Below are 57,671 nucleotides of genomic sequence, written 5' to 3'. Positions count from 1 at the left end.
TCGCGAAGCGATGCGCAGCACCCTTTCCCGTGAGACCGGGTGGAGTAAGCGGCTCCACCAGCAAGAACAGCCCGGCCGCAGGCGTCGGACCGAGGCCGCCCAGCGGCCCGCCCTTCCAGCGCCGGACACCGGCCTGCGCGACCATCGGTGGCATGGCCGACTACGCCGCGCCGGCATCGGCTACCTCAAGACCCACACCGGGGCCGAGTTAGACGCCTGACACCTCGGTCGCGAGCTTCGTCCGCGATCGCGCGATCAGCCTTGCCTTTCGTGCCCGTCGTCACTCCGCCGCGATGAGTACCGTCCTGCAGCGTCTGGACTCGGAAGAGGAGCGCCCATGACCAACGTCGACGAACGGGCCCACGAAATCGAACGTGCCGAGCAGTATCGCGCCCTCGTCGAATACGGCGTGACGGCCGGAATCGGGGTGGGCCATTCGCTCGGGATCACCCTCGAAGCGATCGGGGCAGGCCGCGCGGTCTGGACGATGCAACCGTCGACCCGCGCGGCCGATGCCCACTACTCCGTCGCGGGCGGCGTTCTGGCGACCCTGATGGAGGCGGCGATGGGGAGCGCGGTCCATGCCGCGCTCCCGCCCCGAACGACGTTCACGGCCGCCGGACTGTCGATCGCCCTGGTGGGAAAGCTCCGGGTCGACGATCCAGAGGTGTGCTGCGAGGCTCACGTGGTGCACTGCGGCAGCAGGACGGCGACCGCGGACGCCCGAGTCATGACCGCGGACGGCCGGCTGGTGGCTCACGGAGGAGCCTCGTTCCTGGTGTTTCCGGTGCCTCAGGGTTGAGTTCACCGGGGGAGTGCGAGTGAGGTCACAGGGTCGATCGGCCGCCACCCCGAGTCGAGTTCCGTCAACGTTCACATGCCGTTGCACCTCCTCGCTTACGGTCGGATCCTCTAGGCGAGGAGACCCCTTCCATGGAACTGCGACATTTGCACTCCTTCCTCACGTTGGCCGAGGAGCTCCATTTCGGCCGTGCGGCCCAACGCCTGCACATGGCCCAACCGTCACTGAGTCAGCAGATTCAAAGGCTCGAACAGAGCCTCGGTACCCAGCTTGTCGCCCGATCGTCGCACGAGGTGCACCTGACTCCCGCAGGCGAGGCCTTCGTGGTCGAGGCCCAGGCCGTGCTCAGCCGAGTTGACCGGGCCAAGGAGACCACCCGCCATGCGGCGGAGGGTCGCGCAGGCACGGTGCGGGTCGGGTGCAATCTCCCTGCGGCGCAAGGCGTCCTGCCACGCGTGCTCGCCCGGTTGCGTAGCGAGCTGCCGGATGTGGTGGTGGCCCCCCGGGAGATGTGGACCGGGCCTCAGCTGCGCGCCCTGCAGGCGGGGGACATCGACGTCGCGATGGTGTACGGCCCCCCGCCGGACGGAGACTGGGGCCATCGGCGCCTGCTACGCACCCCGCTGGTCGCCCTCGTCGGTGACCGCCACCCCTGGGCGTCGCTCGGTCAGGTGAGCTTCGCCGAGTTGCAAGGCCAGCAATGTCTGCTGTTCCGCCGCGAGAAGAGCCCCGCGATGTACGACTTGATCACCCACACCGCGGGCGCCGCAGGCTTCACGCTCGACGTAGTCGACCAGGTCGAGGACCCGGTCGCGACGTCGATCGTGGTGTCGATGCGGAACGTGGTCGGGTTCTGCTCCGCGTCCCGGGCGGCAGCCGTCTGCGCCTCGGCCGTCGGCATCCGGCCAGTGACCGTGGCGCTCGTCGATCCGGTGCCAGCGCTCGAGCTCTATGCCGTCTGGCGGTACGACGTGGACAACCCGCTGGTCGAGGAGTTCGTCCGCTGCCTGAAGGCGAGCGCTCCGTTCGGCCAACCGGGACGCAGGCCTGCCACCGCCGTACGTGCTGTCGGGGCCTGAGCTCACCGATTCCACGGTCGAACCTATCGGCCGAGAGCCCATGGCTCTGGCGCGCCGTCGGCCTCTGCGGAGTGGGTGACGATCACTGGCGATCGCACCACACTTCCGCCCCGGAGGTCGACCATGACCGACGCCGCCGCCCCTTCCCGCAACAAGGTCATCAGCAACCCCTACATCCACCGCCTGCAGCGCAGGCACTTCCTGCTCTTCGATATCGCGCCCATCATCGGCACGGTCGCTGCGCTCGCCCTGCTGCCAGTCCTGCCGTTCGGCGCCACCGAGATCGCTCTGCTCGCTGGCATGTGGCTGGTGTCGGGTCTGGGCATCACGGTCGGGTACCACCGGTTGTTCACCCACCGCACCTTCAGGGCCACCCCGTTCGCCGAGTCGATGCTTGCGATCACCGGGTCGATGGCGGGTCAGGGCGGCGTGGTCTCCTGGGTGGCCATCCACCGCCGCCACCACGAGTTCAGCGACCGCGACGGCGACCCGCACTCCCCCAACCTCTCCGGCGACGGTCTGCGCGGTGTCCTGCGCGGGCTGGTGCACTCGCACTTCCTCTGGATGCGCCGCCACGAGTACCCGAACATCGCGCACTACGCGCCAGACCTGCTGCGCAACCGCCGCCTGGTGAACGTGAGCAGGCACTACTACTGGTGGTTCGCGCTGGGCGTGGCCGTACCGACGGTGGTCGGGGGCCTCGTCCACCTGAGCTGGCAGGGCGCGCTCGCGGGGCTGCTCTGGGGTGGCTTCGTCCGGGTCTTCCTGCTCGAGCACATCATCTGGGCGATCAACTCCTTCCTACACCGCTGGGGGAGCAAGCCCTACGAGTCGCGGGAGAACAGCCGCAACGGCGCCGTCTTCTCGCTGCTGACCTTCGGCGAGTCGTGGCACAACAACCACCACGCCTTCCCGAGCTCGCCGAACTTCGGCCTCCAGTGGTACCGCCCGGACCCCGGGTACTGGTTGATCCGTGGGCTGAGCGCCGTCGGGCTGGTGAGTGACTTGAAGAACCCCGCCGCGGAGCAGATCGCCGCGAAGCGGATCCGTACCGACGAGCGGAAGGCCGCAGCATGACCACCACGCCCCAGCCCGCCGAGATCCTCACCTGGGCCCAGGAGTACCTCGCCGACCTGCTCGGCTCCGACGCAGGATCGCTGGATCCCGACACGGACTTCGACCAGCTCGGCATCGACTCCGCTCTCGCGGTGTCGCTGCTCACCGAGATCGAGGAGCGCTACGGGGTGGACCTGCCGCCCGAGTCGTTGTTCGAGAATCCGACGCTGCGTGCCGTCGCCGACGCCGTACACGCCCACCTGGCCACCGCGGCCCCCTCACCGTCGACGTCGTGACCGGTACGGCGCCGAGCACCGCGGGACGGTCCGCCAACGGGTCCGCCTCCTGGTCCGCTTCCGAGGCGATCCAGCACCACTACGACGTCGGCAATGACTTCTACCGCCTCTGGCTGGACCCCGACCTGACCTACTCGTGCGCCATGCCCGAGCACCGGGACGACGACCTCGTCGCGGCCCAGCAACGCAAGCTCGACCACCATCTCGACGCGGTCGACGCCGAGCACTGCGGGCGGCTGCTCGACGTCGGCTGCGGCTGGGGCTCGGTGCTCGGCCGGGCCCTGGCTCGCGGGACCGGTCACACCGTGGGACTCACGCTGTCCCGGGAGCAGGCGGCCCACATCGAGCAGCAGCGTGACGGGCGGCGGGAGGTCCGGCTGGAGAACTGGGCCGACCACGTCCCGACCGAGCGCTACGACGGGATCGTGTCCGTCGGCGCGTTCGAGCACTTCGCCCGGCCGGAGGACGACGACGCCCGCCGGATCGGCCGCTACCGGGACTTCTTCACCCGCTGCGCGGACTGGCTGACCCCCGGAGGTGTGCTCTCGCTGCAGACCATCGCCTACGGCACCCTCGACCGCCGGGACGCCAGCGCCTTCATCCAGGAGGAGATCTTCCCGGCGGCGGACCTGCCTTCGCCGCTCGACGTCGTCACCGCCGCCGAGGGGCTGATGGAGATCCGATCGTGGCGCAACGACCGGCTGGACTACGCGTGGACCTGTGAGCGGTGGGCCACCAACCTGCGGTCGCACCGCGACGAGGCCATCGCGCTGGTCGGCCGGGAGGTCACCGCCCGCTACGAGCGCTACCTGCGGTTCGCGTCCGTCGGTTTCCGGATGGGCAAGGTCGGGCTGCTCCGGATGGTGCTGGCCCCCGTCGGGTCCCCCTGGAGCGGGCGGCGGTGAGCAGGGTGAGCGCACCCGCCGCCGTCCGGTTCAACCCGTTCGACGCAGGCTTCCGGACCGATCCCTACCCCCACTACCGGGCGCTGCGCGAGCAGAACCCAGTGCACCGAACGCTCGGGATGTGGGTGTTGACCCGCCACGCGGACGTCACCGGACTGCTTCGGGACCGCACGACGTCGGTGGCGCTGCTCCCCGAGCTCGGGGAGCGCCAGGCGCAGCGGCTTGTCAAGGCGGACCCGACGCTCGCCACCCCACCGACGCTCGCACGCATCGCCCGTCTCGCGCGTACGTCGCTCGTGTTCACCGACGATCCTGCGCACGCTCGGCTGCGGGCGCTGGCCGGACCGGTGTTCGGTCCGCGCACGCTCGCCGCTCTGCGTCCGACCGTCCGTGTCGAGGCGGACCGGCTCGTCGACGATCTTGCCAGGGCGGGCGGGGGCGACGCGGTCACCGCACTCGCCGCCCCGCTCCCACTCACGGTGCTCACCGCGGCGCTCGGGCTGCCCGCCGAACTGCGCCCCCAGATCGCCGCCTGGACGCACCGGCTCCGGTTCCTGCTGGAGCCGGGGATGCTGGGCGCCGAGGCGTTCGGGCAGGTCGCGGGGGCGGTCGAGGAGTTCACCGGGGTGTTGGGGGACATCGTCGCCGAGCGGCGGCACACCCCCGGCGACGACCTGGTTAGCGTGCTCACCGCCGCCCGGTCCAGCGGAGACGGGCTCGACGACGAGGAGGTGGTCTTCGTCGCGATGATGACCTTCATCGCCGGGCTGGAGACCACGACAGCGCTCATCGGGAACGGGCTGCACGCGCTGCTCACCCACACCGACCAGGCCGCGCTGCTGCGCGCGGACCCTGCCATAATCCCGGCCGCCGTGACTGAGCTGTTGCGCTACGACAGCCCACTTCAGCTGACCAAGCGGCTGACCATCCGCGACACCGAGGTCGACGGGCACCCCATCCCGGAGGGCGCGCAGGTCCTGCTCTGTCTCGGGGCGGCCAACCGCGATCCCGCGGTGTTCGCCGACCCCGACACCCTCGACCTCACCCGCACCGCCACGAGCCACCTCGCCTACGGGCGCGGCATGCACGGGTGCGTCGGCGCCGCGCTCGCGTCCTTGGTCGCGGAGGAGGCGTTCGCCGCGCTGTTCCGCGGCTCGGCCGAGCTCGCGCTCGACGGGCCGGTGGCGTGGCAGGGCCACAGCCAGATCGTGCGCGGCGTCGCCCGGCTGCCCGTGGCCCTGCGATGACGGCGACGACAGAGACACAGTCCTGGCTACGCGTCACCGGGCCGGCGGACCCGCGACTGACCGTGGTGTGTCTGCCCCACGCGGGGGCGGGCGCCACCTCGTTCGCCCGGTGGCAGGCCTCGTTCGACCACGACGTCCGGTTGGTCCGCGTCCGGCTGCCCGGCCGCGAGGACGCGCCCGGCGAAGCCCCGCTGCGGCGTGTACACCAGGCCGTCGACGGGCTGCTCCCGGCGGTGTCCGCGCTGGTCGGGGACGGTCCCGTCGCGCTCTACGGGCACAGTATGGGCGCGCTGGTGGCCTACGAGCTGGCTCGGGCGATGACCGCTGCAGGCACCCCGCCGGTACGGCTGGCCGTGTCCGGGCGGCGGGCGCCGCACCTCCCGCCGCGTCGGCCCCCCATCCATCTTCTGCCGGACGACGAGTTCCTCGCGGGCGTCGACGCCATGTCCGCCGCCCCGGTCCGCCGAACCGCAGCGGGGGTCCCCTACCTCCTGCGGGTGCTGCGGGCGGACCTGGAGCTCGGGGAGGAGTACGTGCACGCGGCGGACCCGGTGCTCCGCGTGCCGCTCGCGGCGTTCGGCGGTGTGGACGATCCCGTCGTCGCGCCGGACGAGACCGCGGCCTGGGCGGACGTGGCCGCGGACGGCGCCGACGTCCGGATTCGCCCGGGCGGGCACTTCTTCCACCACGACGTGCGCGCGGAGATCGCCGCGACGCTCCAGGCCGGTGGGTGAGCCCTCCGGGCTCGCGAGTCCCCGCGAGCAGCTCCGCGCCCGGGCCCGCACCACCCCCCACCGGCGCGCCGCAGTGTTCCTCGACGACGGCGGCGCCGAGACCGCCGAGCTGACCTACGCCGGGCTGCTCGGCCGCGCACGCGCCCTTGCGGCCCGGCTCGGCGAGCACGCACGGCCCGGTGACCGGGCGCTGCTGGTCTTCGCGCCGGGGTTGGAGTTCCTGGTCGCGTTCTACGGCTGCCTGGAGGCCGGCGTGATCGCCGTGCCGGTGCCCCCGCCGCGGCGCGGCGCCCAGAACAGCGAGCTGCAGCGGGGTACCCGGCACGTCCTCGCCGACGCGGAGCCCGAGGTGGTCCTCGCCGACGCCGTGACGGCCCGCGGGCTGGGCGACCTCGGTCCCACTGTGCTCACCGTGGGTCTGGAGGAGGCTCCGGCCGACGGAGCCGACTCTCTGGACGACCGGCCCGTCGACCCCGACGCGGTGGCATTCCTGCAGTACACCTCCGGGTCGACCTCCCTGCCCAAGGGCGTGATGGTGACTCACGGGAACCTCGCGGCGAACCACCGGATGATCACCCACGGGTTCGGCCAGGACGAGCACTCCCCGATCGTCGGTTGGGCCCCGCTGTTCCACGACCAGGGGCTGATCGGCAACGTCCTGCAGCCCCTAGGGGTGGGCAGCACCGCCGTGCTGATGTCCCCGGCGACCTTCGTCCGCAGGCCGCTGGCCTGGCCTGAGGCGGTGTCCCGGTACCGGGCGCGCAGCAGCGGTGGACCGGACTTCGCCTTCGCGGTGGCCGCCGCCGCGGCCGAGCGCCACGGCCTCCCCGAGGGCCTGGACCTGCGGTGCTGGCGGGTCGCGTTCGACGGCGCCGAGCCGATCCGGGCCTCGACACTGCGACGCTTCGCCGCCGCGTTCGCCCCGGCGGGGTTCGCCGTGGAGGCTCTGCACCCCTGCTACGGGCTCGCCGAGGCAACCTTGCTGGTCACCGGGAGCCGAGTGGGCCGCGCACCCCGGCTTCTCGACGCCGACCCCGCCGGGCTGGCGGCGGGAAGGGTCGTCCCGACCGCACCTGCACGTGGGCTGGACCTGAACACCTCCGGCTCGAACGCACTGGCCCGCACCCTCGTCGGCTCCGGGGAGGTGCCGCCCGATGCCGGGTTGCGAATCGTCGACCCCGAGTCGGGCCGGGAGTGCCCGGACGGCACGGTCGGGGAGATCCGGGTGCGCGGGCCGCACGTCACCGCCGGGTACTGGCTCCGCCCGGACGCCAGCACCGAGGCCTACGGAACCGACCGGCACGACCGGGAGCTCCGCACCGGGGACCTCGGCGTGCTGGTCGAGGGCGAGCTCTACGTGGTCGGGCGGCACAGCGACCTGATCGTCGCGCGTGGGCGCAACCACCATCCGTCGGACATCGAGGCCACGGTCGCCGCGGCGCACCCCGCACTCGGGCAGGCCGGGCCCGCGACGGTCGCGGCCTTCGGGCTGGCCGATAGGGAGGGTGGCGCGGAACGGGTGGTCGTGGTCGCGGAGCTGCGACCCGACCGGGAAGGCCCCGCCCACACGGTGATCACCACCGCGGTGCGGGCCGCCGTGTTGCGCGAGCACGACGTCGCGCTGGCCGGGGTGGTGCTCACCCGTCGCGGGGTGCTCCCCCGAACGAGCAGCGGGAAGATCCAGCGGCGGGCGGCGCGGGAGATCCACCTCGCCGGAGGGTTCCCGGCCCCACCCGGGTGACCGCGGAAGGCTCCCGGCTCAGAGCCGGACGGGCACTCGCATCCGGCCCCGCACCAGGGTGTTCGGGCTCCAGTGGACCGGCTCGTCGACCGGGGTGAGCTCGGGGAACCTCTCGACGAGCGCGGGCAGCGCCACCGTCGCCTCCATCCGGGCCAGCGCGGCGCCGAGGCAGTGGTGCGCACCGCGGCCGAGCGCGAGGTGCGGCCGCTCCCGGCCGGGCCGGAAGGTCCAGGGGTCGGGGAAGGCGGCGGGATCGTGGTTGGCCGCGGTCACCAGCACCTCGACGACCGTGCCCGCGGGCACGTGCGCGCCCTGGAACTCGACGTCCGCCTTCGCCCGGCGGACCGCCCGGGTGACCGGACCGCACATCCGGAGCAGCTCCTCGACCGCCGATGGCCAGCCCGCGGGCTCGGCACGCAGCCGGGCGGCCTCCTCGGGGAGGCGCGCCAGCTGCAGGGCGCTCCCGGCGAGGAGGTGCATCGTCGTCTCGTACCCGGCGCCGACCAGGAACAACGCGGTGACGACGAGATCGTCGTGTGTGGTCCCCCCCTCGGCGAGCCGGGCGAGCAGGCCCTCGCCGCCGTGCGCGCCGATCGCGGTGACCTGCTCGTCGAGCCAGCCGCGCAGCGCCGCGACGCCCTCTTCCATCTCGACGAACCGCTCCCAGGTGAGCCCGCCGTCGAGCCCTGCGGTGGCGGCATCGCCCCAGTGCGGCAGCTCGGCGGGGATCTCGGAACCGTGCGCGGGCAGCCCGAGCACCTCGGCGATCAGCCGCAGCGGCAGCGGGCGGGCGAAGGCGTCGACGAGGTCGACCGTGCCGTCGGCGTCCGCCGCGGCGGGCAGGGCGTCGAGCAGCGTGTCGACGACTGCGACGCACTGCTCGCGCCATCCGGCGACCACCCGCGGGGTGAACGCGCGGGTCAGCAGGCGGCGGTGGTGGGAGTGGGCGTCACCGTCGAGAGTGACCAGAGACGGCGCGCTGAGCGGTCCGAGCGGGCCCGCAGCGGGCGGGAGCATGCCGAACTCGTCCGAGACCAGCACCTCGCGGGCGACGTCGTAGTGGGCGGTGACCAGCATCCCCGGCGCCGGACCCGGCGCGAAGGGCCGGTGCTCGCGCATCCGGTCCCACGCGGGGCCGGGCCCGGTCTCGGGCTCCGGGGACACGACGAGCTCGGCGGCCGGCACGCCCTCGCGTGCCCGCCTGCGGGCGGCGCCGAGCAGGGCGCCGTGGACCACCGTCCAACGGCGGCGCTGATCGCGGTCGACGGGCGGGGCGGCGGGCGGGGTGCGGCTCACGGTTCCAGCGTCACACCTCAGGGTCCCGGCGTCGTTCGTCGATCGGCAGGGCCGATCGGCCCAGTCCACCTAGCGGAGGGTGAGTCCCCCGTCGAGCAGCAGAGTCTGGCCGGTGATCCAGCTCGCGTCGGCGGAGAGCAGGAACGCCACCGCCGCCGCGACGTCCTCGGGGGTGCCGAGCCGCCCGAGCGGGTAGTCGGCGGTGGCTTCGGCCTCGCGGCCGTCGTAGATCGCCGTCGAGAAGCGGGTCTTGACCAGCGCCGGCGCCACGGCGTTGACGCGGACGCCGGGGCCGAGCTCCAGCGCAAGGGTCCGGGTGAGGTGGACGAGCATCAGCTTGCTCGCGCTGTACGCACCCAGCCCCGCAGACGGGGCAAACGCGCCGATCGACGACAGGTTGACCACCGCGCCGCCGTGCTCACCGAGCCACGCACGGTGGGCGTGCTGCACCCAGGACAGCGCGGCCACCACGTTCGCCTCGACGGTCGTGCGCGCGGCCGTCAGGTCGAGGTCGACGAGCGGGCCGAACACCGGGTTGATCCCCGCCGAGTTGACCAGCAGGTCGAGGCCGCCGAAGGCCTCGACGGCCCGGGTGACGGCGGCGGCCCGATGCTCGTCGTCCGCGGTGTCGCCGGCGACCCCCACCGCGCGGTCGGGACCGCCCAGCAGGGCGACGGCCTCGGTGAGCCTGCCGGGCTTGCGGCCGGTCACGACTACCCGCGCCCCCTCCGCCACCAGGCGCTGCGCGACGGCGAGGCCGATGCCCCGGCTCGCGCCCGTGACCAGCGCGGTCCGGCCCGCGAACCGGGTCACGGAGTGGATCACGGGGCCATCACGTGGCCCGCGTACCGCCGGCGCAGGTCGTTCTTGTCGAACTTCCCGGTCGAGGTCTTGGGCACCTCGTCGAGGAAGACGACGTCGTCGGGCACTTGCCAACGAGGCAGGCGCTCGGCGAGATGGGCCAGTACGTCGTCCCGGCTGACGTCGGCGCCGGGCCTGCGTACGACGCACGCGAGCGGTCGCTCGGACCACTTCGGGTGCGGGACCGCGATCACCGCCGCCTCGGCCACCCCCGCAATGCCCATGACGAGGTTCTCCAGCTCCACCGAGGAGATCCACTCGCCCCCGGACTTGACCAGGTCCTTTGTCCGGTCGACCAGCGTCACAAAGCCGTGGTCGTCGATCACCGCGACGTCCCCGGTACACAGCCAGCCGTCCGCCGTGAAGCGGCTCGGGTCGCCGTCGCCGTAGTAGGAGGCGGCCACCCACGGCCCGGCGACCTGCAGCTCACCGCGCGCGACGCCGTCCCATGGCAGCTCCGCCCCGGTGTCCGGGTCGACGAGCCGTAGCTCGATGAGCGATGCGGGCGAACCCGCGCGGGACCGGACGAGCGCCTGCTCCTCCTCGGTGGCGCCGTCGTGCACGGTGCGCAGCCGCCCACTGGTGACCATGGGGCTGCACTCGGTCATCCCCCAACCCTGGGTGAGCGGCACGCCGAGCGTGGTGCGCCAGGCCTCGGACAAGGAGATCGGCACCGCGGAGCCGCCGGAGAAGACCAGCCGCAGGTCCGGGACGTCCCCGGCGGCCAGCTCGGGGAGCACCCCGGTCCAGATCGTCGGGACCGCCGCGGCGATGGTGACCCGCTGCTCCCGCATCAGGTCGGCCACGTCGCGCGGGCTCGGGCTCGGGCCGGTCAGCACCAGCGTCGATCCGGCGAACACCGCCGCGAACGGGTAGCCCCACGCGTTGGCGTGGAACATCGGGACGACCGGGAGGAGCACGTCTCGCTCCCCCACTCCCGCCGCGTCGGCCACCATCAGCCCGAGGGAGTGCAGCACCGTGGAGCGGTGCGAGTAGAGCACGCCCTTGGGCTTGCCGGTGGTGCCGGAGGTGTGGCACATCGCGGCGGCGCGATTCTCGTCCTCGACGACGAAGCGACCGCTCACCGGCTCGACGGAGGCGAGCAGGGTGTCGTAGTCGACGATCCGGTCGTCCACCGGGAGGGACGCGGGCGAGCCGTCGTCCACGACGACCACGCGACGCACCGCGGGAAGCCGGTCCACGACGGCCCAGAACTGCGCGAACAGCCCCCGCTCGACGACGACGACCTCGTCCCCGCCGTGCTCGACCACCCCGACCAGCTGGTCGACCGGCAGGCGGATGTTCAGGGTGTGCAGGACACGGCCGCTGCACGGCACGGCGAAGTACAGCTCCAGATGCGCCGGGGAGTTCCAGCAATAGGTGCCGACCCGGGCGTCCGGCGACACGCCCAGCGCGTCGAGGGCGGCGGCGAGCCTGCGGACCCGCTGGGCCCACTCCCGGTAGGTCCGGGTGGTGAGGGTGCTGTCGGCGGCGCGGGCGACGATGGTCTTGGCCCCGAAGAGCTGTTCGGCGCGGTGGAAGACGTGGGGCAGGGCGAGCGGGCGGTCCTGCATCTGGCCGTACAAGGCGGTGCCTCTCGGGTCGTTCAGGCGCGGAGTCGTTCAGGCGGGACTGTGGTTGGTCACGGTGAGCAGCGCGGTGGCGCACAGCTCGGTGCCGTCGTCGACGGTCAGGTCGACGGCGGCGACGGAGGTGCGCCTGCCCGGCCGCAGGATGCGGGCGCGGGCCACGAGGACCGCCCCGCGTGCCTCGGTGAGGAACTTGACGGCGAGGTCGGTGGTGATCACGTGGGTACCGACGGGCAGGTGGGTGGCGGCGGCGGCGGCGCCGACGAAGTCCGCCAGGCTCGTGATCGGCCCGGCCTGGAAGGCGCCGGGCGCGTGGGAGTGGTCCTCCCGCCAGGGCAACCGGCCCTCGGCGCGGCCGTCGCCGATTTCGGTGAAGGTGAAGGCGAGGGCGGTGGCGACGGGCAGGGAGAAGACCGCGTCGGCGATGTCCTGACGAAAAGCGGTACTGGTGGTCACGCGGGAACCTCGTTCCGGTCGGCGGTGATCGTCTCGACGAGTCGGGTGTCGTGGGAGACGGTGCGGAAGCGTTCGTCGTCGAGCAGGTCGGCGAGCAGCGGGGCGGTCGTGGCTATCCCGCGGCCGCGGACACGGACCTCACCCAACGCCGCGCGCATCCGGGCGATGGCCCCTGGCCGGTCGGGCGCCCACACGACCACCTTGGCCAGCAGCGGGTCGTAGAAGCCGGGGATCCGGTGGCCCGGGTGGACGTGGGTGTCGACGCGCACGAACGGGCCGCCCGGCAGCACACACTCCTCGATCAGGCCCGGGGTGGGAACGAAGTCCCGAGCGGGGTCCTCGGCGTTGATCCGGCATTCGATCGCGGTGCCGGCGAGTCGGACGTCGGCCTGGGTGAAGCCGAGCGGCGCGCCGCCCGCAATCCGCAGCTGGGCCGCGACGAGGTCGATGCCGGTGACCATCTCGGTGACCGGGTGCTCCACCTGCAGCCGGCAGTTGACCTCCATGAAATGGAAGTCCCCGCCAGGCTCGAGCAGGAACTCGACGGTGCCCGCGCCGACGTAGCCCGCATGCCGGGCCAGCGCCGTCGCCGCCTCGCCCAGCCGGCGCAGGAGGTCCTCGGACAACGCCGGGGCCGGGGACTCCTCGACGAGCTTCTGGTGGCGGCGCTGCAGGCTGCAGTCCCGGGTGCCGAGGTGGACGACGGCCCCGTGGGCATCGGCGAGCACCTGCACCTCGACGTGCCGGGCAGAGTCGAGGTAGCGCTCCACGAACAGCCGCGGGTCGCGGAAGGTTGCCGCCGCGGTCGCGCGGGCGCGGGCCCACGCCGCAGCGAACCCGTCGGGCTCGCGGACGACGTGCATGCCACGCCCGCCGCCGCCCGCGACAGCTTTGATGATCACCGGGTAGCCGACCGCGTCGGCGACGGCCCGTGCCTCTGGCTCGCTCCCGAGCTCCTCGCGGCTCCCCGGCAGCAGCGGGAGCCCGGCCGCTGTGGCGGCGGCCCGAGCCCGGGCCTTGTCGCCCAGGGCCTCAATCACCTCCGCGGGCGGCCCCACGAACGTCAGGCCGTGGTCGGCGCAGACCTCGGCGAAGTCCGCGTTCTCGGACAGGAAGCCATAGCCGGGGTGCACGGCGTCCGCTCCACGCAGCTTGGCCGCCTCCACGACCGCCGCGATGTTGAGGTAGCTGGCCGCGGCGGGGCCGGGTCCGATCTGCACCGCCTCGTCCGCCAGCCGGACGGCGAGGGAGTCGCGGTCCGCGGCCGAGTGCGCCGCGACGGAGGCCAGGCCCAGCTCACGACAGGCGCGAACGATCCGCACGGCGATCTCGCCGCGGTTGGCGACCAGGACCTTGCGGATCACGGCTCACCCAGCCGCAGGAGGGGCTGCCCGTGCTCGACGGCCTCGCCGTCGGCCACCAGGAACTCCTCGACCCGGCCCCCCAGTGTCGCCTCGACGGGGATCATCAGCTTCATCACCTCGACGATGCCGATCTGGCGGCCGGGCTCGATCACGTCGCCCTCGGCCACGAACGGCGGGGCGTCGGGACCGGAGGCACGGTAGAACACGCCCACCGCCTCCGAGGTCACGGTGCGCGCGGATGACGTCGGGGGTGCGTCGGCGGGGGGCTGCGCAGCGACGGGGATCGGCGCGGCTGCGCCGGACAGGTCCAGGCTGACCCCGCCCGCCTCCAAGCGGACCGGCCCGAGCCCGACCAGCTCGCGGGCGTGTCGGGTGAGTACCTCCAGCACCCGGTCCGCCTCGGCGGCCGTGATCCGCTCGCTCATGCCGTCTCCCGCTCGACCGCGGGCAGGCGGCCCGTCTCCGCGCCGAACGCCCGGAACCGCGCCCGCCGCCGGTGCACCAGCTCCGCCGCGGGGACTCCGTCCAGCCTGCGCAGGCAGACCGAGACGGCGTCCGCGAGGGCGTGCGCCGTCGCCGCCGGGTCGGTGTGCGCACCACCGGGCGGTTCGGGCACCACACCGTCGATCACCCCGAGCCGCAGCAGCGACGCGGCGTCGACCTGCAGCGCGGCGGCGGCCCGCGGCGCCTGCGCGGCGTCCTGCCAGAGGATCGAGGCGCAGCCCTCCGGGCTGATCACCGAGTAGACGGCGTCGGAGCAGGCCAGCACCTGGTCGGCGACGGCCAGCGCGAGTGCACCCCCACTTCCGCCCTCGCCCGTCACCACAGCGACGATCGGGACCGTGAGCCCCGCCATCGTCGCGATGTTCTCGGCGACGGCCACGGACTGGCCGTGCAGCTCGGCCTCCACGCCCGGGTGCGCGCCCGCGGTGTCCACGAGCGTGACCACGGGCAGCGACAGGGTCTCGGCGAGGCGCATCACGCGGGCGGCCTTGCGGTAGCCCGCGGGCTCGGGCATCCCGAAGCGGCGCGCGCTCAGCTCCGCGGCGTCGTGGCCCTTCTGAGTGCCGACCACGGCGACCGCTCGGCCGTGCAGCCGCCCGAGCCCCGCGACGACCGCCGGGTCGTCCGTGCCGCGCCGGTCGCCGTGCAGCTCCACAAAGTCCTCGACGACGTGCGCGATGTAGTCCACCGTGGTGGGGCGTCCGATGTCCCGGGCGTGCCGCACCGCCTCCCACGGCTCGCGCCGCGACAGCTCGCGAACGAGCGTCGTCGGTCCTGTCCGGTCCCCGTCGGCGACCGGGGCGCAGGCGAACCCGAGCAGCCTGCCGAGGATCTCCCTCAGCTCCGCCCGCGGCACCACCCGGTCGATCATGCCGTGCGCGAGGAGGTGCTCGGCGGTCTGGAACCCCGCTGGCAGTCGCTCGCGGATCGTCTGCTCGATGACCCGGCGCCCGGCGAACCCCATTCGCGCGCCCGGCTCGGCGACGATCACGTCGCACAGGGTGGCGAAGGACGCGGCGACGCCGCCGTAGGTCGGGTCGGTGACCAGCGAGACGGTGAGCAGGCCCGCCTCGCGCAGTGTGGAGAGCATCTGCGCGGTCTTGGCCATCTGCATGAGGGCGAGGACCCCCTCCTGCATCCGAGCCCCGCCGGACGCGCAGACGATCACCAGTGGGGTCCGCTCGGCCAGCGCGACCTCGCCAGCCGCGGTGATCGCCTCGCCGACCGCGCAGCCGAGGCTGCCGCCGAGGAACCGGAAGTCCATCGCCGCGACGACGACCCGGTGGCCGCCGAGCTCGCCGCGGGCGCACAGGACGGCCTCGTCGAGCCCGGTCCTGCGGCGTGCCTCGGCGACCCGCTGCGGGTAGGGCTTCGCGTCGACGAACCCCAGGGGGTCGACATCGGAGTGGATGGTGGTGAACGGCGTGACGCTGCCCTCGTCGAGCAGGTTCGCGAGCCGCTCGGGGGCGGTGAGCGCGCCGTGCGCGCCGCACTCCGGGCAGACGCGGTCGGTGCGGTCGTACCGCCTGCGGTAGAGCAGCGCCTGGCAGCCGGGGCACTGCAGCCAGCCGCGTTCGGGGGTGATGGTCACGGGAGCCTCTCTCGGCACGGGCCTGCTCATCGGGCGGGGGTCAGTGGGGCGGCGTCGATCAGGTCGAACAGCCGCGCGGCCGCGGTGGCGGTCGGCTCGGGCCGGGCCTTGGGCTCCGGTGCCTGCTCGGTCTCCGATCCGGTGTCGACGCGCTCGGCGAGCAGGGCGCTGACGTGGTCGGCCAGCTCGCCGACCGTCGGGCGGTCGAACGCGACGGTGGTCGGCAGGTCCAGCTCCGTCGCGGCGAACAGGACGTTGCGCAGCTCGACGGCGGTGAGCGAGTCGAGCCCCAGGTCCACGAACCGGGCGCCGGGATCGATCGCGGCGGCGTCCGGGTGGGCCAGGATCTCCGCCGCGGCGTCCCGGATCAGGGTCAGCACGGCGGCTCGGCGGCCTGCGGCGTCGAGCCCGACGAGCTCCTCCCGCCTGCCCAAGGGGGTCGCCGCGGCCCGTGGCGCGGGAGCCGCCGCCCCCACGAGCGCGCGCAGCACCGCCGGGGTGTCGACCCGGCGCCGCAGCGCCGCGTGGTCGAAGGCGGCGACGACCGGGTCCGGGTCCGCGGCGGCGACCGCCTCGTCGAGCAGGGCGAGCGCCGCAGACCCCGGCATCGGGAGGATGCCGGAGCGGGCCATGCGGGCGCGGTCGGCGGCGGAGAGGGTGTCCCCCATGCCGCCGCTCTCGTCCGCCCACAGACCCCAGGCAATCGACGTCGCCGGGGCGCCCGCCGCCACCCGGCGCTCGGCGAGGGCGTCGAGGTAGGCGTTGGCCGCGCCGTAGGCGGCCTGGCCCGTGTTGCCGACGGTGCCGGCGAGTGAGGAGAACAAGACCAGGTGCGGGGCGCGGTCGCCCAGGGTCAGCTCGTGCAGGTGGGTGGCGCCGTCCACCTTCGCCCGCAGGACGGCCTCGACCCGTGCCGGGGTCAGCGAGGCGACGAGGCCGTCGTCGAGCACTCCCGCGGCGTGCACCACGGTGCCGAGCGCGGGGACGGACTTCAGCAGCCCGGCCACGGCGGTGCGATCGGCGACGTCGCAGGCCGCGAGCGTGACCTCCGCGCCCGCCGCCACCAGCTCGGCACGCAGCCCCTCGGCCCCGGGCGCCGCGGCGCCCCGCCTGCCGGCGAGCACGAGCCTGCGCACCCCCCTGTCGACGAGGTGGCGGGCGACGACGGCACCGAGGCCTCCGGTGCCGCCGGTGACGAGCACCACCTGCTCGGGGTCCCAGGCGGCGGGTTCGCCCGCCGGTGCCGCGGTGAGTGCCGGGACCAGCGGTGCCCCGTCCCGGACGGCGAGCTCCGGCGCACCCGCCCCGAGCAGCGCGCCGACGTCGACCGGATCGAGCCCGGTGCCCTCGGCGGGCACGTCGACCAGCACGATCCGCCCGGGGTGCTCGGCCTGGACGCCACGGACCAGACCGCGCACCGCGGCCCCGGCCGGGTCTGGCGCCGGGTCGGAGGCCGCGGCGCGGACGGCCCCGTAGGTGACCACCACCAGCGTCGTCGGATCGGGGTGCTCCGCGGCGAGGAATCCCTGCACCAGCTCGAGAGCCCGCAGCGTCTCGCGGTGGGTGCCCGCCGCCGTGGTGTCCCGGCCGACCTCGACCAGGAGGTGCCCGCCCTCGGCACGAGTGTCCCGGTCGGGGACCTGCTGCCAGACCAGCTCGTGCCGGGCCCCGGTGGCCACCGCACCCGGCAGCGCGTCGAGCCGCATCTCGCGGGTGACCAGCGCCTCGATCGTGGCGACCGGCCGCCCGGTCCCGTCCGCGAGGTCCAGCCGGACGGTGTCGTCGTCGGCGACCCGCGCCCGCACCCGCAGCTCCCGTGTGCCGGGCGCGCCGGTGAACCGGACGCCGCGGAAGGCGAAGGGCAACCTCGGCTCGTCGCCGGTTGGGATCACGAGGGCGGCGCCGTGCAGGGCCGCATCGAGCAGGGCGGGGTGCAGGGCGAACCCCTCCGTGCCGACGTCGCTCGGCAGGGTGACCTCGGTGCCGACCTCGCCCTCGGAGCGCCACGCGGCGTGCACGCCCCGGAAGACGGGCCCGTAGTCCAGGCCGAGGTCCCCCAGCAGCGTGTAGATCCGCTCGGCGGGCTCGGACTCGCCCCCGGGAGGCCAGGTCATCTCCGAGGGCTCCGTTGCGGAGTCGCCGAGCAACCCGCTAGCGACCACGGCCCACGGCTCGTCTGCCTGCCGGGCGTGCAAGGTGACCGCGATGCCGTCTGTGGCGGGTTCGGTGACCAGCTGCAGCTCCACCCGTCCGGTCGGCGGCACCACGAGCGGCGCCCGCAGCACAAGCTCCTCGACGACCGGGTACCCGGCCCGTGCACCCACCCGGTGGGCCAGCTCGACCAGCGCCGCGCCCGGGACCAGCACGGTCCCGCCGACGGCGTGGTCGGTCAGCCACGGGTGGGTCGCGGCGGACACCGCGCCGAGGTGCACGGCACGGCCCGGCTCGGCCAGCTCGACGACTGTGTCGAGGAACGGGTGGTCCGCGGCGGCCAGCCCGGAGCCCGTGGCCCGGGGCGGGTCGGTGGGGGCGAGCCAGTGACGGTCCCGCTGGAACGCGTAGGTGGGCAGCTCGACGGCCCGGGCACCGGCCCCGAAGTCCCAGGTCACCGGCACACCGTGGGTGTGCAGCTCGCCGAGCGCCAGCGCGAGCGCGGCGGGCCCGGAGCGGTCCTTGCGCAGAGTCGACACGGCGGTGGGATCACCGAGGACGTTGCGCACCATGGCGGTGAGGACGCCGTCCGGCCCCAGCTCGACGAAGGTGTCCCCGCCGGTGGCGCGAACCGCGTCGGCGAACCGGACCGGCCGCCGGACGTGCTCGACCCAGTACTCGGCCGTCGCGGGCTCGTCGCCCGCGGGCCCACCCGTCAGCGCGGAGACGATCGGGATCGTCGGTGCCGTGTACGCCACGCTCTGCGCGACCGCGCGGAACTCGGCGAGCATCGGCTCCATCAGTGGGGAGTGGAAGGCGTGCGAGACGGTCAGCTTCCGAACCTTGCGGCCCCAGCCCTCTACCTCGGCGGCGAGCGCGGTGACGGGGCCCTCCGCGCCGGACAACACCGCGGCCTCGGGTCCGTTCACGGCGGCGAGGCCCGCCTGCGCCACGCCGTCGAGCAGCGGCAGCAGCTCGTCCTCGCTCGCCTGGACCGCGACCATCACCCCACCCGCGGGAAGCGCCTGCATCAGCCGGCCGCGGGCGGTGACCAGCCGCGCAGCGTCCACGAGCGAGAACACGCCCGCGACGTGCGCGGCGGCGATCTCACCGATCGAGTGTCCGGCGAGCGCGGTCGGCTCCACGCCGCGGGACGCGAGCAGCCGGTACAGAGCGACCTGGAGTGCGAACAGGGCGGGCTGGGTGAAGGAGGTCTGGTCGAGCAGGGCGGCCTCGGGCGTACCCGGCTCGGCCCACATCACCTGCCGCAGCGGCACGTCCAGGTGCGGGTCGAGCGCCGCGCACACCTCGTCGAGCGCGGCCGTGAACGTCGGGTCGACGAGGTCGCGCCCCATTCCGACCCGCTGGCTGCCCTGGCCGCTGAACAGGAACACCGGCCGGGCGCCGCGCGCGGTGCCGGTGCGGACTTCGCGGGCGGGGCGGCCGGCGGCGAGCGCGTCGAGCCCGGCGAGCAGCGCGTCGGTGTCCTCGCCGACCACGACGGCCCGGTGGTCGAACGCCGTGCGGGTGCCGACGAGCGAGGACGCCACGTCGACCGGCCGCAGCGAGCGGGCGCGCACGAAGGCGGCGAGGCGGGTGGCCTGGTCGCGCAGCGCCTGCGGGTCCCGGCCGGAGAGCAACCACGGCACGGCCCCGTCGACGGTGTCCTCGGCAGGCGCGGCGGCCGGCGCCTCCTCGAGCAGGACGTGCGCGTTCGTCCCCCCGATCCCGAACCCGGACACTCCGGCGCGGCGGACCCGGTCCACCTCGGGCCACGGCACGGTCTCGGCCAGCAGCCGCACGCCGTCCCAGTCCACCTTGGACGAGGGCACGTCCACGTGCATAGTCGCTGGGAGCACCCCGTGCTCCATCGCTTTGACCATCTTGATCACCCCGGCCACCCCGGCCGCGGCCTGGGTGTGGCCGATGTTCGACTTCAGCGACCCGACGAGCAGCGGGCGGTCCGCGGGCCGGTCGGCGCCGTAGGTGGCCACGAGCGCGCCCGCCTCGATCGGGTCCCCGAGCGGGGTGCCGGTACCGTGCGCCTCGACGACGTCGACGTCCGCCGGGGTGAGCCGGGCATCGGCGAGTGCACGGGTGATCACCCGCTGCTGGGCGGGCCCGTTCGGCGCGGTGAGGCCGTTGCTGGCGCCGTCGTGGTTCACTGCCGAGCCGCGGACCACCGCCAGTACCCGGTGGCCGCGGGCCTGGGCGTCGGACAGCCGCTCCAGCACGAGCAGCCCCACACCCTCGGCCCAGGCCGCCCCGTCCGCCGCCTCCGCGAACGGCTTGCACCGGCCGTCGGGCGCCAGCGCGCGCTGCCTGCTGAACTCGACGAAGGACGACGGCGTGGCCATCACGGCCGCGCCGCCTGCCAGCGCGAGGTCGCACTCCCCGCCCCGCAGCGCGGTGGCCGCCAGGTGCAGCGAGACGAGCGAGGCGGAACACGCCGTATCCACCGTGACCGACGGTCCGCGCAGGTCCAGCTGGTAGGACAGCCGTCCACACGCGACGCTGCCCGCGCTGCCGAGCCCCACGTAGCCCTCGACGGCGGACGGGACGGTCCGCAGGCGCGGACCGTAGTCGTGGTACATCTCGCCGACGAAGACCCCGGTGCTGCTGCCGCGCAGACCCGCCGGGTCCATGCCGGCGTGCTCGAAGGCCTCCCACCCGGTCTCCAGCAGCATCCGCTGCTGCGGGTCGATGGCGGCCGCCTCCCGGTTGCTGATCCCGAAGAACGTGGCGTCGAAGCGGTCGACCGGGTCGAGGAAGCCGCCGTGGCGGGTGTAGGAGGTGCCGGCGTGGGCGGGGTCGGGATCGTAGAGGCCCTCGACGTCCCAGCCGCGGTCGGTGGGGAACCCGGTAATTGCGTCGGTGCCCGCACTGACCAGGTCCCACAGCTCGTCGGGGCTGGTCACGCCGCCGGGGAAGCGGCACGCCATCCCGACGATCGCGATCGGCTCGGCCGCCGCCCGCTCGCGGTCGGCGAGCCTGCCGCGGAGCTCGACCAGCTCGGTCGTGGCCTGCTTGAGGTAGTCCCGCAGCTTCTGTACGTCTGCCATCGCCGTCACCCGTCGTCTCGGCCGTGGTCGTGGTCGTGGTGGAGGGGGCGGGCGCTCATGACCCGCTCCGGTTGTCGATCAGCGCGAACATCTCGTCGTCGGACACGTCGCCGAGCTCGGTTCCGAGCTCAGCGGTCGCGACGGGGGCGGTCGGCACCGCGGGCGTGAGCCGCCCGTCGAGGAGCTCGGCGATCGCGGAGGCCGACGGATGGTCGAAGACCATCGTCGCCGGCAGCCGCAGCCCGGTGGCGGAGCCGAGCCGGTTACGCAGCTCCACCGCCCCGAGGGAGTCCAGGCCCAGCGCCGCCAGCGGCCTGCCGACGTCCACCGAGTCTGGGCTCGGGTGGGCCAGCACGGCGGCGACCGTGGTGCGGACCAGGTCGAGGAGCACGTGCCTGCGCTCGGGCCCCTCGGTATCGCCGAGCCTGCGCAGCAGCGGGGAGCTCTCCGCGGGGGCCTCCGACGTGGCGCTCTGCGGCTCGGCGACCGGCGCCGGTGCCTTCCCGGTCAGCCTGCGCAGCAGCGGCCGGTCCGGCGCGCTCGCCGCGTCGAGCCGGGCGGCGACGACCTGCGGGACGCCCAGGTCGAGCGCCGCGTCGAACAGCGCCAGGCCGGTCTCGGCGGGCATCGGGAGGATGCCGGTGGCGCCCAGCCGTGCCTTGCCCGCCTCGCCCATCTGCGAGCTCATCGCGCTGCCGGGCTCCCAGAGCCCCCAGGCGATCGAGACCGCGGGGAGCCCGTCGGCGCGGCGGCGCTGCGCCAGCGTGTCGAGCGCCGCGTTGGCGGCGGCGTAGCCGGCCTGGCCCGCGTTGCCCAGGGCCGCCGCGATCGAGGAGAACAGCACGAACAGCGGCGGCGCGGCCTCGCGGGTGAGCTCGTCGAGGTGGCGCGCGGCGTCGACCTTGGGCCGCAGCACCGTGTCGAGCCGCTCGGGGGTCAACGACTCCAGGATCCCGTCGTCGAGCACGCCCGCGGCGTGCACGACCCCGACCAGCGGGTGGGCGGCGGGGATCGCGGCGAGCGTCGCGGCCAGGGCGTCCCGGTCGGCGGCGTCGCAGGCCGCGACCGTGACCTCGGCGGCGTCGGCGAGCTCGGCGACGAGCTCGTCCGCCCCGGACCCGCTGCGGCTGGTGAGCAGCAGGTGCCGCACCCCGTGGTGCTCGACGAGATGCCGGGCCAACAGCTGCCCGAGCGTGCCGGTCCCACCCGTGATCAGCACCGTGCCCTCGGCGTCGATCGGGACCGCCGAGCGCGTCGGGAACCTCGGCACCAGCCGCGGGACGAGCACTGCCCCGCCGTGGACCGCAACCTCCGGCTCACCGGTCGCGAGGGCGGCGGGCACGTCGTCGGGCTCGCCGTCGACCAGCACGAACCGGCCGGGGTACTCGGTCTGGGCGCTGCGCACCAGGCCGTGCACGGCGCCCGCGGCGAGGTCGAGCGACTCGTCCCGGCCGGTGGCGACCCCGCCGCGGGTGCGGACGACCAGCGGCCCGGTCGCGTCCGGATCGGCCAGCCGCTCCTGCAGCGCGGCGAGGACGGTGGCCAGGGCCTCCCGTTCGGTCGTGCCGCCGGCGTCGAGAACCTGGTGCTCGCCGACCGGCGCGACGGCACCGTCCGGCGCCGCCCACTCCACCTCGAGCAGGGGGTCGGTCTGCGCGGCCGCGAGCGCCCGCAGCCGGGCCAGCGCGATCGGCCGCACGGCGAGCCCCTCGACCTCCGCGACGGGCGCGCCGGTCGCGTCCGCCGCGGCCACGTGCAGACCCTCCTCGGTCGGGACCAGCCGGACCCGCAGGGCGCTCGTCCCCGGCTCCGCCGCCGCCCACACCCCGCGCCAGGCGAACGGCAGCGGGACCTGGCCCGACTCCCCGATCGCTCCGGTCAGCACCATCGGATGCAGCGCCGCGTCGAGCAGAGCCGGGTGCAGGACGAACCCGGTCTCGGCCGCCATCGGCAGCGCGACGTCGGCATAAAGGGTGGTCCCGTCCCGCCAGAGCGCGCGCAAGCCCTGGAAGGCGGGGCCGTAGTCGTACCCGCGCTCGGCGAGGGTGGCGTAGGCCCCCTCCAGCCCGACGGCCTCGGCGCCCGCGGGCGGCCAGCTCGCCGCCCAGCCCGCGGTGGGTGCCGCCCCGACACCTCCGGTCCGCCCGACGGCGTGGCAGGTCCAGGCCTCGCCGTCCACCGGTCGGGAGTGGACCTCGACCGGCCGGGACCCGTCGAGGTCCCGCACACCTAGCACCACCTGGAGGACGACCTCGCCGTCCGCGGGTACCAGGCACGGAGCCTGCAGGGTCAGCTCGTCGATGCGCGCGGCGCCGTGCCGATGGTCGGCTCCGCGAGCTCCGCCGCCTGCCCGAGCCGCCCCACTCAGCGCCAGCTCGACGAGCGCGGTGCCGGGCAGCAGGACCGTGCCGCTGACCGCGTGGTCGGCGATCCACGGGAACCTGCGCAGGGCGAGCGCGCCGGTCAGCACCGTCTCGTCCCGCCCGGCGACGTCCACGGCGGCCGTGAGCAGCGGGTGCCCGGTGTCGGGCAGCGCCGCCGAGGCGACCGCGCGCGGTGCGGCCACGTCCTGGTTCAGCCAGAACCGCTGCCGCTCGAAGGGGTAGGTGGGCAGGTCGACGGTCCGCGCGGACGAGTCGAAGGCGGCCGCCCAGTCGACGGTCCCGCCGTGCACGTACAGCGTGGCCAGCGCGGCGAGGATCCGAGCCTGCCCGCCGTCGTCGCGGCGCAGGGTGCCGGTGACCGCGCCTGCGGAGTCCGCCTCGTCGACGAGGTCCTCGACGGCGATGGTCAGCACCGGGTGCGGGCTGACCTCGACGACGTGCCGGTGACCCGCCCGCACCAGCGACCGGACCACCTCGGCGAACCGCACCGGGCGGCGCAGGTTGCGGAACCAGTACTCGGCGTCCAGCGTCGCGGTGTCGACCTGCTCGCCGAGCACGGTCGAGTGGAAGGGGACGTCGATGGACCGACACTCGACCGCGCCGAGCTCCGCCAGCAGCGGCTCGCGCAGGGCGTCGACCGCAGCGGAGTGTGACGCGTAGTCGACCGGGATCCTCTTGGCGCGCACACCGCGGGCGACGAACTCCGCCACCACCGCGTCGACCGCGGCGACCTCACCGGCCACGACGGTGACCCGGGAGCTGTTCACCGCCGCGACGTCCGCCGAGCCGCGGGTCTCCCGCAGCACCTCCTCGACGTCGGAGACCGGCGCCGGGATGGACGCCATGGTGCCCGACCCGGCGAGCGAGGCCAGCAGCCTGCTGCGCAGCGCGACGATCCGGGCGCCCTCCTCGATCGACAGCGCACCGATCGCGGTGGCCGCGGCGATCTCCCCCTGCGAGTGCCCAACGACCGCGGCGGGTGTCACCCCGTGGGCCTGCCACTGCCGGGCCAGCGACACCATGACCGCCCACAGCGCGGGCTGGACCACCTCGACCCGCTGGAGCTCGGTGCCGTCCCCACGCAGGACGTCGAGCAGCGAGAAGTCGGTGTGCGGGGCCAGCGCCTCGTGGCAGGCCGTGAGGGTGGCCGCGAAGGTCGGGTCGGCCATCAGCTCGATGCCCATCCCCCGCCATTGCGAGCCCTGCCCGGGGAAGACCAGCACCGGGGCACCCGGGGAGGTCGCGGTTCCGGTCACGACGGCGTCGGTGGGCTCGCCCTCGGCGAGGTCGCGCAGCCCGCGCAGCAGCTCCGCGCGGTCCCGACCGATCACCACGGCCCGGTGGTCGAAGGTAGCGCGGGTGCTTGCCAGGGACAGCCCGACGTCCTCGGGTGCGAGGCCCGGCGCACCGTCCAGCAGGTCGGCGAGCTGCTCGGCCCGGGCCTCCAGCGCGGAGCGGGTCGGGGCGGAGAGGACCCACGGCAGGGGTCCGGACGCCGGTTCCCGGGCGGGCACCTCGATCGCGGGCGGCTGCTCCAGTACCACGTGGGCGTTGGTACCGCCGATACCGAAGCCGGATACGGCCGCCCGGCGGGGTCGGCCCGTCTCGGGCCAGGCGGTGGTCTCGGTGACCAGCCGCACCGCCCCGGAGGCCCAGTCGACCTGCGGCGACGGCTCGTCGACGTGCAGCGTGCCCGGGACCTGCCCGTGCTCCATCGCCTTGATCATCTTGATCACGCCGCCGACGCCGGCAGCGGCCTGAGTGTGTCCGATGTTGGACTTGATCGAGCCGAGCAGCAGCGGCCGGTCCGCCGGACGGGCCGCGCCGTAGGTGGCGAGCAGCGCGCCCGCCTCAATCGGGTCGCCCAGCGGGGTGCCGGTCCCGTGCGCCTCGACGACGTCGACGGCGTCCGTCCCGAGGCCCGCGTCGGCCAGCGCCCGCTCGATCACCCGCTGCTGGGCGGGCCCGTTGGGCGCGGTGAGACCGTTGCTGGCGCCGTCGTGGTTGACCGCCGAGCCGCGCAGCACGGCGAGCACCGGGTGGCCCTCGCGGCGGGCGACCGAGAGCCGCTCCACCGCCACCATCCCGACGCCCTCAGACCACGCGGTGCCGTCCGCGGCCCCCGCGAAGGGCTTGCAGCGACCATCCGCCGCCAGCCCGCGCTGGCGGCTGAACTGCACGAACAGCCCCGGGCCGGACATGACCGTCACGCCGCCCGCCAAGGCGAGGTCGCACTCCCCGCTGCGCACCGCGCGCGCCGCGAGGTGCAGCGCGGACAGCGAGGCCGAGCACGCGGTGTCGATCGTGAGCGACGGGCCGTCGAAGCCGAAGACGTAGGAGATCCGGCCCGCCGCGACGCTCATATGGATGCCGGTGAGCAGGTGGCCCATCGACTCGTCCGCGGGCTCGTCGAGCCGTGGGCCGTACTCCTGGTCCATGGCGCCGACGTAGACGCCGACCGACCGGCCCGCGAGGGCGAGCGGGTCGATCCGGGCCCGCTCAAGGGCCTCCCACGTGGTCTCCAGCAGCAGCCGCTGCTGCGGGTCCATGGCCGCCGCCTCGCGCGGTCCGATGTGGAAGAAGCCCGGGTCGAACAGCCCGGCGCCGGGCAGGAAGTGGCCGTGCCGCGTGTAGCAGGTGCCGGCGACGGTGGGGTCGGGGTCGTAGAGGCCCTCGACGTCCCAGCCGCGGTCGGTCGGGAACTCCGACACCGTGTCGACGCCGTCGAGCACCGCCCGCCAGAGCTTCTCCGGGGTGTCCAGCCCACCCGGGTAGCGGCAGGCCATGCCGACGACCACGACCGGGTCGTGCTCGTCCGCCTCCGGCCCCGCCGACACGGCGGTGGCGATCTCGGGCGCGGCGAACCAGTGCCGGGTCCGCTGGAAGGGGTAGGTCGGCAGGTCCACCACCGGCCCGGCCGGGTACCAGGAGGCCAGGTCGACCGGCACGCCGCGGACGAACAGCTCGGCCGCCGAGCGGAGCACACCCGCGGGCCGCAGCGGCGTGTCGACGACGTCGACGGGCAGGTCCGGCGCGAGCTCGCGGCCCGGGCCGAGCACGAGGAACACGTTGTGGCCCTGGGCGAACAGATCCCGGATGCGCTCGTCGAGTCTGCCGGTCGCCTGGTGCGTGTCGAGCCGCTGCGCCGCCTCGGCCAGGGTGACCTCGCCCGCGACCGTCGCGGCGGCGAGCTCCCCGATCCCCTCCCCGACGACGGCGGCGGGTACCACGCCCGCGGCCCGCCACAGCGCGGCGAGCGCCACCAGCGTCGCCCAGCGCACGGTCTCGGTCTCCACGCCGCTGCGCAGCGCGCTCTCCAGCGACGTGTCCCCCACGGCCTCGCCGCAGGCGGCGAACGCGTCGGCGAAGACGGCCGAGGAGTCCAGCAGCTCGTCCGCCGCGCCCTCCCAGGTGTCCGGGAACACCAGGACGGGCGTCGCGGCGACGTGCGCGACGCCCTCGACCACGGCGTCGTCGCGACGGTCGTCGGCGACGGCGGCCAGCGCGGTGGCAAGGCTCCCCGCCGCATCCGGGAAGAGCACCGCGCGGTGCGCGAGAGGCGACCGGGTGGCCGCGAGCGACCGCCCGACCGCCGTGGTCTCCGGCAGCTCCGCGAGTCGCGCGGCCTGCGCGCGCAGCGCGGCCGCGGAGCGAGCGGACACGACCCACGGCAGGCCGGTGCCCGTGCCGCGCTCCTCGACGGGGGCCGTCGCCGGTGCCTCGCCCAGCACGACGTGGCAGTTCGCCCCGCCCACGCCGAACGAACTGACCCCACCGACCAGGCGCTCGTCGGGCAGCGGCCACGGCCCGGTCGCGGTCTGGACCCGCAGGCCCAGCTCGTCGAGCGGGATGGCGGGGTTGGGGGTGGCGTGGTGCAGGGTCGCAGGCAGCTCGCGGTGGGCGAGCGCCAGCACGACCTTCAGGAACCCGGCGATGCCCGCCGCGCCCTCGAGGTGCCCGATGTTGGTCTTGACGGACCCGACGGCGAGCGGCCCGTTCGACCTCGCCGAGCCCAGGGCCTCCCCGACCGCCGCGGCCTCGATCGGGTCGCCCACGGGCGTGCCCGTGCCGTGCAGCTCGACGTACTGCACGGCGGAGTGCTCGGCGCCCGCAGCCGCGTACGCCCGGCGCAGGACGTCGGCCTGCGCACGGGCGTTGGGCACCGCCAGGCCGCCGACGCCGGGCTCGGTGAGCCCGGCGCCGTCGTGGGACAGCGCGGCGCCGTGCACCACCGCGTGGATCCGGTCGCCGTCGGCCATGGCCGCCGACAACGGCTTCAGCACGACCATCCCGGCACCCTCGCCCCGGACGAAGCCGTTGGCGCGCGCGTCGAGCACGAAGCACCGGGCGTCCGGGGACAGGGCGCCGAAGCGCTGCGCGGCCAGGGCCCCCGCGGGGGCGAGGTTGAGCTGGATCCCGCCCGCGAGGGCCACGTCCGCCTCGCCGCGGCGCAGGCTCTCGCAGGCCAGGTGCACCGCGACCAGCGACGACGACTGGGCCGAGTCCACGACGACGCTCGGCCCGCCGAACCCCAGGACGTGCGACACCCGGTTCGCGATGGCCCCGCGCGACACGCCGGTCAGGGTGTGCCGGTCGACGGCGCCCGCAGCCGCGGCGAGGGCCGCGTAGTCGTCCCCGGCCGCGCCGACGAACACCCCCGCGCGACCGCCGTGCAGCGACAGCGGGGGCGTCCGCGCGTTCTCCAGGGCCTCCCAGGCCAGCTCCAGCAGCAGCCGCTGGCGCGGGTCCATCCCATCGGCCTCCCGCGGCGAGATGCCGAAGAAGTCCGCGTCGAACAGGTCGACGTGGTCGAGGTGGCCCGCCTCGCCGGTCGTCGCCGCCGTGCCGGGCGTCCGGCTCGGCGGCGGGGCGCCGACGGCGTCGACCCCGTCGGCCAGGACCCGCCAGAAGGCGTCGGGATCGGGCGCGCCGGGCAGCCTGCAGGCCAGCCCGATCACGGCGACGGGCTCGGTCGGTTCGGTCGTCATGTTCGGTGACACCCCTGGTCGGTCCGGTGGTGGTCGTCTGCGGGAGACCGAACGACGGTGTTCGGGTGGGGAGGGCGGGGCGTCAGGCCCCGAGGATGCGCCGGGTCTGCCTGCCGACGGCGAGCAGCGTCCCGGCCGAGTCCCATAGCGAGCTGGAGTCCACGCTCCAGGTCGCGCTCGCCTGCTCGGTCCGCACCTCGATGAGCGACCACCCGTCCCCGCCGCCGATCCCGTCGAGGCCGTCGGTGAGGTGGACGGAGAACTCGGCGGTGGGGATCGGGACGGGTGCGGTGGTCAGGGCGTAGAGGGCCGGCGGCATGGAGTCGAGCAGCACCACGGCGGTCTCCGCGGCGTCGAACTGTGGCTCGCGCAACCGGATCCAGGCGCGCAGCACCGGGTCCGTGCCGCCGTCGAACGGGCGCACGTCGCCCGCCATCCGCACCTCGAGGTGCTGGATGAACGGCACCGGCCCCGGGTCAAACCCGGCGTCCGGGCAGTCCTCGACCGGGGGGACGGCGGGCGGGCGGCTCGGTTGGTGCACGGGTGCCGTGCGCCCGGCCAGCAGCGTCGTGGCCAGGACGGACGCCGCGCCACCCTCGCGCAGCACCGACCGGGCCAGCACGCTGCCCGCCGAACGGCGCATGACCTCGGTCGCCAGGTGCAGCCCGCCGTCGCCCACCGGGCGGAGCAGCGAGCCGTGCACGGAGCGGACGCCGAGGTCGCCCGCGTGGCGCCGGGCGTGGCGGACCAGCATCGCCGCGGCCAGACCGCCGTGCACGCCGCTCCAGGACCACCACGTGCGGTCCACCGACGGGATCTCCACGACACCGCCGTCCGGCTCGACCGTCGTGGTCATCAGGACCCGGCCACCGCGAGCGCGGGCTCGGCCCGGACCAGCGCCTCGATCTCGTCGACGTTCAGGAACGGGATCTCCCGCAGGCTCGCCAGGCTCTCGTCGACGCTGACCGCCTGCTGCGCCAGGACGGCGCGCGCCACCGCCGGGGAGGCCGCGAACTCGGGGATCTTGATCAGTCGGGAGCCGAAGCTGTAGAGGTGGCGCGCGGTCTGCGGGTCGTGGATCGAGGCGCTGTACATCAACCGCTCCATCGCGTTCAGCGGCCGCGCCGAGGCGAAGTTCTCGAAGAGCCGCTGGTAACCGCCGACCTCGGCCTTGTGGCGACCGGCGTAGGTGTCGAGCGCGGCGTCCACCTCGTCGTCGGTGTCGAAGGTGTCCGCCACCGAGTCGGCGAGCCACGAGGCGGACTGCATGCCCCAGGCGCACCCGATGCCCCACATCGGGTCGGTGGACAGGGCCGCGTCCCCGACCAGGGCGAGGCCGGGTGCCGCGTGCGGGTGCCGCTCCCGCAGCGAGAAGTCCATCATCCCGTTGAACTTCGAGACCCGCTCGGCGTCGTCGATGGGCGGGGCGTCGGGCAGCTCGCGGACGAAGCGGTGGAAGGCGCCCTCGGTGTCCTCGCGGAAGGCGGTCAGGTGCTCTTCGGTCTTCTTCGGTGCCACGATGACGACGCTGACGCCGTCCTCGTTCGGCATCACGTAGGCACCGTCGGGGTCCAGGAACCAGATGTTGGTGGGCGGGTCCTCGCGAGGCTGGAGGTCCTGGAAGTAGGCGAAGTAGGCGAACCGGTTGTTGGGCGTGACCTTCATGTCCGCACCGGACAGTTGGGCGAGCTTGGAGAAGCGGCCGTCCGCGCCGACCACGAGCCGGGCGTGGATCGTCTCCTCCGCGCCGTCCCGGGTCTTGACCCGGACGCCGGTCACCCGGTCGCCGTCGCGGACCAGGTCGCTCACGGTCTGGCCGAGCCGGAGCTCGACGCCCGGGGTCTCGGCCGCCATCCGGCGGAAGATCGGGTCGAGTGCCTGGCGGCGCAGGTTGAGCCCGTGCGGGAGCGCCTCGGTGCCCTCCTCGGCGCGCGGTCGGACCCAGCCCCACCGGGTCCAGTAGTTGGCGCTGTGGTGCACCGCGCCCGCCGCCTCCATCGCCGGGCGTACGCCGAGCCGGTCGAGGACGGGCATCGCGGAGGGCTGCAGGGTGTGGGTGCAGAACACCTTGTAGGCGTCCTCGCGGGTGTGCTTCTCCAGCAGCAGGACGCGGGCCCCGCCTCGGGCGAGCAGGGTCGCGGCGGTGTTGCCCGCGATGCTCGCGCCGACGACGATCACATCGGGATCGGTGGTCATGGTCTCCTCCAGTTCGACTTGCGCGACCACCGGATCGAACCGGTGGATCGGGACGGGTGCCGCAAGGGCTCGCGGACTCGCTCAGGCGGGGGTGCCGACCTCGGGCTCGGGGCTCGGCGTGGCCGGGGCCGGAGGCACCAGCCCGCGGGTCGAGCCGTGTCGGAGCACCCGGCGGACCATCGACGGGCTGAGCAGGGCGGTCGACGGCTCGACGAGGTTCGACACGCGCAAGAAGGTGCGGGCGACCGCGGGATCGCGGTGCGCGGCGACCAGGATCCGCTTGAGCCACCGATTGGTCAGTCGGGTTCGCAGGGTGCGGCGGCCCTCGACCGCCGGGTGCGCCAGGTCGCTGCCGGTCGAGGTCTGCCACGCGGCGTCGATCCGGCGGGCGGCGGCGCGGTGGAAGCGGCGCGGCAGGTCACGCGATCCGGACCGCAGGCAGTCCCGCAGCGCGACCGCCTCCTGCGCGGCGACCGTCATGCCCTGGGCGTAGACGGGGTTCAGGCAGCACACGGCATCGCCGATCACGACGAACCCCTCGGGGGGCGTGGTCAGCCGCTCGAAGTACCGACGCCGGGAGCCCTTGAAGCGGTAGGGCACCGCGTCCTCGATCGGCTCGGCCGCGTCCAGGACGCGGTGAACGTCGCCCGAGGGGAGCGAGGCGGCGAAGGCGACGTAGCCGTCGTCGTCGTTCGGCGGGTGGTCGCCCAGAGTTCCGCCGAGCGTCACGTGCCAGCGGTCGCCCTCGATCGCCACCATGGTCGCGCCGCGCCTGCCGGGGCCGATCGCCATGTTGACGGCACGGTCGCCGTCGAGGTGCTCCGGGAGCCTGCGGTAGATCCGCGAGGAGTAGCCGAGCTCGATCTCGACCAGTTCCTCGGCCGGCCGGTCCACGCCGAGTTCGGCGAGCCAGTCCGGCGCCCGCGACGCCCGGCCCGTCGCGTCGACCACGAGGTCAGCGGTGATCGTCTCCTCGTGCCCGCCCGGACCACCGACACGCACGCCGACGACCCGGCCCGCGGCGTCGGCGACCAGGCCTGCGGCGCTGGTGCGCGGTCGGATCTCGATCTCGGGGCAGGTCGCCAGCCTGCTCCGCAGAACCCGCTCCAGCAGCGGGCGGCTCGCGAGCACCGCGGTCAGCCCGGTCGAGGTGGAGTGGGCGCGCAGACCGCCGAAGTACCAGCGGGTGTCGGTCAGCACCTCCGGCGTGAGCACCCCCGCCTCGCGGAGTTCCTGGGTCACGCCCGGGAAGAGCTCCTCCATGATCAGCCGCCCGGTCTCGGTGAGGCCGTGAACGTGCCTGCCCTGCGGTGCGCCGCGGCGCTGGCCCTCCGCGTCCAGGTCGTCCCGGTCGACGACCGTGACCCGCCCGTGCGACTCGGTCAGTACCCGGGCCGTCAGCATGCCGGCGATCCCGGCCCCGAGCACGACCGCGTGCTCGCCCCGTGCTGTGGTGTCGGTCGAGCCGGTTCCGGTCATCCCGCGTCCCTCTTCCTCGCGCCTGTCGACCCCCGAGGCCGCCGCTGCGGCGGCTCCAGGAGCCCGCTCGTCGCGCTGATGGCGACGAGGAAACCGTGACCTCGACATCACGGAGGGTCAAGCACGGCCGCCCTCGCTCGAATGGGCCGATTCCGGTCGCCGATCATCAGGGGTCACACCGGAGCGCCTCGGGTGCCATGGGACCAAGGTGTGGCCGACCCACGGTCACCGACCCGTGAAGGACGGACACCGTGACCGCAGTCGCCGCCCCCCTCGGGAGCCTCCGGCGCTTCCGCCCGACCATCGAGGCCCCGGTCCGGCTCGTGTGCTTCCCGCACGCGGGCGGCGCCGCGACCGCGTACCTGCCACTCGCCAGGGCCCTCGCGCCGGAGGTCGACACGCTGGCCATGCAGTACCCCGGCCGCCAGGACCGTCGCCACGAGCCGTGCCTCGAGTCCGTCGACGCCCTCGCCGACGCCGCACTCGAGGCCGTGCTCGGGGTCGCCGACCGGCCGATCGCGCTGTTCGGCCACAGCATGGGCGCCTCGGTGGCGTTCGAGGTCACCCACCGGCTGCGCCGCGAGGGGCTGACGCCGACCGCGCTGTTCGTCAGCGGCCGCACCGCGCCGTCGTGCATGCGGACCGACCGCGTGCACCTTCGCGGGGACGACGCCCTCCTCGCCGAGATCGCCGAGCTGGGCGGGACCGACAGGGCGTTGCTCGAGTCCGCCGAGATCCGCCGGATGGTGCTGCCGGCCCTGCGCGCCGACTACCGCGCCGCGGAGTCCTACCGCTGGTCGGGCGGTGAGCCGCCGCTGACCATCCCGCTGCACGTGCACGTCGGGGACCGCGACCCCAAGGTCCGGGTCGACGAGGCCCGGGCCTGGCGGGCGCAGACCGACGGGCGGTTCACCCTGACCACCTACCCGGGCGGACACTTCTACCTCGCCGGGCAGATCGGCGCCCTCGGCGCCGCCGTCGCCGCGAAGCTCGTGGCCGCGTGAGTGGCGGCGTGAGTGGCGATGTCGATGGGCCGATCGGAAGTGGCCCGTCGTCCCTGGTCACCGGGGCGCGGCGATCGAAGGATGACGCCCGGGCGGACCCCCGCCTCCCGAACAGAGGATGGACCATGAACCGGATCGCAAGGAGTGCCGGAGCGCTCCTCGCAGCACTCGGGCTGGCGACCGTCGCCGCCTGTGGTGGCAGTTCCACCGACGCTGGCACGTCCGGGCCCACCATGCCGGTGGAGCTGACGTTCCTGGGCTACAGCGTCGGCACCCCCGACCTCGGCGGGCAGGCCATGCAGGCGCTGATCGACGAGTTCCAGGCCCAGAACCCCGGCATCACCGTGAAGACGCAGCCGGTCGCGGTCGCGGACGTCCTCACCAAGCTGAAGGCGGACACTGCGGCGGGCAGCCCGCCGGACGTTGCGCAGATCGGCTGGAGCAAGATGGCCGAGGCCTACGCGGACCTGCCGATCGCCCCGGTGCAGGAGCTCGCGGGTGACGAGTGGGCTGACCACGTCGGCGGGCCCACCCCGATCGCGCCGAACCTCCTCGAGGCGGTGGCGGACGAGGGCGTGGTTAAGGCCATGCCGTTCACCATGTCCGTCCCGACGCTGTACTACAACGCAGACCTCTTCCGCGCCGCGGGCCTGAACCCGGCCACCCCGCCGACCTCGATGGCCGAGATCAGCGAGGCGGCCCAGGCCATCGCGCGCAGCGGTGCCGCGGGCACCTACATCGCCGCCGCGGACGTCGGCAAGTCCGACTACCTGACCCAATCCCTGATCAACACCGCCGGCGGCTCCTTGGTGGGCCCGGACGGCCAGGTGACCGTCGACGGCCCCGAGGCCGTGAACGCGCTGGCCCAGGTCCAGGCACTGACGACGTCGGGGGCCCAGCCCGCCATCTCCACCGCCGACGCCATAACGCTGTTCGGCTCCGGCAGGCTCGGCATGCTGCTGGCCAGCACCGGCGCGCTGGCCTCCTTCGAAAAGGCCTCGGCCGGAAAGTTCGAGCTGCGCACGGCGGCCTTCCCGACGATCAACGGCAAGACCGCAAGGCCCACCTACTCCGGAGCCGGCCTCGCCGTGCTCGGCGATGATGCTGCGCGCCAGCAGGCGGCCTGGAAGTTCGTGAAGTTCATGTCGACCCCCGAGGCCTACACCACCTATGCCCAGAAGATCGGATACCTCCCGCTGCGTCCGGCGCTGGCCGACGATCCCGCGTACCTGAAGGACTACTTCGCGCAGAACCCGCGGCTCCTTCCCGCTCTGAAGCAGCTCAACACCGTGGCCCCTTACCAGGCTTTCCCCGGTGGTCAGGCGAACCGCGCGGTCGTCGTCCTGCAGGACGAGGCGGTGGAGCCGATCGTGCTCCGCGGCGCCGACCCTGCCGCCACGCTGACGTCCGCGGCCGACAAGATCCGCTCCCTGTCGACGCGGTGACATCCACCCTCGACAGAGCGGCCCCGCCGGCCCGGGCTGCCCAGCCCAGCCGGCGGGGCCGCCCGTGGCTCTATCTGGTCCCGCTCGTCCTGGCACTCGGGGTATGGGTCTACGGCCCGATGCTGTGGACGGGTGTGCTGTCCCTCCTCGACTGGAACCTGATCTCGCCAAACCCACAGTTCATCGGCGTCGATAACTTCGTCGCGGTGTTCAGTAGGCCGGAGACGACGAACGCACTGGTGCGCACCGGCTACTACGTGCTGGGAATGCTGCCCTTCGCCACGGTGATCCCGATGGCGCTGGCGATCCTGCTGTGGCGTAGGCCCGGCCGGGCCGCCGACGGCTACCGGGCGCTGCTGTTCTCCCCGGTCGTGCTGGCCCCGGTCGCCACAGCGATCTCGTGGCAGTTCCTGCTCAGCCCCCAGCAGGGTCTGATCAACACGGTGCTGCGCGACGTCGGGCTGCCCGCCCCGAACTGGCTCGGTGACCCCCACACCGCGCTGCCAGTGATCGTGCTGATCACGGCGGGGAAGATCGTGGCTTTGAACATGCTGCTGTTCTCGGCCGCCCTGGCAGGAATCGACCGCCGCGCCATCGACGCCGCCCGCATCGACGGCGCCACCGAGTGGGAGACCACGCGGTTCATCGTTCTCCCCCAGCTGCTGCGCACGATGGCGCTGCTGTCCGCACTCTGCGTGATCGTGGCCGGGCAGTGGGTCTTCACCAACGTCGCGGCGCTCACCCGCGGCGGCCCCGACGGCGCCACCGACAACATCTACTACCGGCTCTACGCCGAGGGCTTCGACTTCTTCGACGCGGGGTCCGCGTCCGCACTCGCGGTCGCGATCACCCTCGCCCTCGCCCTGCTTTTCGGCGCTGCGGCCCTGTGGAACCGGAGGCGCTCCCGTGCGTGAGCTGCGTTGGCACACAACCCTGCTCGTCACCGGGCTGGCCGTGTCCTTCCCGCTGATCTGGGCCCTGCTGACCTCGTTCCGGCCGCAGAACGCGATCTTCGAGATCGGACCGTCCCCGGTGTCGGTGGCGAACTACGTCGACGCGGTGACCCTGTTCCCCGTCGGGCGGCTGCTGTTCAACTCGTTCGTGACGGCCCTCGGGGTGACCGCGTTGCAGTTGCTGGTCGCGGTGCTCGCCGCCTACGCCATGCTCAGCCTGGGCGCCCGCAGCCTGCGCTGGGTCCTGGGCGCGGTCACCGTGTCGCTGGTGGTGCCCCTGCAGGCCATGGTCATCCCCCAGTTCCTGATGGCGACGGGCCTGGGGTGGCGGGACTCCTACGTCGGGCTGATCGTGCCCCAGCTGGCCTCCTGCGGGCTGGCGGTGCTGCTCATGTGGGAGCACACCCGGTCGATCCCGAAGAACCTGCTCGGGGCCGCGGCGCTCGACGGCGCCCGCCCGGCCGAGACGCTCTGGCACCTGGTGCTCCCCCAGCTCCGCCCCGGCCTCAGCGCCGTCGGCATCCTCGTGTTCGTCACGACCTGGAACGAGTATCTCTGGCCCGCGCTAATCGCCCCCAGCCCGGCGAACACGACGATCCAACAGGGGCTCGCGCTGTTCAACAACCAGGAGGGCGGCAACCCCGGCCCGCTGCTTGCCGCCTCTGTGCTGGCGTGTGCACCCGTTATTGCGGTGTACGCGGTCTTCTCGCGGCGGATCACCGCCGCGTTCCTCCAAGCCGGAAGGCGTTGACGTGACCCTCGAGAAGGAGCTGACGGACCTCCCCGCCGCCGGCGGCGCGGCGGGCATCGAGCTGCGCGGGATCCGGCACCGCTACGGGACGACACCCTCGACCGGCGCGCTCGCCCTGGACGTCGAGCACCTGCCGGTCCCGGACGGCTCGCTGTCGGTGATCGTCGGGCCGTCCGGCTGCGGGAAGTCGACGATGCTTGCCATCGTCGCCGGCCTACTGACGCCCACCGAGGGCCGCGTGCACGTCGGCGGGGTCGACGTCACCGACGCCGCTCCCGGGGCCCGTGGGCTGTCGATGGTCTTCCAGGACTACGCGCTCTACCCGCACCTGACGGTCGCGGCGAACATCGGTTTCGGGATGCGGCTGGAGGCGCGGCACTCGCGCGGCGCCGGGCCCGGCCGCGCCGAGATCGACCGCCGGGTGGGCGAGGTCGCCGGGCAGCTCGGCCTGTCGGAGTTCCTCGGCCGCAAGCCCGCCCAGCTGTCCGGGGGACAACGTCAGCGAGTCGCGCTGGCCAGGGCGATCGTCCGCAGGCGCCAGGTCCTGCTGCTCGACGAGCCGCTGTCAAGCCTGGACGCCCAGCTCCGGGCCCAGGCCCGCGCGGAGCTCGCCCGGCTGCACCGCGAGCTCGGTGCGACCGTCGTGATGGTCACCCACGACCAGTCCGAGGCGCTATCGATCGCCACGCACCTGATCGTCATGCGGGGCGGGCGGGTCGTGCAGGCCGCCGCCCCCGACGAGGTCTACCGCCGCCCGGCCGACGAGTTCGTCGCGACCTTCGTCGGCAGCCCGGCGATGAACGTGCTGGAGCACGAGGGTGCGAGGTGGGGGTGGCGTCCGGCGGACGGCGTCGTCCTGGGCAGCGGCTCGGGCACCTCCAGCGGGGGCCTCGGGCTCGACGGCACCGTCGACATCGTCGAGTTCGCCGGGCACGAGCGGCTCGTCCACTGCCGCGGCCCGCGGGGCGCCCGGTGGTCGTTCACCGAGCCGATCGCCACGCCGCGTGGGGTGGGCGACCACGTCCACGTCCTCGTCCAGGCCAGGGACCTGCATCGTTTCGATCTGGAGACGGGCCTGCGCGTCGACGCGTGACGACGGGGACGGCGGTGGTCCGTGGCCCCACCGTCCCCATCAGCCGGAGCTGCCGGTCAGACCGGGAACACCCGCCCGGGGGCAGCCAGGTGCACCGGCCCGGCGAAGGACTCGGCCGCCTCGGTGCGGCGGGCCTTGAGCCAGTCGGGGTCCGCAGTGACGAAATGGGTCAGGACCAGCTCCCCCACAGCCGCGTCCCGCGCGACCCGGCCGGCGCGGGTGGCGCTCATGTGACCGTCGGAGACGTCGTCGGGAAGCTCCAGGGTCGACTCGCAGAGCAGCAGGTCGGTCCCGCGGGCGAGCTCGGTGAGCCGCTCCACGTCGCAGGTGTCCCCGCTGTAGACCATGCTCGAGCCGTCGGGTCCGGTCACACGCATCCCGCAGTTGGACATGGTGTGCTGCAGCGGACGCAACTGCACCCGGCAGTCACCGATCACGAGGTCGTCGCCCGGTTCGTACTCCCGGATCTCCAGCGCGCCGTGGAACGCCAGGTCGAGCTCCGGTCGGGTGGGGATCGGGAAGACCCCGGCGAGGCGACCGAGCGCCTCGCGACCACCGACGGGCACGTAGAGCGGAATGGGGCGCTCGGGCGGCGTCCGGGTCCCGGGCAGGGTCGGGAACGACTCGGCGCCGAGATGCCGGTTCATCAGCACGGACTTGCCGAGCGGGAGCAGGTCGTAGCAGTGGTCGGTGTGCAGGTGGCTGATCACGATCCCGTCGAGTGCGGTGGGCGTAGTCGTCGCGCTGAGCGCGGTCACCGCACCCGGTCCACAATCGAGCAGGAGCTGGGTCGAGTCGGTCGAGACGAGGTAGGCCGAACTGGCCTGCCCGTCGGCGGGCATGGCGGCCCGGCATCCGAGCACAGTCACGTTCACGGGTGGAATCCTCCTTGGCGACACCGCGATGTCATCCGCAATTCTCCGATCCAAACGGGCCGATCACATCGAGCAATCGCCGAGCCATCCGCAGGTGGTCGGTGTGGTAGGCGTCAGTCGATGGCTCGACGGGGAAGTCCGTGGACGAGCGACGCGTCTCGGTCACTCGGACCGGTCTTCGAGGCGCCGCCCGGTGAGCCGAGCCCGGTGAAGAACTCGGCGTTCGCGGTGCCATAGGCAGCGAACGAGTGCGGGAGGTCGTCTTCGTAGTAGATCGCCTCGACCGGACAGACCGGCTCGCAGGCGCCGCAGTCTACGCACTCGTCGGGGTGGATGTAGAGCATTCGGCCGCCTTCGTAGATGCAGTCGACCGGGCACTCCTCGATGCATGATCTGTCGGTGACGTCGATGCAGGGCTCGGCGATCACGTAGGTCATTGATGCTCCTCGTCGGTGGACGGGTCAGCCTGCGATGGTCCAGGTGTCGTGGCCGTTGAGCAGGGTCTGCAGGTCCGCGGTGGGGTTCTTGTCCTTGGCCTGTTGGACCTGGGCGCGGGCCGCGTCGTCGTAGGTGGTGCGGTCGACATTGCGGAAGATGCCCGTGACGGTGTGGGTCAGGTCCTGGTCGGACAGCCGCGAGAGCGCGAAGGCGAGCTCGTGGTTGGCCGCGTCGTGGGTCACGATCTGCTCCGGCGACACCGAGTCGGCGGCGACGACCGTGAGGCGCAGCCCGTCCTGCACCACGGCGTAGCGGCCGTCCTCGGGGCCGAAGACGATGGGCTCACCGTCGCGGATCCCGATCAGGCGCTGGTCCTTGGTCTCCGGCTTGCGCAGGAGGTCGAAGGAGCCGTCGTTGAAGATGGGGCAGTCCTGGAAGATCTCGACCAGCGCCGTCCCGCGGTGGGCGGCGGCGGCACCCAACACCTCGGTGAGGCCCTTGCGGTCGCTGTCGAGGGCGCGTCCGACGAAGGTGGCTTCGGCGCCCAGGGCCAGGGAGATGGGGTTGAAGGGGTGGTCGACCGAGCCCATGGGGGTGGACTTGGTGACCTTCCCGACCTCGCTGGTGGGGGAGTACTGGCCCTTGGTGAGGCCGTAGATCCGGTTGTTGAACAGCAGGATCTTCAGGTTCACGTTGCGGCGCAGGGCGTGGATGAGGTGGTTGCCGCCGATGGACAACGCGTCCCCGTCCCCGGTCACGACCCAGACGGACAGGTCCGGGCGCGAGGTGGCGAGGCCGGTGGCGATGGTCGGCGCGCGCCCGTGGATGGAGTGCATGCCGTAGGTGTTGAGGTAGTACGGGAAGCGGCTGGAGCAGCCGATGCCGGAGATGAACACGGTGTTCTCGCGGCGGATGCCCAGGGTGGGCAGGAACTGGCGGACGGCGGCGAGCACGGCGTAGTCGCCGCAGCCGGGGCACCAGCGGACCTCCTGGTCGGAGGTGAAGTCCTTCGCGGTCTGCTTCGCGTCGGTGGTGGGGACGAGATCCAGCCCTCCCGCTCCGATCGCGGGGAGGCCGAGGTCGGTGCTCATGCCTGTGCTCCGGTCATCGGGGCTCCATTGCTCGAGCCGTTGGTGGTGGGGGCCGCGTGGGTGGCGGCGGTGTTCGGGTGGGTGCCGCTGAGGTAGTCCAGGAACACGTCCTGGAGCTCTTCGGCCTTGAAGGGCAGCCCGGAGACCTTGGTGTAGGACTTGGCGTCGACGAGGTAGCGGCCGCGTAGCAGCAGGGCGAGCTGGCCGAGGTTCATCTCGGGCACCAGCACCGTGGTGTAGCGGCGCAGGACCTCGCCGAGGTTGGCGGGCATGGGGTTGAGGTTGCGGATCTGCGCGGTGGCCACGTTGTGTCCCTTGCCGCGCACCCGCCGGGCGCCGGCGACGATGGGGCCGTAGGTGGAGCCCCAGCCGATCACGAGCAGCTCGGCCTCACCGGAGGGGTCGTCCACGGTCAGGTCGGGGACGGGGATGCCGTCGATCTTGGCCTGGCGCAGTCGGACCATGCGGTCGTGGTTGTCCGGGTCGTAGGAGATCGACCCGCGCCCGTCGGCCTTCTCCAGCCCGCCGACCCGGTGCTCGAGGCCGGGGGTGCCGGGGATGGCCCAGGGCCGGGCGAGGGTGTCCGGGTCGCGCAGGTAGGGCCAGAACTCCTCGGTGCCGTCCGGGGCGTTGGGCTCGGTGGCGAACCCGGGGTCGATGTGTTCGAGAGAGGAGGCGTCGGGCACCTTCCACGGCTCGGACCCGTTCGCCAACGCCCCGTCACTCAAGACCATGACGGGGGTGCGGTACTTGACCGCGATGGCGGCGGCCTCGATGGCGGCGTGGAAACAGTCCCCGGGGGACTGCGGGGCGATGATCGGCAGTGGGGCCTCGCCGTTGCGCCCGAACATGGCCTGCAGCAGGTCGGCCTGCTCGGTCTTGGTGGGCAGCCCGGTCGAGGGTCCGCCGCGCTGCACGTCGATCACCAGCAGCGGCAGTTCCAGGGCCACGGCCAGGCCGACGGTCTCGGCCTTCAAAGCCACACCCGGACCGGACGTCGTCGTGACCCCGAGGGACCCGCCGAACGAGGCGCCCAGGGCGGCGCCGACACCGGCGATCTCGTCCTCGGCCTGGAAGGTGGTGACACCGAAGGCCTTGTGCTTGGACAGCTCGTGGAGGATGTCCGAGGCCGGGGTGATCGGGTAGGAGCCCAGGAACACCGGCAGCCCGGTGGTCTGCCCGGCGGCGACCAGGCCGTAGGCCATGGCGGTGTTGCCGGTGATCTGCCGGTAGGTGCCGGGGGCGAGCTTGGCCGGGGCGACCTCGTAGGTGACCGCGAACGCCTCGGTGGTCTCGCCGTAGGCGTGTCCGGCGCGGAAGGCCAGGATGTTGGCCTCGGCCAGGTCGGGGCGGCGGGCGAACTTCTCCCGCAGGAACCGTTCGGTGCCCTCGTGGGGGCGGTGGTACATCCACGACAGCAGGCCGAGGGCGAACATGTTCTTGGAGCGTTCGGCGTCCTTCTTGCTCAGCCCGGTCTCTTCCAGGGCACCCTTGGTGAGGGTGGCCATGGCGACCTCTTGGACCTGGAAGTCGGCCAGCGAGTCGTCCTCGAGCGGGTTGGCGTCGTAGCCGACCTTCGTGAGGTTGCGCTTGGTGAACTCGTCGGTGTTCACGATCAGCACCCCGCCGTGGGGCAGGTCGGCGATGTTGGCCTTGAGCGCGGCCGGGTTCATCGCGACCAACACGTCCGGCCGGTCGCCGGGGGTCAGGATGTCGTAGTTCGCGAAGTGCAGCTGGAACGACGACACGCCGGGCAGGGTGCCGGCAGGGGCCCGGATCTCGGCGGGGAAGTTCGGCAGCGTCGACAGGTCGTTGCCGAACGTCGCCGTCTCCGAGGTGAAACGGTCACCGGTCAGCTGCATCCCGTCACCCGAGTCGCCCGCGAACCGGATGACCACCCGGTCCTTCGTCACGACCTCGGGCCTTGTCCCCATGTGCACGTGCTCTTCCTCTCCCAGTCAAGGAACCGAACCTGTCCGTCGCCCCGCCGCCAGCGTGCACCGCGCCCGAGCCGACCATCGCCGTCGGCAGCCCGTCGGCCGCAGGCGCCCCGGGGTTTGCGATCAGCCGTTGACAGGTGCCGTCTGGTCGTTCACGAGGAGCAGCTTGCCCACGACACCGCCCGCGGCAAGCATCCGATGCGCATGTGCCGCCGCGGACAGGGAGAACCGGGCGTGCACGACCGGGCGGACCCGGCCGTCGGCGATCATCGGCCAGACCCGGTCCCGAACCTCCGCGACGACCGCCCCTTTGCCGCGGGACCCATCGACCGGCCTGCTGCGCAGGCTCAGCGCCGCGATGCTCCCGCGCCGGGCCAGGAGCGCGGCGAGGTTCACCTCGCCCGTGAGCGCACCCTGGACGCCGATCACCACGATCCGGCCGTCCAGAGCCACCCCCGCGACGTTCGTGGCCAGGTTCGTGCCGCCCATGTTGTCCAGGATTACGTCGGCCCCGCGGCCCTCCGTCGCGTCGGACAGCGCACCGGCGACATCGCCGGAGTAGTCGATCACCACATCGGCGCCGAGCTCGCGACAGACGTCGAACCGCGCCGAGTTGGCCGTCGCCACGACCTGGGCCCCGACCGCCCTCGCGACCTGCAGGGCATGGCTGCCGACCCCGCTGCTGGCGCCGTGCACCAGCAGCGTCTCGCCCGCGGACAGCCCACCGTGCATCATCACCGTGCTCCACACGGTGCAGGCGACCTCCGGCAGCGACCCCGCGACCACGAGATCGACACCGGGCGGGACGGGAAGCAGCTGCGCCACGGGCACGGTGACCTTCTCCGCATATCCGCCGCCCGCGAGCAACGCGCACACCTCGTCACCCACGGTCCACCCGACGACCCCCGGCCCGACCTCCGCGATCCGCCCGGAACACTCCAGCCCGAGGAGTCCCGACGCACCCGGTGGTGGCGGATAGTGGCCTTCCCGCTGCACCAGATCGGCCCGATTGACCGCGGTGGCCGCGACGTCCAACACGACCTCACCGGGACCCGCCACGGGGTCCTCGACCTCCGTCCAGCTCATGTTCTCGGGACCACCTGGGCCACTGACCATGATCGCATGCACGGCACGAGGCTAGGTGCCCTCGACCGGGCGGACCGAGCCACGCGCGAACGCCGCCGCCCAACCGCTGCCCTGGCAATCGATGCGGCCCAGTCGCCGGTCTTCGTGGTACGCGGAGGAGACCTCATCCGGGGCTCCGCAGTCCTTGCCGACCTGCGCCCGCCGCAGGCACGGCGAGGATCGATCCGTCGACGCGTGGGAGACAGACGGTCCGTTGCCGCCGAACCCGCCGCGGGGCATCATGGCTCCATGGCAGTCGACGTCCGCTTCCTCGATGGACCCGCTGCGGGCATCACCACGCATTTCGCCTACATGTCGATCCCCCTGCCAAGCCTGTACTGGTCGGACAATCGGACCCACCGACAGGCCGTCTACCGACGCGTCGAGGACTACCCCGACACCGACGGCGCCTGGCTGTACCGAGCCGCGACACCGCTAGCCTGATCGGCGCACGCGCGCCCACCAGGCCGGTGGACGTTTGTAGTTGAGGAGCGGCGCTGTCTCTGCGTTCCGCTGCCTCGCCAGCCGGTTCGCAGAATCCGCGCAATCCGCACAACCCTAGGCGTTGGGCACTACGTCAACGATGTGCGGATTGCGCGGATTTCGCGGACGCCGGATGGACTTCCCACCGCGGCGAGGCAGGGCGGCCGGTGCGGGGGCCGGGTGGCGGCTCCATCTGGCGGAGGAAGCCATGCTCGGCGAGGGTCTGTAGCGCGGGGTCGAGGTCGGCGACCCTGCGGAAGCGGAGCCGGGAGAGCGCCGAGAACGCCTCGCGGCGGGTGAACTCGGTACGGCCTGTGCGGAGGATCCAGTCCAAGACGTGGCGGGCGTCGTCGACCTCGGGCTCCGCAGCCATCTGGTCGAAGACGGCGAGGGCGTGGCCAAGGAAGTAGTGGCCCAGTCTCGCTGCGCCGTCGAGATGCCGGGTCGGGATCGGCTCACCCCAGCCGGCCGGGAGGACATCGGCGAGGAACAGCAGGCCAGCGAGACGGGCGATAGCACCGTTGAGTTTGGAGGCCCAGTCGGTCATGTGGGCGAGGTCGGCGTGCGGGGCCAGGCGGGGTTCGAGGCGGCGTTCGAGGTTGAGGACCTCGCGGTCAGCCTCACGGCTCAGCCGCAGGCGCTGGGGCTCGTCGTGGTCGGCGAGGAGCATGACGAGCCTGGTCAGGCGGCTGGTATAGGTCTTGTCGATCGGGGCCGGAACGGCTGGGGCGCCGACCTGGCGGCGGCCGACGGTGTTCTCCGGCAGTGAGTACAGGATCCGGGCGAGCAGGCCTCGGCCGCGAAAACCGGGCATGCGGGCGATGTCCTGCAAGACCTCCGGCTGGAGGGCCAGGCCGAGGGTGAGGGCGGGTGCCTCGACGTGTTCGGTAGGGCGACCCTTGCGGTCGACGCGGAGCAGGTCGCCCGAGTGACCTTTCAAGAACGCTTCGAGGTTGGGTACTCCGCTGCTGTAGCGCCCGGCGATCGTGGAGAAGATCCCGCCTTCTGCAGAGAGCACAGCCAGACGGCCGCGCTGCTCAGCGAGGAGGGATGCGGCGGCTTCCGTAGTGACGTCGTCGGCGATCAAGCGAGGCAGCGCGGGGACGGGCTTCTCGGCTTCGAGGGTGTACTCGGCCGCCGCGTTGAGCGCCTCGGCGCGAGCTGCGGGATCACGCACGTTCGTCGCCTCGATCGTCCGACGCTCGGCCTCCTTCGCGGCCATCTTGCGCGCGAGCTCAGCCTCCACGATCCGCGGACGTGCTTGGTCGATCAGCTGGCGCTCCGCCTCCAGCAGCGGAGCGGTCATCGCGGCGAATACCGCGCTCTTGCGCGAGCCCGGCGGCATCGCGACCACCGTGTAGAGATTCAGCGGCTCCCGCCAGCCCGGGCGGATCTCGATCTCCGCCCGGCCGCCCGCGGCGGTGGAGAGCGCGGCGAGGGCGAGGCAGCCGGGGAGGTCGAGCGGGGTCTGGGTGAACTCGGCGACCGCCATGACCATGTCCGCCACCCACGTCGGCAGTGCATCCACCGGGAAGGGCGGGGCCAGGCGGCGCGGGGCGAGCGGGGTGGGGTCGGCGTCCCAGCCCAGGGCGGTGGGGTGGTCGTCGTTGTGCAGGATGGCGAGGCGGCGGTCGGCGTCGAGGCCGTTGAGGATGTCGTTGGCGGTGCGGCGCCTGGTCACGTCCGCCCCTCCGGGGGTGCGTGGCGGGGGCAACGGATCCCGGCGGTCAGGCCGGAGCGGATCGTGCGGTGCGCCTCCACAGCTGGCAGGCCGATCGCCGCGGACGCTTCGGCGAGGGCTGCGGTGGCCAGACCTTCGGGGAGAAGTCCTCCGCCGACGAGCTGGCCGAGCGCGAACGCGGCTGCATTCAGCGTGTGGTTGCGATGCCCGGGCGCGGAGGCCAGGACGCGGTCGAGCTCGCCACGCAGCGCGGCGGCGGTGTAGGCGGAGCGGCGGCCGACTACGTCGAGCAGCGGAGCGAAACCCGCCCGATTCGGCTGCGCGTCGTCATGCTCCTCGGCGAGCAACCGGGTCAGCCACACGGGAAGCGGCGCGACCCGAGCCTCGGACGCTTGGTAGCGGCGGCCGCGGACCACCGACCCAGCCGCCACCACATAGCCTCCGGCAGCGCGAACATCAACGAGCCACCCGATCCGCGAGGCCGAGTTCCTGATGGTCACGTCATGGGGCGCGCCGTAGTAGAGGTGCTCGCCGCCGCGGCCGGTGCGCACCGAGTACGTCTCCATCGGCGGTGGCACGTCGTGGTGCTCCGCGAGCGCGGCCAGGACGTCGGCGCCGTCGGTGATCCCTGGCCGGTCCCACTGCGGCGGTCGGATGCTGTCGTGCTTGGGCCGGTCCAGGTCGAGCACAACCAGACCCGATGGCCCGCAGGCGATCCCGATCCCGAACGGGCCACGCTCCCACGCCTTCCGGATCCGGACGACGTCCGTGGTCGCGCGGGCCTCCCAGTCCCGGATCACAGGGCGCTTGTCGTTGGGGCGCAACGGGAACACGTGCCAGCTGCGGGCGGCGTGAGACAGGGCGGCGCGCATCAGCTCAGTGGAGGCCATGACCGCTCCCCCGCATCGGCCGATCCGCGAGGTCGGGGCGGCGTGCAATTCTGCAAGCATGCGCGTCACCGAGCGCGACGTCGACCGGATCCCACCGGGCAATCTGCACGTGCCCCGGCGGGATTTCGGCCTGCTCTGGGCCGCGGCCGAGCAGCGCTCCGAGGAGCAGGGAGCTCGCGGGGTCACCGACTACGCCGCGGGCGCGGTGGCGATCACCTGCCGTTGGCTGGCGGTGGCGACGGTCGACGGTCCCGGTGGGCGGCGTCGTCCGGCGTCGGCGCCGATCACGAGTACCTCGCGGACCGCGCAGGAGGAGCTGATCGAGGCCGAGTACCTCGCGGCGGAGACCCTCGCCGCGCGGCCCGCGCCGCCGGACTGGCTGGCCCGTCAGCCGGGCTACCTGGCCGCGGTGTGCGCGACGCTTCGCTGGGCATGGCGCGGCGTCGGCTCTCCCCCAGTGCTTGCCGATCACTGACCCGGTCATTCGCGCTCCAAGACGTAGTCGTCGGTGGTGTCGAGCTCGGCCGTGCGGTCGGGTGGCGGGAACTCCTCGGCCGCGTAGTGGGCGTCGTAGATCTCGCGGGCCTCGATCTCGGCCAGGGCCTGCTGCGCTCGGGTCACGGCGGCCGCGGTCTCGTCCGCGCTCGGGACGCGCACGGCGTCCTCGCCGTGGTCGAGGTCCCGGTCCTGGTCGCGGATGTCCGCTGTGGGCTCGTGTCGCTCGCGGGACGGAACGTCGAGCTCGTACTCCTCGGTGATCTCGCGGTCCCGCTCGTCCTCGACCTGGTCCGCGCGGTGGGCGGCGAGCCATTCCTCGGCGGTGACGGCGGGCTCCGGGGCGGTGTCGGCGTGGCGGAGGGCGAGCTCGGCTCGGGCGCGGTCGCCGGCGGCGCGGGTGGCGGCGGTGTGGGCGAGCCAGCTCGACCGGGCGTCGTCCACCTCTCGGAGCTCGGCGGCACGCTTGTCGAGGACGTCGGCGAGCGCGCAGGCGTCGTGGCTCTCCTGCAGGAGGCGGTCCGGGTCGGTGGCTGTCTCGGCTTCGGCTGCGCGCAGGGCTGCGGTGCGGCGCTGGGCGTCGGCGGCCTGGTGAGTGCCGGCCAGCTCGTTCGCGACATACCGGGGTGCCCACACCGCTTCCCGCTCGGAGGCGCGGATCCGGACGCGCAGCTGTCCGTCGGACATCTCGATCTCTTCGCGGTCGATCTCGGGACGTCCGAGGGAGCGCCAGGCCGCGCGGTAGGCGGCGAACGCCTCCACCTGCCCGGGCGCGGGTGCCGGGCCGAGGGCGTCGGCGTCGCCGGTGTGCCCGCGCATCTCCCTGTATGCCGCGACGGCTCCGACCTCGGACGCCCACTCCCGACGGGCCGTCATCTCCTCGGGCGGCTCGCCGAAGGCGTCGAGCGCCCACCGAGGTGGTTCGTCGGCCGCTTCCAGGCCCAGCTGCCGGGCGCGCGCGTCGGCGGCCTCGGCCAGGTTGTTGAGGTAGGCCTGCCATTCGACGTCGTCGACGCGGGGTGTCCACTCGGCCCAGGTCTGGCCGACTGGGTCGAAGCGGTGCCGCTCGGTGATCCGGCTGTAGAGGACGTTCGTGGCGTTGCGCGCGCCGTCGAGGGAGCGGTCCGCGGCGGCGTCGTGGAGGACCTGGCGGGCGTCGAGACCTGCGAGCTCGGCGCTGCGCAGGACGCGGGTCAAGGATGCGGCGCCGTCCTCGGCGGCGATGCGGGATCGGTCGCGCAGGCTGATCGTGCCGTCCAAGGCGAGTGCGTCGAGCCAGCCGGCGGTGCGCTCGGTGGCGGCTAGCTGGGCGGCGTCGGCCAGTAGCTCGGCGGGGGTGCGGACGTTGTCGGTCTCCGCCGCGGATCGGGTCGCCGTGGCGAGCGCGGAGTGTGTGCCGGTGCGGTCGTCGGGGTCGAGGACGAGTGCCACCGCGGCGACCGGGTCCCGCCGGACGGTCTGGTCCTGGTGTCCGTCGGCGGGGTCGAGTGGTGCGGTCTCGGTGACGACGTGGGCGAGGTTGCTCTCCCGTCCGCGCGACATCCCGACGTAGAGCGCCTGCGGACTGGTGCGTGGGGTGACGACGACGTGGCTGGTGTCGACCATGCGGCCTTGCGCGGAGTGGACGGTGGAGGCGTAGGCCAACGCCACGTTGTCGGCGACGTAGTCGGCGGGCAGGACCATGCGCTCTTCTGCGGCGGCGACCTCGAGCCCACCGTCGTCGCGCACGGCGGTGACGGCGTAGGTCTCCCGGTTGATCGGACCCCGCCGGTTCCCCTCCACGCCAGCGAGGTGCCAGCCGTTCGCGCGGGCCTCGACCAGGTCACCGACCCCGGCGAAGGTGCCCTGCAGGCCGAGCGGGACGCCATGCTCGGCGACGCGGCCCAGCCGCACCAGCTCCATGCGCAGCGAGGCCGAGAGCGCGGCGGCCTGCTCGTTGGTGTCGACGACCAGGAGGGACTGTTTGCCTGCGAGGGTGTCGGCGAGCCAGGCCTGCGCGGCGGCGGTCTCGGCGTGGCCGAGGGTGCCGGAGTCGAGTAGCCGTCCGTTGCGGTGGTAGTCGCGGAGCACGGTCTCGTCGCCGTTGCGCAGCCGCAGGGAGGCGCTGCGTTCCCAGCTGTGTGTGAAGCGGCGGGCGTCCGCGAGCTCGTAGCGGGCTCCGCTGGCCGAGACGAGGTCCATCCCGCCACCCGCGCCTACCGCGGCGAGCTGCTTGTGGTCCCCGACCAGCAGCAGCTTCGCGCCGGCGGCGTCGACGTGGCGGTGGATCGCGGCGAGTGCGGGGGTGTCGGTCATCGCGGATTCATCGACCACGACGAGGTCCCCGGCCCGCAGCCGCCAGGACCGGTCGTCGTCGCGCACTTCGGTGGCGAGTCGCTCCTGGGTGGCGAGCCATCGGGCGACGTTGCGAGTGGTCAGCCCTTCGGCGGCCAGGACGTCGGTCGCGACCTGGGAGGTAGCCAGCCCGAACACGCGACGTTCGGCGGGATCGTCGTGCAGCTCGGGGTCAGCCCAGGCGCGAGCCAGCGCGCCGACGACGAACGACTTGCCCGTCCCGGCCGGCCCGATCAACGACTCGACGCGCGCGCCGGAGGTCAGGACCCCACGGACCGCGGCCGCCTGATCGGGGCCGAGGGAAATGCCGGACTCGCGCAGGCCGTCGAGGAACCGCTGGGCCTGGCGCGGGTGCAGCGCAGCGGCGTCCCGCTCGGTGGTCGAGGCGACGAGAATCCGCTCGATCTTGAGCTGGTCGGGCGTGGAGTACAGCCGTCCACCTGGCGCTTGGTAAGCGGAGTCGCCGTTGGCGAGGCGGAGTTCGGCGGGTAGCGCGGCCTGTCCGGGGCGGTCGCTGTCGAGGGCGACAGCGTGCTGCAGGGCTTCGTCGGCGAGTTGGTCGAGCAGCTGCGCGATGTCCGTCCCGGCAGGTGTTCCGAGATGGTCCGGCAGGGCGGCGTTGACCGCTCGCGTGAGGTCCGAGCGGGTCCAGGTCGCCCGCTTCGTCTGGACGTCCGCCAGCGCCGTCTCGATCACCGCCTGCGGCGACCAGGATTGCGCACTTCGCGAGGCGGGGCGGGCGTCGAGGGCCGCTCGGGCGACACCAGCGAGGCCATCGGCGACCTCGGAGCGCAGCTGGGCGTCGACTCGGTCGAGCAGCTGCGCGCGGGCCTCGCTGTCGTAGGTCTTCGCCTGCCGGGTCGCGAAGGTGGCCTGCCGGGACAGCCGGTCACGCTCCAGGCCATTCGGGGTCCGGCCGAACCGGGCCTCGAAGTCCGCGATCAGCTCCTCGGCCTTCGCGGTGACCGCACGGCGGCGAGAGGAGACCAGCGCCATCGCCTCGGGTGCGACGCCGACGATCTCCCGCGCCTTCCCGTCCGGCCGCATCGCCAGCGCCAGCCCGAGTCCATGGCTCAGGCGCTCCTCCGCGGTCCGCTCGGCGACCGCCGCCGCGCCCGCGCGCCACTTGTGCATCCCGCGCGAGTCCAGCGTGCGCCACTTGCCGTCGGGCGACTCGACGCGGTTGAGGACCGCGTTGTGGATGTGCAGCTGCGGGTCGTGGTCGCGGGAGTCGTGCTGGAAGAAGGAGGCGACGACCCAGTCGTGGGCGTCGACGTAGCGCCCGGCCGCGCCGCCGTGGTGCCCGACGCGGGAGTACCCGGACTTGTCCGAGAGGTACGCGAGGCCGGCGTTGTTGCCCGCCCAGATCGCGTCCTCCACTGCCTGCCGGTAGCGGTCCCACGCCGCGGCCGACTCCGTGTCACCCGCCGCGGCGGCCTTGACCTGTTCAGCCTCGAACGCGGTGTGCAGCAGTGTCACGGACTTCTGAACGCTGAACGTGACGTCCAGGAAGGCCACGTTCCGCCGCGCCAGCTTGCCCGCCTCGACCCGGAGTTCAGCGCGGCGTTCAGCGTCGGCGTGCGGCTCGCGCGTCAGCGCCGCCGCGTACAGCGTGTCCTCCGAGCTGTACTTCCGGCCGCTGTGCCCCAGGGTCGGGATCTCGTCCCAGCGGGACTCGTCGTTGAACGCCTCGTGCCGCGGGTCGAGGAACCGCTCGTAGACGGCCTTCATGTCCCGGGCCTCGACGAGGCCCTGCAGTCCGAGCTGCTCGGCTCCCCGGCCCCACCAGCGCCCCGGAGGCTCGCCCTCGGCGACGGCGCCGGTGTAGTAGTTCTCGCGGCCCGTCGCGACCGCCTTCAACAGGTAGTCGGGGCTGTAGCCGACGGCGATGCTCAGCACGGCGCCCACCGGCCGCAGGCCGCCCGTCGGATCGTGATGCCTTGGTGTGCTCGCGTTGATCTTGGTCGTTTTCGTCTGATTCTGTGCAGTGGTCGGGATCATGGGTGGGTGCCTTCGTCGTCGTGTCGTGCTGGGACGAGGTGGAGTGCGGTGGGTTGGTCGCGGAGGGCTTTGAGGGCCTTGGCTGCGGTGCCTCGGGAGACTCCGGCGAGGTCTTGGAGCTCGGAGACGGTCGGGAGGCGGCCGTGCTCGGCCGCGTGAGCGCGGGCCCGGGTGCGGGCGTGGTCGCGCTGAGGCGACTCGGCGGGCCGTGTCAGTTCAGCCTCGGCAGGTGGCTGTACGGGCTCTGCCTGTACAGCGGGCTGTTCAGCGGGCCGCTGTACAGCCGTGTCATCGGTCAGCAGGTACAGCAGGTGTGCCACCACGGCAGCCGCGACGGCGGGCCAGGCGCCGATGCCGAACCGTACGGCCGGGCTCGCTTCGAGCCCCTGTTCAGCGGCGAGGTACACCGCCTGTGCCAACCCGGACAGTCCAGCCGCCACCACCACGACCGCCCACGCGTACCGGGCCGCCGATCCGGTCAGCCGCGCCGTGGCCGCGTAGGCGACCAGCGCGAGCCCATCGGTGATCAGCGGGTAGAGCCACGCGATCCCGGCGGGGACGCGGGAGGCGACCGCCACCTCGTAGAGCCCGTGTGCGGTGGCCGCGGCCGCCCCGGCGGCGACGGCGAGGCCGGGCAGCCAGATCGCCCGCGCGGTCACGACCGACCGTCCAGCGTGCGGCGGATCGCCGACGGATCCTTCGACGGCGCAGGCTCGGGCGCCTCACCGTCGCGATCACCGCCCCACCAGCGGGCGATGTCCTCGACGACGTCGGCGTTCGACACCTCGGGCGCTGCGCTGTCGACCTGCGTCCAGCCCGGTCGGGCCTGGTGGTTGTCTCGCGAGCACAGCCCGGCGTACTTGTTGATCCGGCGCACGACCCCCGGGCGCAGTCGCTCGTGCCAGTCCCCCGCCAGCGCCACCGACGCCCCGTTGCCCTGGTAGGCGGCCGACCAGGCGTGCATCAGCCACAGCAGCTCCTCGACGACGTCGGGGTGCCAGCACCAGCAGTCCGGGAACCCCTGGGTCGAGTCGCCATAGCGGAGGTAGACCGCCCCGAGCCAGGCCACGAGATCGTCGAGATGAGCCCGGACCTCGGACTCGTCGACGGGCGCCATCAGCCACGACGGTGTCGGCTTCGCTGCCCGGGCGCGGAGCGCGGTCACCGTCTCGGCCAGGTCTGCGAGTAGGCGGGATAGTTCGTCGACGCGCACCGGGATCCCGCGAAGCGTGCCGACCTCGCGGCGCAGCCCCTCGACCTCGCGAGCCAGTCCGGCGACGGCGTCCGGCGGGATCACGACGACCACCCATCGGCCTCGGCGATGTCCGCGTCGTCTGCCTGGTAAACCGGATCAGGACCATGAGCAGCGGCAACGGCATGCCGAGCGCGTTCGAAATCGTCGACCGGCTCGAAGGTCTGAGCACGGGCTGCCCACGTCGTCGTCTGTCGGTCGATGTGCGCGGCGTATCCGGGGCTCTCCTCAGGGTCCGAGACGGCGGCGACGTCGCTCCAGTCCGCGGCGTACTCCGCGGCTCGGTCGCGGGCTTGGGCCGGGGTCTCGCCGCGCTCGTAGTCGACCCACTCGTAGTCGCGGCGGATCTCGGCGACGTCGCCGGTGTCGAGGCCCCACCGGTGGACCGAGTAGCCGAGCCGGTCGCTCGTCTCGTCGAGATAGTCACGGACCATCGCCTCGGCGACCTCGGGCCCGCGCCCGGTCTCGGTGACGAGCTGGTCGATGGCCTCGGCGCGGGTGAGCGGTTCCATGGTCATGCCTCCTCTCGGATGTCGACCACCTGGCCGTCGACGACGAGGGCGTCGCCGGGCAGCCGGTGGGTCCTGGGGCGGGTGAATGCGGGGCCGGGCCAGCCGGGCACCAGCCGTGCGAGCGCGATCCGAGCCGGGGGCACTCGGGCGACCAGGGCGACGATCCGTGCGGCCGCGCGCGGACGACGACGGCTGAATCGGGCCCAGCGCACGTCCCGCCGCCGCCATCCCATCTGCGCGCGCCCGACGACCGGCGCGATCCCGCGCCGGATCACCAGCACCTTCCCGGCGGGCAGGTTCGCGATCTGCGCAGGCGCGAGGACGGGTGTCTTGCGGGTCGTGCGAGCGACAGTCCGCCCGCGCGGATCGAGGGTGTCCGCGGGCTCGTCGCGCTCACCGGTGAGCGTCGACCAGAACTGCAGGTCCTCACGATCCCGGGTGCCGCCGAACACCATCATCGCACCGGCGTTGTTCAGGATCGTCGCAGCGCCGTGCTCGCCGTAGCGCGCCAGCAGCTGCGCCCTCGACTGGATGACGATCAGGATCGTCACCCCACGCCCACCCATGTCAGCGGTCCACGCTTCGAGAGGCACCGGGCAGATCAGTGCCGCCTCGTCGAGCGCCAGGCGCAGCCCCGGGTCAAGGCGACCGCCCGGCTTGGCCGCCGCGATCCGGCGGGCCTCGCGGGCGATGTAGCCGGTCAGGGCGGTGACCAGCGGGGCGGCGTGCGACTCCTCGCCACCGAGCAGGAACACCGTCCCCCGGGTCGTGAGCAGATCCGCGACCTCGAGAGGCCGCGCACCATCAGGTCCGAGGCCCGCGGTCTCCCGGGCCGACGCCGAGGTGAGCCACCCGAGTGTCGGCATGATCGTCGAGGTGATCGAGGTCCGGGTGCGGTCGTTGGTCCCGACGAACTGCTCGAACGACACCCGGAACGCCGGCTCCGGTGAGCGCCGCAGCAGCCCCGTGACCTCCTTGTGCGCGGTCTCCGGGCTCGCGGTCCAGTCCAACACTTCGCGCATCGACCGGTGCCCGAGCGCCGCGGCGTGCAGCAGCGCCTCGAGCACGCGTCGGCCCTGAAGCTCCCAGTACTCCCGGTCTCCCCCGCGCCCTCGTGAGGACACCGCGGCGAGCAAGTCCGCTGCTCGCTCAGCCGCAGCGACGGGGTCTTCGCAGCCGGTCAGCGGGTCGAAGGTGATCGACGAGGCGACGCCGCCCAAGCCGGACGGGTTGAAGGTGAAGACCGGCCCCTTCTCCTCGCGGTACGGAGTGCAGAGGTCGCGGAGGTCCAGCCGGGTGCTCGTGGCCAGGACGGCGCCGGGCGCGTCGATGATCTGCCCGGCGAGCCACCCGGACTTCCCCGACCGCGGGCCGCCGACCGAGACCACGACGTCCTCGACCGACGACCACACCCACTGCGATCCCGACCGGCACAGCCGCACCGCCACCTCGGTGACCGGCAGCGCGAGCAGTTCGCGCCGCGTCGCACCTTCCAGCGAGGGACGGACCGTGCCCGCCTTGCGGAGCATCGCGCCGGAGCCGGCGAACCGGAACACATCGGCCGTGGAGGCCACGCCGGACTTGCGTCGCGACCGCGCACCCCACCGCGACACCGTCGACGACGACCGCGACCACCGATGCCGCACTACAAGCAGCCCGACCACCACGATCGCGACCAGAGCCGGCCACGACACCGCCCGCACGATCGTCACCAGCGGGAACACCGCCATGAGCAGCAGCCCGACCGCGATCCCACGGGCCCGACGAGCCCACGCGATCACCGCGGCGACCAGCAGACCCAGCAGGATCAGCGGGTTCGGGCTGAGCAGGACATCGATGCCGACCATTAGTCGCTCCATCCCGTGTCAGTGCGCCACTTCGTGAGCGAGGCGCCGTGCCGAGCGCACGTCTCGCCGTGCCCGGTCTCCTGGTCGTCGGGGTGTGAGCTGCTGCCGGTCCCGTAGTCGGTGATCAGCTCGCCGCAGGACCCACAGCGCCAGTAGGTCGACGGCGCCTCGAACGACCGCCAGGCAGGCTCCGCGCGGCGACCCTCCACGACCTCGGCGAACGCCGCTTCGGCCCGCGGCTCGTCCGCGGCCCCGTTCGGGAGCCCGAGTGCCTCGCCGATCTCGTCCCACGAGCGACCGGCAGCGCGGGCGTCCCTGGCCCGCTCGACGAGCAGCCCGCGCGCAGCGTTCGCCAGTGCCCGTGCCGCGCGTACCCCTGGCAACGGATCCACCAGACGTCGTCGGGTCAGCATCTGGTAGCCGGGGATCGGCTCGACGATGACCTCCCCGCCGAACTCATCGACGGCGATCCGCTCGGCAAGACGGTGGAGTTGCTCTCGCGCTGCGGTCATCACGCACCTCCTGTGGTCGTTGTTGCGAGAGCTGGTGCTGCGTGCGTCATGCCGAGATCGCCGCCCGCCACCGCTCGACGGTCCGGTCCGTGACCCCGCAGCGCACCGCGACGTCCTGGTTCGACTCGCCGCGCTTGAGCAGCGCGAGCCCGGCCGCGCGGATGTCCTCCCGCGGCGACGGCTGCCGGATCCGGCCCGGCCGCGGCGCGAGGGACTCCGCCCGCGCCGCGCGGCGCTCCTCCGCTGTGAGCCCGCCGGCGATGCCGACGTGGATGTGGGTCGTCGACCATTGCAGGCAGGCGTCCCGCACCGGGCACCGCCCGCATACGGCCTTCGCCGCGGCGATCTGGTCCTCGCACAGCGGGCCCTCCTCGACGACCGGGAAGAAGAGCTCCGGGTCCTCGCCGACACACGCGGCCTGGGCCCTCCAGTCGGCGCTCATCCCTGACCCGCCTGGGTCGTGTCGGTGAGGACCGGCGTGGTGGTGTCGTTGAGCGTCGACATGAACGTCGCGACGGCACCGGGCAGGCCCGAGCCCGCGGGCGTCGCGACGAACAGGACGAGCGCCACGAGCGAGAACACGATCGCGCCGCCCGGGAAGCGGGCCTTGGCGCAGAGGAACGCGCCGACGATGGTGAAGAAGATGAGAACTCCGACGGCTTCCATCACGCCCCCTCGGCGGTGAATGCTGCGGCGTCGACGACGCCCTGGGCGGTCACTGCGGCCTCGGCCATCGCGTCGACGGCTGCAGCCGGGATGATCAGCCGGCCGCGGATCTTGACGGCCGGGAACTCCTTGTCCGCGATGGCGCGGTAGACCGTGACCCGCGACATCCCGAAGATGCGCGCGACCTCCGCCACGCTGTAGAAGCGGGGACGAGCCCCACCTGAATTGGTCCCAGACATGTCCACCTCATCTGTGCAAGCTGACCAACTCAGTAAGGAGCCGGTCTCGATTTCGATCCAGTCGCCCTGCCTCGTGCTGTGGACAGAGCGTCTCCCTGTGGACAGAGGTTGCGACAGATGACTCGGGGTGACACGGGATGACACGCACTCCGGATCAGGGTTGATTTCTGCAGCTCAGAGCGTCATCGTGTAGCTAGAGGAGATCAGGAGGCGTGATGAGCAACAGGCTTGCGGCAGCGCGACGAGAGCGCGGCTGGACCCAGGCGCGACTCATTCATGCCCTCCGCGAGGCCGCCCGAATTCACAATCGTGAATTGCCCAGCTCAGCCAGCCTGAAGCGCCGAATCGCAGCCTGGGAGAACCAGGACAAGGGCATCAGTGAGGAGTACGTCGAGCTGCTCTGCGAGGTGTACGGGAAGACGCCGTTCGAGCTCGGCCTCGCCGTCACCGCGGTCGAGCCGGTCATCGAGCTCGAGGAGATCCCCGCCTTCACCCGTCTCGACGCCGGCCTCGTCGGACTACTGCACGACCAGACCCAGAACATCCGTCTCATGGACCGGCGGCTCGGGGGAGACGCGATCTTCCGCCAGACCCGCGCGCACGTCGACCAGATCGAGTCGCTCGTCCGCTACGCCATGCCGGGCACGCAGCGCGAGGCCGCGGCGGACGCCCTCAGCCAGGCGGCCGCGCTCGCGGGTTGGCAGGCCCTCGACAACGGCCGCCTCGACGAGGCCTGGCAGCTCCACGAGACAGCAGTCTCCGCAGCCCGGGAGTCCGGCGTGGCTGCCGAGCTGGGCTATGCCCGCGCGCAGCAGGCCTATGTGCTCATAGACGCGGGCGAGCACGCTGCGGCACGCCAGCTCATCGGGGCCGCCCGTGCCGAGGCGGGGTCGTCGGTTCCCAACGCGCTCGCCACCTGGCTACTCGCGGCCGAGGGCGAGGCCCTGGCCCACCTCGGCGATCGCGACGGCGCGCTCCGAGTCCTCGACGCGGCCGCGTCGGTCATGCCGGACGTCCCCGACGACGAGCTCCCCTACGTCATGCTCGACGCTGGCCACCTCGCCCGCTGGCGCGGCAACTGCCTCGCCCGCCTCGGCGAGACCAGCGCGATCGACGACCTCACCTCGGCCCTGCTCGCTATGGGCGAAGGACAGTACGGCCGCGCCGAGGTCAGCCTCCGCGTCGACCTCGCGCTCGCCTTCCGCGCCCGGGGCGACCTCACCGAGGCCCGCCTCCACGCCCGCCGCGCCAATGAACTCGCGGGACGCACCGGCTCGCAGCGGCAGCGCCGCAGGATCAAGGACCTACTCGTCGCCTGACTTCGCCCCGCCCAGCGCGAGCAGGTGGAGCAGCCCGACCAGGGATCCCGAGTTCACGATCTTCCCCGTCCGGATCAGCTCGGGGACGTCGCTGAGCGGCAGCCACTGGAACTTGCCCTCGTTCAGCTCCGTCGGGTCGGCGACGAGTTCTGCCCCGCGGGCGAGGTAGACGTGGTGAGCGTTGCGGACCATGCCGATCATGGGCTCGAAAGTCACCAGGTGCTCGATGTTCCGCACCCGGTACCCCGTCTCCTCCAGCACCTCCCGCGCCGCGGTGTCGATCGGCTCCTCGCCCTCGTCGAGCAGACCACCGGGGAGCTCCCAGTTCCAGACATCGGGCACGAAGCGGTGGCGCCAAGACATCAGGACACTCGATCGGACGTCGTTCAAGACGACCGTCATGGCGGCTGGCGGAAGCAACACGGTGTGATGCTCGAAACGCTCACCCGAAGGCGTCATTACGTCCGCTAGACCCACGGTGATCCACGGGGAGGTATAAATCGTCCTCTCGCCATGCACCTCCCAACGGTCGCTCTCCGACGTTTCAGACACCTCTGCCATACGAATTCCTTCACCGCGGATCGCAAAGTTGCATGCGCACTGGGCGCCTCACAACCATCGGCGATACACTCATCCGTCGATATCCAACAACAGCGGCTCCGCCCGGAGCTCGACCTCATTCAAGACCGGCAACGATGCAGCTAATTCTCCATAGAGAGCTGAATGCTGTTCGTCCCTCTCTAGGCTGACACCAATCGAATATCTCTGGCTAGCTCCCGCGAAATCCCACCGGTTCACATTTCTAACGGCAATAACTGGCTCTTCCGGATTTAGAGTGCGAGCGCTCCGCAGTGCAGTAGCGACCGGATCCGATAATTGATCAGGTTGCGGAAGCCCATGGCGTTGCGGCGGAGGGCTTCGAGTCGGCCGTTGATGGCCTCGGT

45 protein-coding genes and 2 pseudogenes are annotated in these 57,671 nt (G+C 73.2%); 16 read left to right on the top strand and 31 right to left on the bottom strand.

Annotated features, from left to right (window positions below; genetic code table 11):
- Positions 1-337 precede the first annotated feature (337 nt).
- The 8 genes from WHI96_RS24075 to WHI96_RS24040 all read left to right on the top strand — a co-directional run bounded on the left by WHI96_RS24075 (position 338) and on the right by WHI96_RS24040 (position 7,860).
- The gene (locus WHI96_RS24075; RefSeq protein WP_345640609.1) at positions 338-802 is read left to right on the top strand and encodes a PaaI family thioesterase; all 465 of its coding nucleotides are present in this window, start codon (positions 338-340) and stop codon (positions 800-802) included.
- A gap of 131 nt (positions 803-933) precedes the next feature.
- Entirely contained in the window at positions 934-1,881 is a 948-nt protein-coding gene (locus WHI96_RS24070; protein ID WP_345640608.1) for a LysR family transcriptional regulator, read from the top strand.
- A gap of 123 nt (positions 1,882-2,004) precedes the next feature.
- Entirely contained in the window at positions 2,005-2,958 is a 954-nt protein-coding gene (locus WHI96_RS24065; protein WP_345640607.1) for an acyl-CoA desaturase, read from the top strand.
- On the top strand, positions 2,955-3,233 hold the full coding sequence (locus WHI96_RS24060) for an acyl carrier protein (RefSeq protein WP_345640605.1): 279 nt from the start codon (positions 2,955-2,957) through the stop codon (positions 3,231-3,233). Before WHI96_RS24065 ends, WHI96_RS24060 begins: the two co-directional genes overlap by 4 nt.
- Positions 3,230-4,138 carry a class I SAM-dependent methyltransferase gene (locus WHI96_RS24055; protein ID WP_345640604.1) on the top strand — a complete coding sequence of 303 codons (909 nt, stop codon included), beginning with the start codon at positions 3,230-3,232 and terminating at the stop codon, positions 4,136-4,138. The genes WHI96_RS24060 and WHI96_RS24055 overlap by 4 nt, the downstream gene beginning before the upstream one ends.
- Positions 4,139-4,143: 5 nt before the next feature.
- On the top strand, positions 4,144-5,385 hold the full coding sequence (locus WHI96_RS24050) for a cytochrome P450 (protein WP_345640602.1): 1,242 nt from the start codon (positions 4,144-4,146) through the stop codon (positions 5,383-5,385).
- A 65-nt stretch (positions 5,386-5,450) separates the two neighbouring features.
- Positions 5,451-6,119, top strand: coding sequence for a thioesterase II family protein (locus tag WHI96_RS24045; protein ID WP_345640600.1), 669 nt, complete (start codon positions 5,451-5,453; stop codon positions 6,117-6,119).
- The gene (locus tag WHI96_RS24040; RefSeq protein WP_345640598.1) at positions 6,112-7,860 is read left to right on the top strand and encodes a fatty acyl-AMP ligase; all 1,749 of its coding nucleotides are present in this window, start codon (positions 6,112-6,114) and stop codon (positions 7,858-7,860) included. The genes WHI96_RS24045 and WHI96_RS24040 overlap by 8 nt, the downstream gene beginning before the upstream one ends.
- An 18-nt stretch (positions 7,861-7,878) precedes the next feature.
- On the opposite strand, the gene WHI96_RS24035 is transcribed toward WHI96_RS24040, so the two are convergent.
- The 13 genes and pseudogenes from WHI96_RS24035 to WHI96_RS23980 form a co-directional block, all read right to left on the bottom strand.
- Positions 7,879-9,156 (bottom strand): cytochrome P450, encoded by a 1,278-nt coding sequence (locus WHI96_RS24035; RefSeq protein ID WP_345640596.1) that lies wholly within the window; start codon positions 9,154-9,156, stop codon positions 7,879-7,881.
- 69 nt (positions 9,157-9,225) lie between these two features.
- Complete coding sequence (locus tag WHI96_RS24030) at positions 9,226-9,969, bottom strand: SDR family oxidoreductase (RefSeq protein ID WP_425571505.1); 744 nt, start codon at positions 9,967-9,969, stop codon at positions 9,226-9,228.
- An 8-nt stretch (positions 9,970-9,977) separates the two neighbouring features.
- A complete protein-coding gene (locus WHI96_RS24025; RefSeq protein WP_345640592.1) occupies positions 9,978-11,591 on the bottom strand; it encodes a long-chain fatty acid--CoA ligase in 1,614 nt (537 codons plus the stop codon).
- A gap of 48 nt (positions 11,592-11,639) precedes the next feature.
- Positions 11,640-12,062 (bottom strand): PaaI family thioesterase, encoded by a 423-nt coding sequence (locus WHI96_RS24020; protein WP_345640589.1) that lies wholly within the window; start codon positions 12,060-12,062, stop codon positions 11,640-11,642.
- On the bottom strand, positions 12,059-13,426 hold the full coding sequence (locus tag WHI96_RS24015) for an acetyl-CoA carboxylase biotin carboxylase subunit (protein ID WP_345640586.1): 1,368 nt from the start codon (positions 13,424-13,426) through the stop codon (positions 12,059-12,061). The genes WHI96_RS24020 and WHI96_RS24015 overlap by 4 nt, the downstream gene beginning before the upstream one ends.
- Positions 13,423-13,851, bottom strand: coding sequence for an acetyl-CoA carboxylase biotin carboxyl carrier protein (locus tag WHI96_RS24010; RefSeq protein WP_345640583.1), 429 nt, complete (start codon positions 13,849-13,851; stop codon positions 13,423-13,425). Before WHI96_RS24010 ends, WHI96_RS24015 begins: the two co-directional genes overlap by 4 nt.
- Complete coding sequence (accD, locus tag WHI96_RS24005) at positions 13,848-15,521, bottom strand: acetyl-CoA carboxylase, carboxyltransferase subunit beta (RefSeq protein WP_345640580.1); 1,674 nt, start codon at positions 15,519-15,521, stop codon at positions 13,848-13,850. Before accD ends, WHI96_RS24010 begins: the two co-directional genes overlap by 4 nt.
- A 26-nt stretch (positions 15,522-15,547) precedes the next feature.
- Positions 15,548-17,989, bottom strand: a pseudogene (locus tag WHI96_RS27935) (type I polyketide synthase); the annotation flags it as partial.
- Between the two features lie 156 nt (positions 17,990-18,145).
- A pseudogene (locus tag WHI96_RS27930) lies at positions 18,146-20,743 on the bottom strand (type I polyketide synthase); the annotation flags it as partial.
- A 46-nt stretch (positions 20,744-20,789) separates the two neighbouring features.
- Entirely contained in the window at positions 20,790-28,106 is a 7,317-nt protein-coding gene (locus WHI96_RS23995) for an SDR family NAD(P)-dependent oxidoreductase (protein WP_345640573.1), read from the bottom strand.
- An 82-nt stretch (positions 28,107-28,188) separates the two neighbouring features.
- Positions 28,189-28,962: a thioesterase family protein gene (locus tag WHI96_RS23990; protein ID WP_345640570.1), complete on the bottom strand. Its 774-nt coding sequence runs from the start codon at positions 28,960-28,962 to the stop codon at positions 28,189-28,191.
- Positions 28,962-30,302, bottom strand: coding sequence for an FAD-dependent oxidoreductase (locus tag WHI96_RS23985; RefSeq protein ID WP_345640567.1), 1,341 nt, complete (start codon positions 30,300-30,302; stop codon positions 28,962-28,964). The genes WHI96_RS23990 and WHI96_RS23985 overlap by 1 nt, the downstream gene beginning before the upstream one ends.
- Before the next feature lie 81 nt (positions 30,303-30,383).
- Positions 30,384-31,781, bottom strand: coding sequence for an FAD-dependent oxidoreductase (locus WHI96_RS23980; RefSeq protein WP_345640564.1), 1,398 nt, complete (start codon positions 31,779-31,781; stop codon positions 30,384-30,386).
- A gap of 251 nt (positions 31,782-32,032) precedes the next feature.
- On the opposite strand from WHI96_RS23980, the gene WHI96_RS23975 reads away from it, so the two are divergent.
- The 5 genes from WHI96_RS23975 to WHI96_RS23955 all read left to right on the top strand — a co-directional run bounded on the left by WHI96_RS23975 (position 32,033) and on the right by WHI96_RS23955 (position 37,027).
- Complete coding sequence (locus WHI96_RS23975) at positions 32,033-32,785, top strand: thioesterase II family protein (protein ID WP_345640562.1); 753 nt, start codon at positions 32,033-32,035, stop codon at positions 32,783-32,785.
- Positions 32,786-32,910: 125 nt separating this feature from the next.
- Positions 32,911-34,230 (top strand): ABC transporter substrate-binding protein, encoded by a 1,320-nt coding sequence (locus tag WHI96_RS23970; RefSeq protein WP_345640561.1) that lies wholly within the window; start codon positions 32,911-32,913, stop codon positions 34,228-34,230.
- The gene (locus tag WHI96_RS23965) at positions 34,227-35,144 is read left to right on the top strand and encodes a carbohydrate ABC transporter permease (RefSeq protein WP_345640558.1); all 918 of its coding nucleotides are present in this window, start codon (positions 34,227-34,229) and stop codon (positions 35,142-35,144) included. Before WHI96_RS23970 ends, WHI96_RS23965 begins: the two co-directional genes overlap by 4 nt.
- Positions 35,137-35,934, top strand: coding sequence for a carbohydrate ABC transporter permease (locus WHI96_RS23960; RefSeq protein WP_345640555.1), 798 nt, complete (start codon positions 35,137-35,139; stop codon positions 35,932-35,934). The genes WHI96_RS23965 and WHI96_RS23960 overlap by 8 nt, the downstream gene beginning before the upstream one ends.
- A gap of 1 nt (position 35,935) precedes the next feature.
- Positions 35,936-37,027, top strand: a complete 1,092-nt coding sequence (locus WHI96_RS23955) for an ABC transporter ATP-binding protein (protein WP_345640552.1) — start codon at positions 35,936-35,938, stop codon at positions 37,025-37,027.
- A 56-nt stretch (positions 37,028-37,083) separates the two neighbouring features.
- On the opposite strand, the gene WHI96_RS23950 is transcribed toward WHI96_RS23955, so the two are convergent.
- The 5 genes from WHI96_RS23950 to WHI96_RS23930 form a co-directional block, all read right to left on the bottom strand.
- Positions 37,084-37,902: an MBL fold metallo-hydrolase gene (locus WHI96_RS23950; RefSeq protein ID WP_345640550.1), complete on the bottom strand. Its 819-nt coding sequence runs from the start codon at positions 37,900-37,902 to the stop codon at positions 37,084-37,086.
- Between the two features lie 113 nt (positions 37,903-38,015).
- Positions 38,016-38,339 carry a ferredoxin gene (fdxA, locus tag WHI96_RS23945; protein ID WP_345640547.1) on the bottom strand — a complete coding sequence of 108 codons (324 nt, stop codon included), beginning with the start codon at positions 38,337-38,339 and terminating at the stop codon, positions 38,016-38,018.
- Between the two features lie 24 nt (positions 38,340-38,363).
- Positions 38,364-39,431 (bottom strand): 2-oxoacid:ferredoxin oxidoreductase subunit beta, encoded by a 1,068-nt coding sequence (locus WHI96_RS23940; RefSeq protein ID WP_345640543.1) that lies wholly within the window; start codon positions 39,429-39,431, stop codon positions 38,364-38,366.
- Positions 39,428-41,365, bottom strand: a complete 1,938-nt coding sequence (locus WHI96_RS23935; protein WP_345640540.1) for a 2-oxoacid:acceptor oxidoreductase subunit alpha — start codon at positions 41,363-41,365, stop codon at positions 39,428-39,430. The genes WHI96_RS23940 and WHI96_RS23935 overlap by 4 nt, the downstream gene beginning before the upstream one ends.
- Before the next feature lie 129 nt (positions 41,366-41,494).
- On the bottom strand, positions 41,495-42,499 hold the full coding sequence (locus WHI96_RS23930; protein ID WP_345640537.1) for an NAD(P)H-quinone oxidoreductase: 1,005 nt from the start codon (positions 42,497-42,499) through the stop codon (positions 41,495-41,497).
- Between the two features lie 246 nt (positions 42,500-42,745).
- Here WHI96_RS23930 and WHI96_RS23925 point away from each other — a divergent pair, with 246 nt between their 5' ends.
- Positions 42,746-42,940: a hypothetical protein gene (locus WHI96_RS23925; protein ID WP_345640534.1), complete on the top strand. Its 195-nt coding sequence runs from the start codon at positions 42,746-42,748 to the stop codon at positions 42,938-42,940.
- 133 nt (positions 42,941-43,073) lie between these two features.
- On the opposite strand, the gene WHI96_RS23920 is transcribed toward WHI96_RS23925, so the two are convergent.
- Both WHI96_RS23920 and WHI96_RS23915 read right to left on the bottom strand, forming a co-directional pair.
- A complete protein-coding gene (locus WHI96_RS23920) occupies positions 43,074-44,660 on the bottom strand; it encodes a YfjI family protein (protein WP_345640531.1) in 1,587 nt (528 codons plus the stop codon).
- Entirely contained in the window at positions 44,657-45,550 is an 894-nt protein-coding gene (locus tag WHI96_RS23915; protein ID WP_345640528.1) for a bifunctional DNA primase/polymerase, read from the bottom strand. The genes WHI96_RS23920 and WHI96_RS23915 overlap by 4 nt, the downstream gene beginning before the upstream one ends.
- Before the next feature lie 58 nt (positions 45,551-45,608).
- Between WHI96_RS23915 and WHI96_RS23910 the strand changes: the two genes are divergently transcribed.
- On the top strand, positions 45,609-46,025 hold the full coding sequence (locus tag WHI96_RS23910) for a hypothetical protein (protein ID WP_345640525.1): 417 nt from the start codon (positions 45,609-45,611) through the stop codon (positions 46,023-46,025).
- Positions 46,026-46,030: 5 nt separating this feature from the next.
- Here WHI96_RS23910 and mobF read toward each other — a convergent pair whose 3' ends face one another.
- The 9 genes from mobF to WHI96_RS23860 all read right to left on the bottom strand — a co-directional run bounded on the left by mobF (position 46,031) and on the right by WHI96_RS23860 (position 55,363).
- Positions 46,031-50,278, bottom strand: a complete 4,248-nt coding sequence (mobF, locus tag WHI96_RS23905; RefSeq protein WP_345640522.1) for a MobF family relaxase — start codon at positions 50,276-50,278, stop codon at positions 46,031-46,033.
- A 98-nt stretch (positions 50,279-50,376) separates the two neighbouring features.
- Entirely contained in the window at positions 50,377-51,039 is a 663-nt protein-coding gene (locus WHI96_RS23900) for a sigma-70 family RNA polymerase sigma factor (RefSeq protein WP_345640519.1), read from the bottom strand.
- Positions 51,036-51,677, bottom strand: a complete 642-nt coding sequence (locus WHI96_RS23895; protein ID WP_345640516.1) for a hypothetical protein — start codon at positions 51,675-51,677, stop codon at positions 51,036-51,038. The genes WHI96_RS23900 and WHI96_RS23895 overlap by 4 nt, the downstream gene beginning before the upstream one ends.
- Positions 51,674-52,144 carry a hypothetical protein gene (locus WHI96_RS23890; protein ID WP_349302446.1) on the bottom strand — a complete coding sequence of 157 codons (471 nt, stop codon included), beginning with the start codon at positions 52,142-52,144 and terminating at the stop codon, positions 51,674-51,676. The genes WHI96_RS23895 and WHI96_RS23890 overlap by 4 nt, the downstream gene beginning before the upstream one ends.
- Before the next feature lie 2 nt (positions 52,145-52,146).
- Positions 52,147-53,991, bottom strand: a complete 1,845-nt coding sequence (locus WHI96_RS23885; RefSeq protein WP_345640510.1) for a type IV secretory system conjugative DNA transfer family protein — start codon at positions 53,989-53,991, stop codon at positions 52,147-52,149.
- Complete coding sequence (locus WHI96_RS23880; protein ID WP_345640508.1) at positions 53,991-54,503, bottom strand: hypothetical protein; 513 nt, start codon at positions 54,501-54,503, stop codon at positions 53,991-53,993. The genes WHI96_RS23885 and WHI96_RS23880 overlap by 1 nt, the downstream gene beginning before the upstream one ends.
- 46 nt (positions 54,504-54,549) lie before the next feature.
- Complete coding sequence (locus tag WHI96_RS27925; protein ID WP_425571503.1) at positions 54,550-54,945, bottom strand: WhiB family transcriptional regulator; 396 nt, start codon at positions 54,943-54,945, stop codon at positions 54,550-54,552.
- On the bottom strand, positions 54,942-55,169 hold the full coding sequence (locus WHI96_RS23865) for a hypothetical protein (protein ID WP_345640612.1): 228 nt from the start codon (positions 55,167-55,169) through the stop codon (positions 54,942-54,944). The genes WHI96_RS27925 and WHI96_RS23865 overlap by 4 nt, the downstream gene beginning before the upstream one ends.
- Positions 55,169-55,363: a helix-turn-helix domain-containing protein gene (locus WHI96_RS23860; RefSeq protein ID WP_345640506.1), complete on the bottom strand. Its 195-nt coding sequence runs from the start codon at positions 55,361-55,363 to the stop codon at positions 55,169-55,171. Before WHI96_RS23860 ends, WHI96_RS23865 begins: the two co-directional genes overlap by 1 nt.
- Before the next feature lie 359 nt (positions 55,364-55,722).
- Between WHI96_RS23860 and WHI96_RS23855 the strand changes: the two genes are divergently transcribed.
- Entirely contained in the window at positions 55,723-56,727 is a 1,005-nt protein-coding gene (locus WHI96_RS23855) for an NsdA family TPR-like regulatory protein (protein WP_345640503.1), read from the top strand.
- Here WHI96_RS23855 and WHI96_RS23850 read toward each other — a convergent pair.
- Both WHI96_RS23850 and WHI96_RS23845 read right to left on the bottom strand, forming a co-directional pair.
- A complete protein-coding gene (locus WHI96_RS23850) occupies positions 56,713-57,129 on the bottom strand; it encodes an NUDIX hydrolase (RefSeq protein WP_345640502.1) in 417 nt (138 codons plus the stop codon). The two genes, WHI96_RS23855 and WHI96_RS23850, sit on opposite strands and share 15 nt — an antisense overlap.
- Positions 57,130-57,557: 428 nt before the next feature.
- On the bottom strand, positions 57,558-57,671 hold a 114-nt coding region (locus tag WHI96_RS23845), incomplete at its 5' end, for a transposase (RefSeq protein ID WP_349302426.1).

The sequence above is a fragment of the Pseudonocardia tropica genome, assembly GCF_040105315.1.
In the GTDB taxonomy this organism is placed as follows: Bacteria; Actinomycetota; Actinomycetes; order Mycobacteriales; family Pseudonocardiaceae; genus Pseudonocardia; species Pseudonocardia alni.
The sequence above is the reverse complement of the archived record's forward strand: the minus strand, read 5'-3'. Positions and strand labels throughout refer to the sequence as shown.

Excerpts from the sequence above, each read along its gene's own strand:
- WHI96_RS23970 (WP_345640561.1), top strand. The coding sequence starts at position 32,911 with ATGAACCGGATCGCAAGGAGTGCCGGAGCGCTCCTCGCAGCACTCGGG.
- WHI96_RS24065 (WP_345640607.1), top strand. The coding sequence starts at position 2,005 with ATGACCGACGCCGCCGCCCCTTCCCGCAACAAGGTCATCAGCAACCCC.
- WHI96_RS23990 (WP_345640570.1), bottom strand. The coding sequence starts at position 28,962 with ATGACCACGACGGTCGAGCCGGACGGCGGTGTCGTGGAGATCCCGTCG.
- WHI96_RS23850 (WP_345640502.1), bottom strand. The coding sequence starts at position 57,129 with ATGACGGTCGTCTTGAACGACGTCCGATCGAGTGTCCTGATGTCTTGG.
- WHI96_RS24010 (WP_345640583.1), bottom strand. The coding sequence starts at position 13,851 with ATGAGCGAGCGGATCACGGCCGCCGAGGCGGACCGGGTGCTGGAGGTA.
- WHI96_RS27925 (WP_425571503.1), bottom strand. The coding sequence starts at position 54,945 with ATGAGCGCCGACTGGAGGGCCCAGGCCGCGTGTGTCGGCGAGGACCCG.
- WHI96_RS24075 (WP_345640609.1), top strand. The coding sequence starts at position 338 with ATGACCAACGTCGACGAACGGGCCCACGAAATCGAACGTGCCGAGCAG.
- WHI96_RS23890 (WP_349302446.1), bottom strand. The coding sequence starts at position 52,144 with ATGGAACCGCTCACCCGCGCCGAGGCCATCGACCAGCTCGTCACCGAG.
- WHI96_RS23880 (WP_345640508.1), bottom strand. The coding sequence starts at position 54,503 with ATGACCGCAGCGCGAGAGCAACTCCACCGTCTTGCCGAGCGGATCGCC.
- WHI96_RS23885 (WP_345640510.1), bottom strand. The coding sequence starts at position 53,991 with ATGGTCGGCATCGATGTCCTGCTCAGCCCGAACCCGCTGATCCTGCTG.
- WHI96_RS24060 (WP_345640605.1), top strand. The coding sequence starts at position 2,955 with ATGACCACCACGCCCCAGCCCGCCGAGATCCTCACCTGGGCCCAGGAG.
- WHI96_RS23865 (WP_345640612.1), bottom strand. The coding sequence starts at position 55,169 with ATGGAAGCCGTCGGAGTTCTCATCTTCTTCACCATCGTCGGCGCGTTC.
- WHI96_RS23910 (WP_345640525.1), top strand. The coding sequence starts at position 45,609 with ATGCGCGTCACCGAGCGCGACGTCGACCGGATCCCACCGGGCAATCTG.
- WHI96_RS23935 (WP_345640540.1), bottom strand. The coding sequence starts at position 41,365 with ATGGGGACAAGGCCCGAGGTCGTGACGAAGGACCGGGTGGTCATCCGG.
- fdxA (WP_345640547.1), bottom strand. The coding sequence starts at position 38,339 with ATGACCTACGTGATCGCCGAGCCCTGCATCGACGTCACCGACAGATCA.
- WHI96_RS23940 (WP_345640543.1), bottom strand. The coding sequence starts at position 39,431 with ATGAGCACCGACCTCGGCCTCCCCGCGATCGGAGCGGGAGGGCTGGAT.
- WHI96_RS23925 (WP_345640534.1), top strand. The coding sequence starts at position 42,746 with ATGGCAGTCGACGTCCGCTTCCTCGATGGACCCGCTGCGGGCATCACC.
- WHI96_RS24025 (WP_345640592.1), bottom strand. The coding sequence starts at position 11,591 with ATGCAGGACCGCCCGCTCGCCCTGCCCCACGTCTTCCACCGCGCCGAA.
- WHI96_RS24070 (WP_345640608.1), top strand. The coding sequence starts at position 934 with ATGGAACTGCGACATTTGCACTCCTTCCTCACGTTGGCCGAGGAGCTC.
- WHI96_RS23980 (WP_345640564.1), bottom strand. The coding sequence starts at position 31,781 with ATGACCGGAACCGGCTCGACCGACACCACAGCACGGGGCGAGCACGCG.
- WHI96_RS23995 (WP_345640573.1), bottom strand. The coding sequence starts at position 28,106 with ATGACGACCGAACCGACCGAGCCCGTCGCCGTGATCGGGCTGGCCTGC.
- WHI96_RS23915 (WP_345640528.1), bottom strand. The coding sequence starts at position 45,550 with ATGGCCTCCACTGAGCTGATGCGCGCCGCCCTGTCTCACGCCGCCCGC.
- WHI96_RS23985 (WP_345640567.1), bottom strand. The coding sequence starts at position 30,302 with ATGACCACCGATCCCGATGTGATCGTCGTCGGCGCGAGCATCGCGGGC.